We start from the raw sequence: 56,737 nt of genomic DNA on the forward strand, positions 1-56,737 counted from the left end.
GGAACTTCGTAAACACGGTTGTTGCGGACTGCCTTGAGATAAGGCCAGATCGGATTCATCGTGAATGCGCGCTGCCGACTGGTGGGCAACAGGAGGATGGTCTCCGGATTAAGCTCCAGCAGGGCCTCAAGACTGATCCGGTAACCCAGAGGAATGCCGCTGGCGGGATTCGGTGAGTGGCCACCCACATTGTCGAAGCCCAGGTGCTCCAGCAGCGCCGTGGGCAGAAAATGGTCGTAATAGACGAAAGGGGTTTCACTGCCGCTGGTCAGGAGGGCCACTGTTTCGGTCGCCCTTCCCTTGTTGCCCGTGGCAAGGGCCCGGAGGCGTTCCATAAAACGCGTGTTGAGGGCCGTGGCTTTTGCCGGTGCTCCCAGGGCCTGTCCTGCCAGTTCCACGGCACGCAGGCTGTCCTCGGCGGTGATCAGGTCCAGCGCCAGCAGCGGGGCGATGGATTCGATCTGGTCACTGTCTTTCTCGGTATAACGGCGAACGGCAATGACCAGATCCGGCCGCACCGAGGACAGCACTTCCAGGTTTGGCTGATGTCGCGGGCCGAGGCCCGGAACACCGGCTAACCGCGACGCCAGGTAATCGGGCACCCCCTGGATACCGTAGTCGGTGACGGCCACCGGCGGAGTACCCAGTGCCAGAGCGACGTCCGCCCCAAAGGTCGAAATCGCAGCAGGGCGGGTTGCCGGCTTGGACAACCGCAGGGTTTCCCCGCGGTCATCCGTCAGTCCGAGATCATGTTCCCCTGCCCATCCTGACGCCGGCAATAGCAGTACAACCAGCAGGATTTTTGCTATCCGGTTCCGTAAGCACGCCATCAGAAGTCGAGCTGCGCCTCCAGGATAAAGCTCCGGCCAGGCTGGGGCACACGACCAATCGGGCTGACATCCACGCCGCGGAAGTAATAATCCTCATCCAGCAGGTTATTGACCGCCAGCCCCAGATTCAGCATGCGACTACCGCCTACTGAAAAATCGCGACCGACTCTGGCCGTAACCAGATGGTAGTCCGGCAATTCGCCGGCGCTGCCGTTGCTGGTTTCTTCTTCGGTGTTGTCCGCATCACTGTAGCTGGAGCTGATGTACACCCAGTTCAGGCTGGCATCCCAGGTCTGGTAGCGGTATATCGCATCGGCGCTGACTTTATGGGTCGGCGCGTTGGGCAGCTCGTTGCCTTCGTTAGCCCCGGTCAGTTGCTCGGTATCCAGGAAGGTATAGCCCAGGCCCAGTTCCCACTGGGGGCCGGGGTTCCAGCGGTTCGACAGCTCGATACCCTGGTGGCGGGTTTCCCCCAGGTTTTCGAAACGGCTCGTTGACTGGTTGAACTGAATCTGGTCCTCGTAGTCAATCCGGAACAGAGTGGCCGATGACAGCAGGGTTGGGGTTACCTGAAGGCGGGTGCCCAGTTCGTAGTTCCAGGCGGTTTCATTGGCAACGTCGCCTTCACGTGTTGCCTGGGCAATTTGTACGGGAACGAGTGAGCGCTGGCTGTTCGCGAAGACAAAAAGATCATCGGACGCCTGATAGCCGACTGTCAGACCGGGTAACAATTCGTCAGCGTTGTTTTCCTCATTGGTGCCATTGAGGTTGTCACGGAAATCCATCGTCACGTCTTCGTAGCGTATCCCGGGGGTAACCTTCAGACGGTCATCGAGGAAGGCGATGGTGTCGCTGGCATAGAACGCCATGGCCCGGGTGTCGAGGTGCCAGTCACGGGCCACGGAGCGGGCATCGGTGGCCAGCTCGAGGCGGTTGACGTCAAACTCCACATCCTCACTTACGAACCTGGCGCCCAGGGTTATGTTGTGACGGCCATGGCTGATGGCGAGTCGCGGCTCGGTGCCGTAGACCGTGAACAGCCGTGGTGAATCCGCCACATGAGTCGAGTCCAGTCCTGGGTCCGCCCAGTGACCGTTGCCGCTCAGGTTCTGGCCAAAGAAGAAGGTGCGGTCGGCATCGTGTACGAAATTACGCCACTGGAATTCCACGTTATCAGACGGCGTGTAGGTCCAGCTAAAGGCAGCGCGGGCCATGTCCGCTTCGTAACTGTCGTGAGGCCTCTGGCTTTGGGTGCGGTCCTGCTCATAGGCTTCGGGAGTCAGGGCACCGGGAAGTTCGGCATCCACACGGTAGTATTGCAGCTGCGAGGCCAGTTCGTGGCGTTCACTCAGGTAGTAGCGGGCGTCCAGGATCAGGTTATCCACTTCGGTGTCCGAGTGGTCGCGGAAACCGTCTCCACGCTGGAGATTGGCCTGGAATTGCAGGTCCAGTCGATCGGTAGCCTGCCCGCCTGCCCGGTAATAGGTGTCGGTAAAGACGTTGCCGGTGTCTTCCGCAACGGTAATTCGCTCACGAAGGGTCTGGGAGAGTTCCGTCGGAATAGGCCGGGTTACGAAGTTAACCACACCTCCCACATTGTTTGGGCCGTAGTGAACAGAGGCGCCGCCGCGGACGATGTCTACGGCTTCCAGGCTTGGCAGTGTGACGGGGAAGAGCGAGACACCAACGTTACTGTATGGACCAATGGCAATCGGATAGCCATCCACCAGCATTTGCAGTCGCTCACTACGGAGTGGATTCAAACCACGCACGCCAATATTGGGGAGCACCCCGGTGCCGGTTTCATCAAGTACCTGCAAACCGGGAACCGGCCGCAAAGCGTCCTCCAGATTCAATGCGCCGCGACTCTGGAGGTCTTCCTCCTCGATCACCGATCGGGATCCGGTGTAGGTTTTCTCGGAATCTTCCGTGGGTGGCCCGAGCCAGTCAGCGGTGACGTGCAGGCCGGGCAACAGGGTCGACGCGTCGGTCTGTTCCTGTGCAGCGGCAGAGGTCGCGTGAATAGCCATCAGCGACAAGGGGAACAGGGCAACGGACAACGGATGTCGATTAAACACCCCGGAGTATTTTGACTTTGACATTGGATTCTCCAGCGCACAGGTTATTTTAGTTATGCGCATTATACTGAGAATTATTCGCATTACCATTAGTAAAAGGTCAAAGCCCTAGTTCGATGCCGGCTCCGCCAGGTTACCGGTCTTCCCAGGCGATGGCCCGGTATTCGAAATCGCTTTCCAGGGTGGGTCTGATGCCTCTGACGCAGGGTGAGGCGTCAAAAGCGCGAGCCGTTTGTGTCGGCAGCGGCGGCCAGAGAGTTACGTGCTGAGCGTGATAAAAGCCATAGATCCGTGTAATGGTTCCGGATCTCATGTGTCTTTCTCCTGACTGCCCCTTCGGGCGGTAACGGGCCGCCAAGGGTCCGGCTGACAACTCCATGATCAGGGAGAGAGACCATGTCCACGATACATCCACTGAGCAATGCGATTCACCTTACATCGGATCACCGGCGCAGTGCCTGGTGGCCGGCCGTGCTGGTCACGGCCATGCTGGGTAGTGGCGGGCTGGCGATGGCCGCCTGCAACCCCTGTTCGCCGTGCAAGACCAGGTGCAAGGCGGGGCAACACTGCAAGGCCGGCGGAAAAGCCGGAGGTAATCCCTGCGCGGCCAGCAATCCCTGCGCTACCAAGAATCCCTGCGCCGCGAAAAAACCCTGTGCGGCCAACCCCTGTGCGGCGAAGAACCCGTGCGCCACCAAAAGCTGTAATCCCTGCGCGGTCAAGGGTTGTAACCCCGGGGCAGCTAACGGCAAGTGTGGCGCCAAACCCAATCCCGATGCCGCCCGGAAGGTCACCCGGCCGGCCAATTACCAGCCCTACGAGGGCAATCCCGGCAAGCTGATGGCGCTGGGCGAGCAGCTGTTCAGCGATAGTTCCCTTAGTGGCAATGGCCTGTCTTGCGCGAGCTGCCACAACGATGGCGCCGGTTACAACGCTACTTTCGCCACCGCCTATCCGCACGCCGTCGCCATGGCCCGGGACATGTTCGGCATGGCGTCGGTGCATCTGGATGAGATGGTCCAGATCTGCATGGTTCAGCCGATGGCCGCCGAGCCGCTGGACTGGAGTGGCGAATCGCTGGCGGCGCTCACCGCCTATATGGGTAAGGTGCAGGCGCAGTTTGCGGGTCACTAGGGGGCACAGGCAGCTGATGGGCGTGGCTTCCGGAGATTCCCGGAAGCCACGCCGGCAGGAGGTAAAAAGATTATGGCAGAACTTCATATTCCCCGGCTGGCGAACCTGACGGACGCGCAGCTGGAGACCAGTCTGGCAGCCATTGACGATATCCGGGAGTGTTACCGGGTACTGGAAAAAGGCGGGTTGAACGTGGTGGGCGAGGTGCTCAAAGGCCAGGGCGCATTTTACGAGATGGATCATTATCCGCAAGATGACGTCTACGACCGGGACACGGCCTCCCAGTATTACTACCACGCTCACCGGGACGATCATGCCGAGCACGGCCATTTCCACCTGTTTCTCCGCAATGCCGCGCTACCCGGAGCGGCTGCGCCGGCCTTGGGGCCCGCGGGTGAAGATCGGGTGGCGCACCTGGTTGCCATCTCCATGGACGCCTGGGGCTATCCCACTGACCTGTTCACGGTAAACCGCTGGGTGACTGACGAGAGCTGGCTTCCGGCGCAGGCGATCGTGACGGCACTGGATCTGTTCGCCATTGACCACGCCTATCCCAGCTGGCCGGTGAATCGCTGGCTTACGGCCATGGTGCGTTGTTTCCGGCCCCAGATTGAAGCGTTGCTGTATCACCGGGACCAGGTCATTGAGCAGCGGGGCGCGCAGAACCTGCAGCAGGTGCTGGAAGATCGTTCCCTGGAGATTACCGGGACGGTTCCGATCGATGTGGCGAGCTGGGCGGACAAGCTGGCTGCGGAGCGAAGAAGGCGCGACCGGGTTGGCCAGCTGCGAGTACCACAATTTGAAGGAGCGGCGAGGGGCCGGTGATCGGGCCCCCCTGGCGACCGGGGCTTACTCCACCACCTCGCTGATCTGAACGGTGGGCTGCACATTGGTGAAGTTCGGGATATCTTTCAGGATCTCCCTGGCATGGGGCCCGAACGCGGTTTCAAAATCACTGAGTGAATCGAAATACATGTGGCCCATAGCGATGAAGGTCGGGGCCGAGCCCGGCGTACCCCCGGCAAGACCTTGTTCGATCGCCGTCCGTTGGCAGGCCTTGCCCAGTCTTTCACGGACCAGCGCCATGTGGCTGTCGCGGTAATACGCCATGTCGAACTGGCTGTCGTCGGTTTTCGGGTAAAGCACGCTGACTTTAATCACGGTTGGGTACCTCGGTGAACATCAATGGTGAGTCTCGGCGCCATCTAAGCGCTTTCCCGGGTGATGGGCAATGGGACTTTGGCACAGGCTCCGGCCGATCACTTGTCTTTGTTAGGGCTGGTTTTTGTCCTGAGGGCTTCCGCTACCCGTTCATCAACGCGTTGCAAGAATGCCTCATTCAGCTTGCCTGACGAGTGCCCTTTCATAAGGTCGGTCGTCGCGCGCAGGTTGCCGATAAAGGTTCGACAGTCCCTGCACATCATCAGGTGCATTTTCACGGACAGGCTCTGCCGGCCGCTCAGTTCGCCGTCGATGTAGTCACTGGCGATTACCGCCAGGTCCCTGCACATTAACATTCGCCCGTCTCCTGGAAGGCTTCCACCATGAGAAAGATCTTCTGCCTCCCACGGTGTAACAGTACACGCAGGTTTGAGGCGCTGACATCCAGAATGTTACAGACCTCTTCGGATTTGTGCTGGTGGGCTTCGTAGAGCATCAGGGCGGAGCGTTGGGTTTCCGGCAGCGCCGACAGGTGTTTGTCCAGGCAATCGCTGAGCGCGCCGTTTTCCAGCAGGGTGTCGGCGGAGTCATGGAACTGCAGCTTTGGCGGCAGGTCCCATCGGCCAGTAGCGTTGAAGCGTTCGGCCAGATCCGGCTCAAGGCCCTCGGAAAAATCGGTCGCCACTTCCCGTTTGCTGGCGCGAAGTTTGTTCTTGCAGCGGTTGGCGACGATCCGGTGCAGCCAGGTTTTCAGGCCGGAACGGCCTTCAAATTTGTGGATGGCATCAATCACGGTCACCCAGCAGTCCTGGACAACTTCTTCCGCACTGGAGTGGTCGAGGTAGAAGCGGGCCACCGCGAGCATGCCCGGGGAGTACTCGCGCACGGCTTTCTGGTATGCCATCGCATCACCTCGTCGGAGTGCCTCGATCAGCGAAAGTTCGGTTTGCGTATGCACGGCTGAGTCCATGGCTTGGCGTTCCCTGTCAGTCTGCGTTGGCTTGTTGTCTCTGTATAGTGCTTCGGATTCCGGAAAAGTTCCGGTATTCTGTAGCGATTGCTCAAAAATCATAATTCAGCGACGATGTAACATCCAGCCGGTGATCGTGTCTCAGCTATAACAGCGTACTGGTTTATAAATTTTCCGCAGGAATGGACATGAATCGAAGCAAGCTTTTACTTGTGCTGGCAATCGCCGTGGTGGTGACTGTTTTTATCGGCCTGGACGGGCACCGGGTGCTTACCCTGGAGAACCTGCAGGCCAATCAGGCGGCATTGGCGCAATGGATTGACCAGCACCTGCTGGTGGCCGTTACCGGCTTTGCGGCGATCTATGTCCTTGTGACTGCCTTGTCGCTGCCGGGCGCAACCATCATGACCCTGGCCGGTGGTGCTTTCTTCGGTAACCTTTATGGCCTGGCTGCGGTATCCATTGCCTCAACCGTGGGCGCATCGCTGGCCTTTCTGGTGGCGCGCTTCCTGTTGAGGAATACCTTGAGGGAGCGCTACAAGGACACCATTGCCAAGATCGACCGGGGCATTGAAAAAGATGGTGCCTTCTACCTGGCGACCCTGCGCCTGGTGCCGGTGTTCCCCTTCTTCCTGATCAACCTGGCCATGGGCCTGACCGGCATGAAGCTGCGTACCTATGCCCTGGTGAGCTGGATTGCCATGTTGCCGGGTACCTTTGTGTTTGTGAATGCCGGCACCCAGCTGGGGCAGATCCAGTCCACCGGTGATATCGTCTCTGCCGATCTGCTGCTGTCGTTTGCCCTGCTGGGGCTGTTTCCGCTGATCGCCAAGTTTGTGGTGGGCTTCATCCGCCGCCGCAAGGTGTATGCCGGCTGGCAGAAGCCTGATCATTTCGATTACAACCTGCTGGTGATCGGTGCGGGCTCCGCCGGCCTGGTCTCGGCCTACATCGCCGCAGCCGTCAAGGCCAGGGTCGCCCTGATCGAGAAGCACAAGATGGGCGGTGACTGCCTCAATACCGGCTGCGTGCCTTCCAAGGCGCTGATTCGCAGCGCCAAGGCGGCGGATACACTGCGCCACGCCAACCGTTACGGCCTGGAGTCGGTGCCGGTGAAGGGCTCGTTCAAGACCATCATGAACCGGGTCAAGGAGGTGATTGCCAAGGTGGAGCCCCACGACTCACCTGAGCGTTACCGGAAACTCGGTGTGGACTGCATCTCTGGCGAGGCGAGCTTCGTATCTCCCTGGGAGCTGGAAGTAAAACACAACGACGGCCGCACGGAACGGCTGACCACACGGAGTATCATCGTGGCGACCGGGGGCAAGCCGGCAATGCCGCAGATCCCCGGCCTGGCAGACATGCAGCCGTTGACCTCCGACAACCTGTGGGAGTTGCAGGAACAGCCGGAGCGCTTGCTGGTGCTGGGTGGTGGCCCGATCGGTTGCGAACTGGCCCACGCTTTTGCCCGCCTGGGCAGCCGGGTGACCCAGCTGGTACGGGGCGGCCGTTTGCTTGCGAAGGAAGATGCGGATGTTGCCTCCGTGGTTTTGAAACAGTTCGAGGTCGATGGCATTGATGTCCGCCTCAACCACTCCACAGTCGAGTTTTGCGTGGAAAATGGCGAGAAGGTGGCCTGGTGTGAGCATAACGGTGAACGGGTGCGCATTCCCTTCGATCAGGTGCTGGTGGCCGTTGGCCGCGAAGCCAACACGGCTGGCCTGAATCTGCAGGGGATTGGTGTGGATACCTTGCCCAATGGCACGGTGCCGGTGGAAGAGGACATGAGTCTGCGTTACCCGAACGTGTTTGCCTGTGGCGATGTCGCGGGGCCCTACCAATTCACCCATGCCGCGGCCCATCAGGCATGGTATGCCGCGGTGAACGGGCTGTTTGGTCAGTTCAGGCGCTTCCGGGTGGATTACCGGGTGATGCCCTGGGTTACCTTCACCTCGCCGGAAGTTGCCCGGGTCGGGTTGAGCGAGGCGGAAGCCAGGGAGCGGGGCATCGACTATGAAATCACCCGCTACGGCCTGGATGACCTGGACCGGGCAATTGCCGAGAGTGAGGACTATGGCTTCATCAAGGTGCTGACACCCCCGGGCAAGGACAAGATTCTCGGTGCCGTGGTGGTGGGCGCCCATGCCGGTGAGATCCTGGCGGAATTCACCCTGGCAATGAAGCATGGGCTGGGCCTGAACAAGATTCTGGGCACCATCCATCCCTACCCGACCTGGAACGAGTCCGCCAAGTACGCGGCGGGTGAGTGGAAACGCGCTCACGCGCCGGAAGGCGTCCTGAAACTGCTGGAAAAATTGCATGGTTGGCGCCGGGGCAAAGACCCGGGCCGGCGCCAAAAACGTAAAGAAATAACAGCTGGCTGAAAAAACCGGACGCTGGCTGTAACAGACCGGTATCGCCCGTGTCCGTGCTAAACACTACTGATTCACCGAGGAGCATCTATGCCCCTGACCGAAACCCGACCGGGCCGCAGTAAGCGCATTCCGGCCGTGGAAGTCCTCGAACCCAGGGCGTTCGATAGCTGGACCCATACGCGCAATGGAGACCCCCGCGGTTATATCGATGCGGACCAGTTGAAGGAACTGTGGATACACACCGGCACCGCCTGCAATCTGGCCTGCCCGTTCTGCCTGGAGGGCTCCCACCCTGGCGACGGCCGCATTCCCGGCATGAAGCTCAGTGATGTGAAGCCATTTATCCATGAAGCCATCGACATGGGTGTCGAGCAGTTCTCCTTCACCGGCGGCGAACCTTTTGTCATCCGGGACTTCGTCAACATCCTCGATTACGCCAGCCAGCATCGACCCTGCTTCGTGCTCACCAATGCCACCGAGCCCTTGCTGAAACGCCGGCACCAGGTGCTGCCGCTGCTGGACAATCCCTACCCGATCCATTTCCGGGTCAGCCTCGATTTCCCGGACCGCGCCCGCCACGACAAGGATCGGGGCGAAGGCAGTTTCGAGCAGGCTTTGGAGGGCATCCGCTGGCTTATCGGGCAGGGCTTCAAGGTGTCCATTGCCCGTCAGACCGACCCCCACGAAATTCCCGCGGATGTGGAAGCGGCGTTCCGGGCGATATTCCGTGAATGGCATATCCCGGAAAACCTGGCCTTTACCGCGTTCCCCGACCTGGGCACACCCGGTTCCGAGGATGGAAGTCCGGAAATTACCGAGACCTGCATGGAGAAGTACCCGACCCGGGAGGCGCGGGCGCACTTCATGTGTACCTATACCCGGATGCTGGTAAAGAAGGCCGACCGGGTGCGGGTCTATGCCTGCACGCTGGTGGATGACGATCCGCAGTATGACCTTGGTGGTTCGCTGGCGGAGAGCATGGATGAGCGGATCATGTTGCGGCATCACCGGTGCTTTTCCTGTTATCGCTTTGGAGCCAGTTGTTCGGCGCCTGGCTGATTGAGCTGGGAGTTTGCGAATGGTGGGGTGGCGGTCGCTGGAGGTGATGGCCTCCGGGGTTGGTGAAGCCTTCCAGAACGAGAAACGTTGTTTCTCTGACTGTTCTGGAAGGCTTCACCAACCCCGAAGGCCTTGTCTGACTTAGGTGGTGTGCATCATGGCATTTGCCAACGTTGGTGGTCGGTGAGGGGCGGGGGCATTTCCAAAACAGTCAGAGAAACAAAATTTCTCGTTTTGGAAATGCCCCCGCCCCTCACTGACCTGCCCCGAATACGAACAATCAACAATCCGGAATGAACAATGAACATTACTGAAGCCGCCCTGTTCTGGGGATTCCTGCTGGTCTACGGCGTGGTCATGTACGTCCTTTCGCCCAAGAGCAAAAACCCGAACTCGTTCTACAAGGGCGCGGATGATCATGGCAACCCGGTGGGTCAGTGGTCACTCACTGCCAGCATCTTCATCAGCTGGATTTTCGCCAAATCGGTAACCAACGCCGCCAACCTGGGGGCCGCCTATGGCGTGGTGGGTGGTCTGGCCTATGCCAGCTACTGGCTGTCGATTCCCGTGGCCGGCTACGTGATCTACCTGATTCGCACCCAGACCGGTGCCCGCAGCCTGCAGGACTTTCTCACCTCGCGCTTTGGCCGGCTGGCAGCGCTGGCCTTTGCCGCGGCGATTCTGATCCGGCTGTATAACGAAGTCTGGAGCAACACCGCGGTAGTGGGTGGTTACTTCGGGCTGCCCGGAGAGTGGGAGTATTACGCCGCGGCGATGCTGTTCACCATGTTTACCCTGGCCTACAGCCTGAAGGGCGGGCTGCGCTCGTCGATCTTTACCGATGTGATCCAGGCCTTTGTGTTTGTGTTCTTTGTTGGTGCAGTGTTGTTCCTGATCATCCCGGCCAACGACACCGGCACCCTGCTGAGCAATGGCGACTTCCGGCTCAACGCCGGCGTTGATTTGCTACTGGTGGCTTTGCTGCAGATGTTCAGCTATCCGTTCCACGATCCGGTGCTGACAGACCGGGGGTTTGTGAACAAGGAAAAGACCATGCTGAAAAGCTTTGTGGTGGCGGGGCTGCTGGGCTTTGTGGCGGTGTTTATCTTCAGCCTGGTGGGTGTCCATGCCCGCCTCAATGGCATTGAGGCCATGGGTAACGCACCTGCTGCGGTGGGCCAGTCCCTGGGGCTGGCGGCGTTGTTCTTTATGAGTGTGATCATGATGACCTCGGCCGGCTCGACGCTGGATTCCACCTTCACCTCACTGGCGAAATCTCTTGCAGTGGATCTCCCCCGGCTGGCGCAACGTGCCAGGGACAAGCTGCCAAGTATTCGTGTGGGTGCGGTGGTTATGGTCATTTTCGCATTTGCGGGTAACCTGCCGATGTTTGCCGGCACCGACATCCTCAAGGCCACCACCATATCGGGCACCATGGTCATGGGCCTGGCGCCGGTGTTTCTGTTCTACGGCGTCACCCGCTGGTCACCCTGGAGTTTCCACCTGAGTTTCTGGACCGGACTGGGGCTGGGTGTCTTGCTGGCCATGGGGCTGATTCCGGCAAGCTGGGCAATCGGAGACGGTAAATATGCCATGTTACTTGGAGTGAACGCCTACGGCTTCCTGATCTGCTCCGCCGGATTTTTCCTGCCGCTGGTGCTCCGCAGGCTGGCGGGGCGGTCGCCGGCCACCAGCGGCGCTTGAGGTTATGATGGCTGCCGATGAAGGGCGTGCCTGTCCGGTTCATTACCGTTACCGTCCAGAGCGCTTGTGTGAGCGGACCGAAACGGTTACTGACGATGTCCTCTATGTCATTGGCGGGCTCTATGGTAACCCGTTTGCGCTGGACGAGATCGAAAGCATGGCCAGGCGGGAGCGCGCTTCGGGGCGCTCGGTCCGGTTGGTGTTCAATGGCGACTTCAACTGGTTCAATGCCAGCGATAGCCTGTTCCGGGAAATCAACCAGCGGGTACTTCGGCACACCGCGAGCCTGGGCAATGTGGAGTACGAGCTGGCCCATCCCAGCGCGGGGGCTGGCTGTGGCTGTGCCTACCCGGACTTTGTCGACCAGGGGGTGGTCGAGCGTTCCAACGCCATCATGCTGCAATTGCAGGCCGTGGCCGCAAATCATCCGGATATTCAACAATCCCTTGCGGAGTTGCCGCGCTGGCGCTGTCTGATGTTTGGTGGCCTAAAGGTTTTGGTGCTTCATGGCGATCCGGAATCCCTTGCGGGCTGGGGGCTGGCCCATGAATCCTTCCAGGCCGGCAATCATGAAGCGGTGGCGCGCTGGTTCCGCCAGACCGGTGCGGACATCCTGGTGTGCAGCCATACCTGTCTGCCACTGATCTGGCAGGGCGAGGTGGATGGCCGCTCGCGGCTGGTCATTAACAATGGCTCCGCAGGGATGGGTAACCTGCAGGGCGACCCCCGCGGGCTGCTTGCCCGTATCGCCCGGACGCCCGCCGGTGGCGCAGTCGCGCAGCAGGCATTGCTGCCGCTGCACTGCGCGTTGCAGCCGGTAGCCTTTGATTTGCAAGCCTGGCTGGCAGACTTCGACCGGTTATGGCCGACCGGCTCCGATGCCGCCGTCTCCTATCGTGAACGTCTCCTCGGCGGGACTACCCTGATACGCTCCGCACTCATTTTCTGACCAGAACTTCATCCGCTTTTAACTGGCCTTTGGTCCCCGGCAGGCTATCCTTAATCAGGAAGCGCTGCCGGTTACGATGTCCTGCCAGAATCCTTCGACTTGAAATATATTTTGTGGTCTATATAATTTAACCCTAAATTTTGAGGCGAATTGATTACGTTATGACATCTGAAGGTTCGAATACCACCGCCATCACCCTCCGCAAACCGACGAAGGATGATGGCTTCAGGCTCCACCAGCTGGTGGCTGAGTGCCCGCCGCTGGACCCCAATTCGATTTACTGCAACCTGTTGCAGTGCAGTCACTTTGCCGAGACCGGCGTGGCTGCGGAGAAGGACGGCGATCTGGTCGGCTTTATCTCCGGGTACATCCCTCCCCAACAGCCCGAGACGGTGTTTGTCTGGCAGGTGGCAGTTCACGAGAAAGGTCGTGGACAGGGCCTGGCCAAGCGGATGCTCAAGGAAATCGTGGCCCGCGATGCCTGCCGCAAGGTAACGCATCTGGAAACCACGATTACCGAGGACAACGAAGCGTCCTGGGCACTGTTCCGCTCCTTTGCCCGTGATCTGGGGGCTGAGCTCACCTATCACGAGCACTTTGAGAAAGGCACCCACTTTGGTGGCCAGCACGATTCGGAATTTCTGCTGCGCATCGGGCCTTTCACAAAGCCGGTCTGAGAACCTGACGACTGACAGGCTGAATCGACCGCTCTGCGGACAAGCCGGCGGACCACTGAGGTAGGTCTGTCATCAAGGCTTAAACCAGCGTGCGGCAAGCCGATCGCGACCGAAACCGATGGGCTACCGCACTTCCACCTCGAACCTGACATGCTAAGAGGCAAGACAATGGAAATTTTCAAGTCAACCGAATCCGAAGTACGTGTTTATTCCCGTGCCTTTCCGGTCATCTTCAACCGTGCCAAGAACGCCCACCTTTACACCGAGGACGGCAAGCAGTACCTGGATTTCCTGGCCGGTGCCGGTTCACTGAACTACGGCCACAACAATGATGTCCTGAAGAAGGCGCTGCTCGAGTACATCGAGGCTGACGGCGTGAGCCAGGGCCTGGACCTGTTCACCACCGCCAAGCACGACTTCATCGAGGCTTACAAGAAGTACATCCTGGATCCCCGTGGTCTGGACTACAAGATGCAGTTCACCGGCCCCACCGGCACCAACAGTGTCGAAGCGGCCATGAAGCTGGCCCGCAAGGTGAAAGGCCGTACCGGGATCATCTCCTTCACCAACGGCTTCCACGGTGTGACCATGGGTGCGGTTGCCGCCACCGGTAACGTGCACCACCGCGGTGGTGTCGGAACCCCGCTGGGTAACGTCGACTTCATGTTCTATGACGGTTACCTGGGTGAGGATATCGACACCCTGGAAATCATGGACAAGGTACTCTCTGACAGTTCCTCCGGTGTCGAGCTGCCGGCGGCAGTGATTGTCGAGGCGGTTCAGGGCGAAGGTGGCCTGAACGCGGCCAGTGCCGAGTGGCTGCAGGGTCTGGAAAAGCTGTGCAAGAAGCATGACATCCTGCTGATCCTGGACGACATCCAGGCGGGTAACGGCCGGACCGGTGAGTTCTTCAGTTTCGAGTTTGCCGGTATCAAGCCGGACATCGTGACTGTGTCCAAGTCCCTCAGTGGCTACGGCCTGCCGATGGCGCTGGTACTGTTCAAGCCGGAACTGGACGTCTGGGATCCGGGCGAGCACAACGGTACCTTCCGTGGTAACAACATGGCGTTCATCACTGCCCGCACTGCCGTCGAGACCTACTGGAAAGACGACGCCTTCGCGAAGGAAGTGAAAGCCAAGACCAAGGTGCTGGGTGATGCCCTGCAGGCGATCTGTGACAAGTACCCCAACGAGTTCCGGATGAAGGGACGCGGCCTGATGCGCGGTATCGAGGCGACCCACCCGGACCTGACCGGCCCGATCACCAAGCGCGCCTTTGCAAAAGGCCTGATCATCGAGACCAGTGGTCCCAACGATGAGGTGATCAAGTGCCTGATGCCGCTGACCACCAGTGAAGACGACTTGCGCCTGGGTGCCCGGCTGCTGGCAGAGAGTGTGGATGAAATCATGCAGGAGGGTATCAGCGAGGCGTCCTGAGACGCCCGCTGAACCCGGACATTCATTCTGCAGGATAGCGAAGAAACCACTATGACTAGCCAATTACATACCGTGGAGAAGATCGGCGGCACCTCGATGAGCAATTACGAGGCCGTCCGTGACAACATCATTCTCGGTGGTCGCAGCAAGGAAGAGCTCTATCAGCGCATCTTCGTGGTCTCCGCCTACGGCGGTGTCACCAACGAACTGCTGGAGCACAAGAAAACCGGCGAGCCGGGTGTCTATGCCCTGTTTGCCGACGCCGAGTCAGACTGGGCCTGGGGCGACGACCTCACCAAGCTGATCAAGCTGCTCACCGATATCAACGGGGAGCTTTTTGCAGACCCGATGCTCAAGCAGCAGGCGGACCAGTTCATCACCGACCGCATCGAGGGGGTGCGCGGCTGCCTGATTGACCTCCAGCGCCTGTGCTCCTATGGCCAGTTCCAGCTTGAGGAGCATCTGCTGACGGTACGGGAAATGCTGGCGGGTATCGGCGAGGCCCACAGTGCCTTCAATACCGCGCTGAAGCTGCAGCAGGAAGGCATCAATGCCCGTTTTGTTGATCTGACCGGCTGGCGCGACAGCGAACTGCTGCCGCTGGACGAGAAACTGAAGCAGGCGTTCGATGCCGTGGACCTCACCCGCGAGCTGCCCATCGTGACCGGTTATGCCCAGTGCAAGGAAGGCCTGATGCGGACCTTCGACCGGGGCTATAGCGAGATGACCTTCAGCCGGGTTGCCGTGATTACCCGGGCCCGTGAGGCTGTGATCCACAAGGAATACCACCTGAGTTCCGCCGACCCCAACATTGTCGGCGCCGACAAGGTGGTGCCCCTTGGGCGTACCAACTACGACGTGGCCGACCAGCTGGCCAACCTGGGAATGGAAGCCATTCACCCCCGCGCGGGCAAGGGCTTGCGCCAGAACGAGATTCCGTTGCGGGTGAAGAACACCTTCGAGCCGGAGCATACCGGTACCCTGATCACCGGAGACTATGTCAGTGAGAAGGCCCAGGTGGAAATCATCGCCGGCGCCAAGGGTGTATTTGCCATCGAGGTGTTTGACCAGGATATGCAGGGCGAGCCGGGTTCGGATCGCAGGATCCTGGATGTACTGAGCCGCTTCAAGGTGCGCTTCATGTCCAAGGACACCAACGCCAATACCATCACCCACTACGTGGACACCACGCTGAAGCACGTCAAGCGCGTGGTCAAGGCGCTGGAAGAGGCGTTCCCCAATGCCGAGATCAATACCCGCAAGGTGGCGCTGGTCTCGGCCATCGGCAGCGACATGAAAGTGCCCGGTATCCTCGCCGGCTCTGTGAAGTCGCTGGCGGAGGCGGAAATCAGCGTACTGGCGATCCATCAGTGCATGCGCCAGGTGGATATCCAGTTCGTCATCGATGAGGACTGCTACGAGAAGGCGATTACTGCCCTTCACGGTGCGCTCATCGAGCCTCACAACCACGAGTACGCCATCGTTGCGGCGTGATCGTGGGGCAAAATTGCCGGCGGCGGGAACCGGTCGCTTCCGCCGCCGGTAATGGAGGGTGTCTTGCCTCCTGACCGGGGCGCCTGGCAGTCAGTGATGGCCAGGCGTCTTCCCGGTCACCTTCTCCGGTGAGCCGGATCCGCTTGCGACCTGCCCATCGTGTGCCACACCGCGCCCGGCTGCGTCATTTCCTAGGGCGCCAGCAGCAGCCAGCCTCCCATCAGCAGCTGGCAACTCACCACCACCACGGTCAGCTGCAGCCGCAGGCGACGGTACCAGGCCGGCCAGTAACTCTTCATCCAGCGCAGATCCACCACACACAGCGCCGTATAGGCGGTGGTATATACCACCACCTGGTACAGGGCGGGCAACAGCAGGCCAATCCCTGCGGCGACAAAGAACGCCTGGCTGACCAGAACGGTGCTCAGTGGTGACAGCGGGTAGCAGCGCTGTTCGATCTGCATCGACAGCGGCCAGTAGATCCCTGCCATGAACGCCAGAATCCCCGCGCTGTAAAGGTAAAAATAACCGGTCAGCAGGGCACGGTACTCCGGCAGCGCGATGACCCCGATGACGCCCAGCACGAAGGGCGCCAGGCCGGCCAGGCCGATGGCGATGGCGATACGGGCAACAGCAAACACCGTTATTGCCCCTGAACCTTGATACGCAGCGGTTCGAACTCCGCGGTATCCATGCCAATCATCTGGGTGTAGGCGGACGAATGCACCACTTCGGTCCGGGCAATGGTTACGCTGCCAAGGCAGTCCTGAATCTCCCAGCTGCTGCGGAACAGCCGGGTCTGCCCTCCGGCATCCGACAACAGTTTGATGTCACCGCCAAGGTGCAGTCGTGCCATATAGCGCTGTCCTTCCAGGGACAGGATCTCGAGCAGGTCGATGACCTGGCCGGGACTGGATTTGAGCTCTTCCAGGGTAATTCTCACGGGTCGACTCCGGTCGTTGTGTTACCGGGAAACTTACGAGCCGACCGCCATTCGGGATCAGCGGACCAACGCCAGGCTGGCTGCCAGCTGTCGGCATTCGTCGTGGGCCGGGCATCCGACGAGGTGGTCGTTGACCATTCCGGTAGCCTGCATGAAGGCATAGACGATGGTCGGCCCCACAAAGGTGAAGCCCGCCCGCTTGAGCGCCCGCGACATGGCCTCCGATTCGGTGGTGGCGGCCGGCACCTCGGCGATGCTCTGCCAGCGATTCTGGCGCGGCTGATGGTCGACAAAAGACCAGAGAAAATCGGCGAAACTCTGATCTTTTTCCTTGAAATCCAGAAAACTTCGCGAATTTTTGATGATGGATTGCACTTTCAGGCGATTGCGGATAATGCCGGGATCCTGCAGCAAATCCGCCACTTTCCGGTCGTCGTAGCGGGCAATCCGGACCGGATCGAAATCATCATACGCTGCCCGGTAGCTGTGCTGCTTGCGCAGGATGGTGATCCAGCTGAGCCCGGCCTGCTGGCCGTCGAGGCAGAGTTTCTCGAACAGTGCCAGGTCATCGGTTTCCGGCCGGCCCCAGACCGTGTCGTGGTAGTGCACGTACAGCGGGTCGCTGCCGCACCAGGGACAGCGTTGCCCGGTCTGGCTCATGGTGGTTCTCCTTTACGATTGTTTGCTGCCTCGCGGAGGGTGGCCGCGGTCGGCGGGCCGGATCCGGCGTTGCAACAGCCAGTGCACCGCGATGCCGGGCGCCGGTCGGGCATCCGCCAGGTCCAGCGTGGCCACAGGCGTCATCAGTGCCCGCGCCCGGGGGCTGTCCCCGGCGGCAGAGTGATAGACCAGGGTTACCAGGAAGTCGCCGCCATGGCCGACGGCGGCACACCAGTCGGTGGCCGGATCGTCGCCCTGCAGGTTGAAGTCCTCGTCAACCTCCAGGGTCTGCAGGTGATTGGCAATGCCGCGGCGGGTGGCTTTCAGCCAGGCCTCTTTCAGGGTCCAGACCCGGAGGAAGGCTTCCGGGTCATTGCGTGCCAGCAGCCAGGCCTGTTCCCGGGGGGTGAACCAGCGGCGAACGACACGTTGCCAGTCCGGACGCCGGGCCAGCGGTTCGAGATCCAGCCCCAGACCGGGTTGCCGGGTGGTGGCAACGGCCGACAGGCCATGACTGTGGCTGAGTGACAGCTGCCAGCCCGGTGGTCTGGCCGACGCCACCGGCCGGCCGGCAACCGGGTAGCAGTCGTCTGTCGGACAGCCGGCGCTGGCGGCCAGGGCCTGCCGGATCAGCCAGCGGCTATGGAGGTATTCGCGCCGCCGGCGGCCACCAAAGCGGGCCACGATCTCCCGCTCGGAGTCTGTCAGCCACTCCGGCAAGCTGTCGCTGACCGATTCCGGCTGGAACGCCAGCCAGATCTGCGGTGCCACCTCAGGGCTGCAGTCGCTGGATAAGCCAGCCATCATCCTGCCTCACATATTCAAAACGGTCGTGTAGCCGGCTGGGCCGGCCCTGCCAGAATTCGATACGTTCCGGTACCACCCGGTAACCACCCCAGAACGAGGGCAGAGGTACCTCGCCATCGCTGAACTTGCGTCGGATCTCCGCCACTTTCTGTTCCAGCAGGCCACGGGAGGTGATCGCCTTGCTCTGTTCCGACACCCAGGCGCCGATCTGGCTGCCACGCGGCCGGGACGCGAAGTAACGCAGTGACTCGGTCTTGCTGACTTTTTCCACCCGGCCCTGGATGCGGACCTGGCGGTTCAGTCCGATCCACGGAAACAGCAGGGCGGCGCGGGGGTTCTCGTCCAGCTCGCGGGCCTTGCGGCTACCGTAATTGGTATAGAACACAAAGCCGGTCTGGTCGAAGTACTTCAGCAGTACGGTACGGATATCCGGCATACCATCAGTGCCGGTGGTCGCCAGGGACATGGCATTGGGTTCCAGGATGCCGGCCTGGCGGGCATCCTCGAACCAGTGGTGGAACTGGGCCACCGGATCGTCGTTCAGCGCGTCCCGGTCCAGGCCTTCGCTTTCAAAATCACGACGCATATCGCCGATATCCATAACACCTTCCTCTCTGCCTCAATAACGTCACTGGCGCATCAGCCAACCCCGACAGCCCGCCGGATCACCTGGCCTTGGTCATCGTGCGTGGCTGCCGGGTGGTTATACGACTGCTGAGCATATCGGGTTCGCGGGTTGCTGTCAGCGCAGGATGTCGGGACGCGGGTTGCCGGGAGTCGGCCGGGGAAGCTGACAAACCGGCCTCCGGACGACTATCCTTGTGAGCAGGCAGTGGGCCGAGAGGGCCCTGGTTTTCAGTCGCTCACGAGGAGAAGTCCGTGGCCCAGAGCCGTCAGCGCAGTCGTCTTCCGAGGAATCTGTTGATCGGATTCCTCGTGCTTGTTGTCCTCTACACCCTGGCCGGTTTCCTGTTGTTGCCCTGGTGGCTGGAGCGGACGCTGCCCGATCAGCTTCAGCAGCGTATGGGGTGGCAGACCACCGTGACCGGTATCCGGACCAATCCGTTCGCCCTGAGTGTCGAGGCGGTCGACCTGTCAGCCCTCGACAGTGGCGGAGAAAAGGTGATCGGCTTTGACCGGTTCTACCTTGACCTCGGGTTTTTCCAGTTGTTCCGGGGTATCGTCGGCTTCCAGAATATCCAGCTGGATGAGCCGTTCATTCGCGTCGACCTGCTGGAAGACTCCACGGTCAATTTCGCCCGCGACTGGCAGGCCCACAATGCTGTGACGGATGCCGCCGAAACCCCGGCGCCGGCGGCCGATGGGGCGCCGCCCAAGCTCTACTTTGGCCGGGTCGCCCTCAGTGGCGGTGAACTGCTGTTTCGCGATTTTACCGGTGCGGAGCCTGCCGACTTCCGGGTGACCCCGCTGGATCTGACGCTGACCGATCTGGCCACCTTTTCCCGTGATGGCCAGAACAGCGACTACGTGGTGAATGCGGCCCTTGGCGCCCAGACCATCCAGTGGCAGGGTAACCTCAGTGTCACGCCGCTGGAGTCCAGTGGCTTCCTCAGCATCGCCAACGTTGACTACCTCACCCTCGGCCATTTCCTCCAGCCCTACCTGCCCTATGAGCTGGCAGGCGGAACCGTGAGCCTGGCCACTGACTATGACTTTGCCATGGCCGACGGTGTCCAGCTGGAGACTTCCGCCGGTGTGATCAACGTCCGCGACCTGGCACTGGCGGTTGCCGGTGACAGCGACGGGCAGCCACCGGAGTTACGCGCTGCTGCCATTGACCTGGAACAGCTGGGCTTCAGCCTGGCCGGTCGCGAGGCGCGGGTTGGCCGGGTGGGGGCCAGCGGGCTTGCCGTTGACCTGCTGCGTGACAAGAACGGGCAGATCAACCTGGTGACACCGTTGCAGGCGGCGGATGCCGGGAGTGATGCCGGCGATGACGATACTGGCGCTGCGGCCACTACCCCCTTCCGCTGGACGGTGGCAGCGGTTGAACTCACCGACAGCAACGTGGGCTGGCGCGACGAGGCCTTGCCGGAACCGGCAGATCTGCGCCTGGAGGCGCTGCAGCTGACCCTGGGTACCCTCAGCGACCGGCTGGAAGAACCCGTGCCGTACAGCCTGCAGGCCGGCCTTGCCAGTGGCGGCCGGCTGCAGGCCGACGGCCGGGTCACCCTGGCCCCGTTCACCCTGGAGTCCGGGCTGGCCGTATCCGCGGTGACCCTGGCGGCGTTTGAACCCTACCTCAAAACCGCCACCAACCTCGAAGTGCGTAAGGGCCAGCTGACCCTGGACGGTAACCTGGACCTGGATGGCCAGAAGGATCCGCTCACCGGGACCTTCAGTGGCACCGGTGAAATTGCCGGGCTGGATCTGGGCCTGGCCGGCAGCGACGAGCCGTTGCTGGCCTGGCAGGCGCTGCGGTTGGCGCCGATCGAATACAACGTGGCGCCCGCGCGGCTGGAAATCGGTACGGTTACCCTTGCCGGTGCTGCGGCGAACGTGGTGCGTTCGGTGGAGGGGGTTCACAATGTCGAACGCATCGTGCGGGAATCGGCAGCTGGCGAGAACGCGCAAGGGGCGCCGAGTGAGACCGGAAAAGCGGGCCTGATCTTCCGTATCGGAGAGGTCATCCTGGAAAACAGCGGGGTCAATTACACCGATCGCAGTCTTTCTCCGGTTTTTGCGACCCGTTTCGGCGAGCTCAATGGCTCGGTCACTGGCCTCAGCAACATTTCCCCGCAACAGGGGCGGGTTGCCATTCAGGGGCGGGTAGGCGACCTGTCCCGGCTCAGTTTTGACGGTTCCATCGGGACCCTGGGTACGGAAGATTCCAGCGAGCTGGTAATCCGGCTGCAGGACCTGTCGCTGCCTACCCTGTCGCCCTATTTCGGTCGTTACCTGGGGTACGGGGTGGACGGCGGCAAGCTGGCGCTGAACCTGGACTACAAGATTGCCGGTAGCCGCATCGATGCTACCAACCTGGTGGTCATGGACCGCCTCGAACTGGGCCAGACAGTGCCCAGCGACGAGGCGGTCAACGCTCCGGTCAAACTGGGGCTGGCGCTGTTGCGGGACAGCGACGGCATAATCGAGATTGACCTGCCGGTCAGTGGTGACCTTAACGATCCCGAGTTCAGTGTCGGCCGGGTGGTGATGCGGGCCTTCGTCAACCTGCTGGCCAAGGCGGCGATGTCGCCGTTCAGCATGCTGGGCTCGATTGCCGATATGGCCGGGCTGTCCGGCGAAGAACTGGGGCAGGTCAGCTTTGCCCCCGGCGCGGAAGCGTTGTCCGGGGAGCAGGCCGGCAAGCTGGATGTGCTGGCCAAGGCCCTCAGCGAGCGCCCCGAGTTATTGCTTAATGTCCGCGGCGCGGTGGTACCGGAGCTCGACGGGGCGGCGCTGCGCCAGCAGCAACTGAATCGGCGCCTGGGTCTGGATGGCAGCGAGACTCAGGCCGCGCGGATCCGCCGCCTGGAGCAGGCGGTGGCCGACAGCGGTGTGGCGGTGGCACCGCTGCGTGAGCAGGCCGTGGCCCGCCAGGGTGGTGAGCTCAGCGACAGCCAATGGCAGGCGACGCTGTACCGGCAGCTGACCGCTGAGCTGCCGTTACCCCCGGAGGCGCTCGGAAACCTGGCGGTGGCCCGAGGCCTCTGGCTGCAACGTTCGCTGCTGGACGACCATGATATTCCGGCCAGCCAGCTGTTCCTGCTTGACCCCCAGCTCAATGGCGCGCCGTCGGGCGATGGCCAGGTGGTGGTGCAGTTCACCCTGGACGCCCGCTGATGAAGAACCTTCCCGTTGATGAGGACACCCCTGCTGTTAAGGAAACCAACGTGACCAGACGCCCCCTCAGCCATTTTTTTGCCTACGTAGCCCGGTTACGCTGGATTCGCCGTTGGGGGCTGATGCGTAACGCCATTGAGGAAAACGTCGCGACCCATTCCTGGGAGGTGGCCACCCTGGCTCACGCCCTGGCACTGATCCGTAACCGGCACTTTGGCGGTACCGTCAATGCAGACCGCATTGCCGCGGCGGCGCTGTATCACGATGCTACCGAGGTGATTACCGGTGATATGCCCACCCCGGTCAAGTATCACTCGAAAGTGATGCGGGAGGTGTTCGGGGATATCGAGCACAAGGCCCAGGAAGAACTGCTGGCGCTGTTACCGGAGGAACTGCGGGAATCGTTCGCGCCCTATCTGCGGGAGTCCGGGCTGGCGTACGGTGAGCGGGAACTGATCAAGGCCGCAGACCGGCTGTCCGCGCTGTTGAAATGCCGGGCCGAGATCCAGGCCGGCAACAAGGAATTCGAGCCGGCGGCGGAGCAGATTCTCCACCGCCTGCAGCAGCAGGCCCTGCCGGAAGTGCTGTACTTCCTGGAGGTGTTTGCACCCGGTTACGAGCAACCGCTGGATCACCTGCTGGGGTAGCGGCCACCTGGCCGGAAAGTCCCGTGGGGGGGCTCATCCGGCCGCCTGGTCCCGTTGCAGGCCTCAGCTGTTGCCGGCCGACGCCACCATGCCTCCGCGCAGGCCATCCCGGCGCAGGGAGTCCCGCACCACGTCTTCCGGGCTGCCGGCCAGCTCGCGGAACATGCCCATGGAGCCCAGCAGGGCGGACGACTCGTAGGGGATGAAGACCCGCTCGCCGTCCTTCGCCATGGTTGGCAGCGCCTTGATGTAGCTCTGGCCCAGCAGGTAGCCCACCACCGTGCGCTTGTTCTCTTCGGTTTCGCCAATGGCATTGAGTACCAGGCGGATGGATTCCTGTTCGCCCTGGGCGCGCAGGATGGCGGATTCCTTGTCGCCCTGGGCATTCAGGATGGCCGATTCGCGCTGGCCCTGGGCCATGGCAATGGCCGCCGCCTTCTCACCTTCGGCCTCGGTCACCGTGGCCCGGCGCTTGCGTTCGGCGGCCATCTGCAGGCGCATGGCCTCTTCCACTTCTTCCGGCATGCTGATGTCCTGCACCTCCACCCGGGTCAGCTTGACCCCCCACTTGGAAGCAGGCTCTTCCATCTCGGCCTGGATGGCGCTGTTGACCTCGCTGCGGGATTCAAACAGCTTGTCCAGTTCCATCTTGCCCACCACCGAGCGCAGTGTGGTCTTGGCCAGTACCTCGACCGCCTGGCTCATGTTGGCGACTTCGTACACCGCGCGACGCGGGTCAATGATCTGGTAGTACAGCGCGCCGTTGATTTTCACGGTCACGTTGTCGGTGGTGACCACCGGCTGGCCGGGAAAGTCCATCACGGTTTCGCGGCGGTCGATGCGGACCTCGTCGCTGGTCACCGGGTGGTAGTCATCGCCCATCCGCATGTAGCGGATCATGGTGATGGGGCGTGGCTTCTCGATGAACGGAATGATGATGTTGATGCCGCTTTCGAGGACGCGGTTGAACGAGCCCAGACGCTCGATGACCATCACCTCGGACTGGCGGACGATCACCAGGCCCTTGGCAATGATGAAAATACCGACCGCGACAACGATCAGGCTGATAACCAGCCCGGGGGTAACTAGTGACTCCATGTTTACTGCTCCTTGTGGTGGTTTGCGAGATGCACGATGGCGGTGGTGCCATCAAACTGTTCGAAAATGACCGGAGTGCCCTCCGGCAGTTCGGGGCTGGAACCGTCTTCCAGTTTCAGCCGGTAAAAATCGCCGTTGACCTTGATACCGGTGGCGCCGTCAAAATCCCGCTGCAGGGTGTGATAGCGCCGGCCGTGCTCCACCCCGGTGCCGGTGGTGCCGTAGGCCACCCCCTTGGGTGAGAACCGGGGCCGGATCCAGCGGATGGCGACCGGCACCAGGATGCCGGACAGTACCCCCATGGCGACCAGTTGCCACTCGAACGGCGCGCCAAGGAAGGCCACCAGTGCCGTCAGCGCGGCCGCAACGCCGAGGGCCAGCAACAACAGAACCCCCGAGGTCAGTTCGGCAAGGCTGAGTACCAGGGCCAGGATCAGCCAGAAGTGGGTAAGGCTCCATTCCATCGTCAATTCCGTCAGTTGGGCGTGGTGATGATTGGCGATTGTAACCAATGCACCTGCCGGCGTCCCCTGTCACCGGCTGGAAGTTGCGGGCGGGTACCGCCCAACTGGCCGGAGCGCCCGCAGCCGGCGGCATCTGGTGCCATTTTGCATGGCTGGCCAACTGTTACAGTACAAGGGTCGTAACGTACCTGCTTTCATGTTCAAAACAAAACAGAGGGTCAGCAATCATGAAGGATCTCAAGAACAAAGTGGCCGTGGTAACCGGTGCCGGCTCCGGTATTGGCCGCGCCCTCGCCAGCGCGCTGGCAGCCAAGGGATGCCGCCTGGCGCTGTCCGACGTCAACGAGGCCGGGCTGGCGGAAACTGCGGCGGCCTGCGGTGGCGCCGAAGTGCGCACCTACCGTCTTGATGTATCCGATCGTGATGCCATCTACGCCCACGCGGACCAGGTGGCTGCCGACTTCGGTAAGGTCAACCTGGTCATCAACAATGCCGGTGTGGCACTGTCGGCGACGGTGCGGGAAATGACCGACGAAGACTTCAAATGGGTCATGGACATCGACTTCTGGGGTGTGGCCCATGGATCCCGCGCCTTCCTGCCGCACCTGATCGCCTCCGGTGATGGCCATGTGGTGAACATTTCCAGTGTCTTTGGCCTGATCGGCGTGCCCAAGCAGAGCGCCTACAACGCCGCCAAGTTTGCTGTTCGCGGGTTCACCGAGTCCCTGCGCCAGGAAATGAAACTGGAGAACCAGCCGGTGTCGGTGAGTTGTGTGCATCCCGGTGGTATCCGCACCAACATCGCCAACTCCGCGCGCATGGGCAAATCCGAAAATGGCGATGCCCAGCGCAAGGGCTTTGACAAGCTGGCCATGACCACCCCGGACAAGGCTGCGGAAATCATCGTCAAGGGCATCCAGAAAGATGAGTCACGGATTCTGGTGGGGCCGGATGCCTGGGGCATCGATGCCATCAACCGCTTGCTGGGTTCGGCTTACCAGCCGCTGGTTGAGCGGTTTTCCCGCAAGAACCTGTATGTCTGAGCCGTGTGACGGCTGACTGATCCGCCCCCCGGTGCGGGCATCCGGGCCGGGGGTGCGAACGATGGTGCCGCGGGTGACCGCAGCGGCAGGGACGCCGGCTGCTTACCCGTAGGTTTATTTTACATACCGCAGTTACCTTCTATACTCTCTGTGTATCAGGGAAAGAAGCAGCCATGAAAACACCCCATCATCCTGACCTCGGCGCGTCATTAAGGGACAGTCGCTCCGGGCTCCGTGACAGTCACCGTCGCTCGTTAATGCGGCTGTTATTTATTGCCACCGGTTCCGCACTGTTGGTTTTCGCCTGCCTGCAACTGATCAGCGGGGTCTACTGGCTCGCTGGCCTGGAGTTGCTGGCCAGTGGCGTGCTGCTTGCAGGTACCCGGCGTATCGACCGGACCCCCCACCTGCAGTGGTGGATCTACAGCTATCTGGTCGCCCTGTTTTCGTTCTTCCTGATGATCATGCTGGTGCCCGATGCGTCGGTCGCGGCGTTTGTCTGGGTGCTGATGATGCCGGTGCTGGCCTACCTGCTGCTGGGCAAACGGGAGGGGTTGTGGCTGTCGCTGCCGTTCATGACGGCAGGCGGTATCAGCTACTACCTCTACCTCGGCACGGTGGGCGATGCCCGGATCATGATTGACCTGCTCAACATGGTGCTGTGCGGGGTGCTGATGCTGGTGTTCATTCACCTTTACGAGAACCGGCGGGAAGAAGCGGAAGAGAAACTGGTGACCATCGCCCAGACCGACGCGCTTACCGGGCTGGGCAATCGTGGCAGTTTCCAGGCGATCCTCAACCGTACCCTGGCGGAATGCCGGCGCAGCCGCACCGGCTTTGCCCTGGTGCTGATGGACATTGACTACTTCAAGCAGGTTAACGATACCCTCGGCCATGAGGCCGGCGACCAGGTGTTGCGCCACATCGGCGATTGTCTGACCGAGCGCCTGCGGGCCACCGACTCGGTCGGCCGCCTGGGTGGTGAGGAATTCGGGCTGATCCTGCGGGATGTTCACGGTGACGATGCCTTCGAACTGATTGACGAGCTTCGTGAATGCATTGCCGGCAGCGAACTGAGTTACGGAGCCTCTACCGTGCGCATCACCGCCTCGTTTGGCATTGCCTGCTGGCCCGCCGATGGCGCTACGGTGGATGACCTGTTCCGGGCGGCCGATCACTGTCTGTACCGCGGCAAGCACTCCGGGCGCAATACCGTGGCACGTCCCGGTTCACCGGTAGTGCACAACAGCGCCCTGGCTGGTTAACCGGCGCCAACGGGGTTACTCTTGCCGAAGAATCCCCCGCTGATGGTGACGCTGTTCAATTATGTGCGAATTACTGGCGATGAGTGCCAACACCCCGACTGACCTGTGCTTCAGTTTCACCGGCCTGACCCGCCGTGGCGGTGAAACCGGCCCCCACAAGGACGGCTGGGGTGTCGCATTCTATGAAGGCAAGGGGGTGCGGGCGTTCCATGAACCCGAGGCCAGTGCCAATTCCCGGATTGCGGAAGTGGTCCAGACCCACCCCATCAAGAGCGAAGTGGCCATCTGCCATATCCGGCAAGCCAATGTCGGTGCCGTCTGCCTTGCCAATACCCACCCCTTCATGCGCGAACTCTGGGGCCGCTACTGGGTGTTTGCCCACAATGGCCAGCTCCAGGGCTTCCGCGCCGCGCCCGGCTTCTACGAAGCGGTCGGCGACACCGACAGCGAGGCCCTGTTCTGTGACCTGCTCAATCACCTGCGTCGTGACGGTAACCGCGATGCCCCGGTGGCCGAGGTGGTGGACCTGCTGGTGCGGCTGTCGGCGGGCTATGCCAGTCAGGGGGTGTTCAACCTGCTGCTGAGCAATGGCGACTGGCTGTTTACCTACTGCACCACCAAGATGGCCAGCATTACCCGCCGCGCCCCGTTCGGTCCGGCCCGCCTCAAGGACGCCGACGTCACGGTGGATTTCGAAGCGGAAACCACCCCCAACGACATTGTCAGCGTGATTGTCACCGAGCCGCTGACGGCCGACGAGCGCTGGGATATCTACCAGCCGGGCGAGTGGCGGTTGTGGCGTAAAGGGGAGGTGGTCATGCAAGGGCTGGCTCCCCCCGCAGCCGGGGAGAGCCTCTGACCGGTGAGCCGTCCGGAGCGGGCCCGTGGCGGACTCGCTGCCCGGGGCTTACCGCTCGTCACTGCAGGGTACGACGGTTGCCGTTCTTGTATTGCGGTGCAATGTGCTGTTCGATCTCGCTCTTGAAGCGGGCAATCACTTCACTGTTGTCGTGATCCCAGGGATGGAAGTCCGGCTTGAAGTACTCCAGCCAGCTGGGAATCAGGCTTGAGAAGGTGCCGTTCTTGCCCCACATCCGCCACAGCCCTTTGCCGGCGTCCTTCAGGGAGAAGTGTTTCGGGTCGTTCAGCATCATGCGGGTGGTGAAGTAGGTTGCCATCACACCCAGGGCGGCGGTACTGAAAGCAAGGTAGAAACTGCGCTCGGCATAGGTGCCTCCGACCTGCTTGAAGACGTCGTAGGTAACGGCCTTGTGTTCGGTTTCCTCGATGGCGTGCCACATCCACAGTGGCCGCATGGATTCGTGCATGTCTTCGCGCACGTCGTCCCGTTCCAGCAGCATGTCCGCCATCATCGCGGTCATGTGCTCAAGGGCGCAGGTGATGGCCAGCTGGTGGCGCCTGGGAAGCTTACTGGCAATGCCGAGCACCACCGCAAGGTGTTTTTCCATGTCGTCCACCGGCATGCCCTGATCGCGGACGTGCTGGTTCATTGCGACATGCTCGAGGGAGTGCATGGCCTCCTGGCCGATGAATCCGCGCACCTCCTCCTTCAGCTTCGGATCGGTTATCTGGTCACGGTACTGACGCACCGAGTCCACGAAGAACTGCTCGCCCTGGGGAAACAGCACCGAAAGCGCATTCATCATGTGGCTCAGCAGGTAGTTGTTGTCGAGCCAGTAGCGGGGTACCTGCTCGCCGAACTCGAAGCCCATGCGTTGCGGCTTGATGGATACATTGTCCGGGGTGTGCGATACCGGCGTGTCGGTGGTGGCCGTTTTTGTTCTCAGCATGGTTACACTCCTCTGCGTCACGACGCTTTGGCTGAAGTCATGGCTCCAGTGTGTGCAAGTCAAGGCCGGCTTTGAAGGCGAAAAAGGGACGGCCATCGTTCAGGATGGGCCAGCGTGGCGGTTTTATTGGCTATGCTGACAGTGTCATACCGGCCTCGTATCCCACTGTGGTGGACGTTGGCATCTGTTAGCATCGGTTTTCTGCTTTTCCAATCATCAGAAGGAACCGCTATGGCCACCACCAGCCCGGATAAAGAACGGCAAATGCTGGGGTTTTTCCTCGTGCCCGGGGTGTATCTGCGGGTACTGGCCGAAACGGTGCGGCAGCTGGACCACAATGACCGGGTCCTCTACGAGGGGCTGAGTTTCACCCCCGCTGATCTCAAGGAAAACGACAGCCGGGTGTTTGTCACCGATGCCATCGTCATGGCCGAGCGGGCGCTGGCGCTGGCCGGCAAAGATGGCCTCAGTTTTGCCCTGGCGCGGGAGTTGCGGTTGACCATTCACGGCACCCTTGGTTTTGCCGCCCTGACCAGCCCCACCTTTGCCGGGGCGCTGGAGTCGGTGCAGCGTTACCTGCAGCTACGGGCGCCTTTCCTCAGTATGGTGCAGTCCGACGCCGGCGATAAGGTGCTGGTGCAGCTGTGTACCGAGTTTGATGTGCCCGGGTTGTATCCGTTCCTGGCCGAGACGGTGAGCGCCACCCTGATCATGCTGGCCGAGCAGTTGCTGGATCGGGAGGATGCTGCCGGCAAGGGGTTTGCCCTGGTGGATGGCAAGCTGCCGGGGGTTGTGGTGCACCTGAGCCGTGCCGAGCCGGACTATTACCGGCGTTTTGCCGATCAGTTGCCGGTGCGGTTCGAGTACGGCCGCCCGGAGGAAATGATGGTGTTTCCCCGGGGCCTGCTGGATGTGCGGATGCGGCTGGCGGATGCGGATGCCTCGCGCATGGCGCGGGAGCAGTGTGAGTTCGAGTTGCAGAAGGCCATCCGCGAACAGGGTGACATTACCCTGGCGATCCGTAATATGCTGCGGCTGATGCCGGGGCCGCTGCCGTCGCTGGAAGCCATGGCGGAGCGCTTCTGTGTGTCGTCGCGTACGCTGAAGCGGCGGCTGGCAGAGAAGGAGACCACCTACCGGGAGATCGTCGAGGCGGTGCTGAAGGACCGGGCGATCCAGTTGTTGCGCTACACCAACCAGTCGATCGGCGAGATTGCCTATGAACTGGGTTATGCCGACCTGTCGAATTTCAGCCGGGCATTCCGCAAGTGGACCGGCAAGTCGGCCAGCGAGTTCCGCGAAGGCGGGCCGGATCCGGCGCCGGAAGTGGGGCCGTGAGTGCCTGTCCACCTGTTCACCCCATACCCTTGCCGCACCGCGTAGTTGTGGTCTGCTTGGCGTGCGGTGATTTTTGATTACTGAAGACCAAGGAGTTTGTTATGGAACAGCGGCCAGATACGCACAGTAAACTGTTCGGGTATTTGCTCTGGATTTTCGGGTTTCTGGGGGCTCACCGTTTTTACTACGGCAAGCCGATCACCGGAACCATCTGGTTTTTCACCCTCGGCCTGCTGTTCATCGGCTGGATCATCGACCTGTTCCTGATTCCGGGGATGGATCGGGAAGCGGACCTGCGGTTCCGCGAGGGGGAGGTCAGCTACAACATCGGTTGGCTGCTGCTGACCTTTACCGGGATTTTCGGCCTGCACCGCATGTACATGGGCAAGTGGATCACCGGGATCCTTTACCTGCTCACCGGCGGCCTGTTCATGGTTGGCGTGTTGTATGACTTCTGGACGCTGAACAGCCAGATTTCCGAGCGCAACCAGGAAACCCGGTTCGGCTGATCAGCACCCGGCCGCGGCCTCCAGTTCCGCCAGACCCTCGTCCAGGTAGTCCAGCATACGCTGCAGGCTGGGGAGGGTGCGGCGGCAGCCAATGAGGCCGAACTCCACCTGGTCGCGGTAGCTGGTCAGGGTCATGTTGAGGGCCAGCCGGTCCATGGCGATGGAGACCGGGTACATGCCTTCCAGTTTTGCCCCATTCCAGTAGCCGTCTTCAGTTGGCCCCGGTACGTTGGAGATCACCACGTTGAAGGTCTGCCACTTCGGCGCCATGCCGGTCAGCAGGTGGAAGGCCGCCGGCGCCAGGGTCAGCGCGGTGTAGTTGATGATTTCCCCGGACGACATGTTGGCATAGCGATCCTTGGCTTCGCGGATGCCCTGGTGGATTTTCCGTAACCGTTCGCCGGGGTCGGCGATGTCGGTGTGCAGGTTGGCGAGGATGACGCCGACCTGGTTGCCCTCGGAGCTGTCGTCCTTGCGCAGCGATACCGGCACCATGGCAATCAGCGGTTGTTGCGGCAGGGCGTCCTGGTTCATCAGGTAGGTGCGCAACGCACTGGCGCACATGGCCATCACCACGTCGTTGACGGTGGTGCCCGAGGCCTGGCAAACCGCCCGGATCCGCTGCAAACCATAGGACTGCGCGGCGAACCGGCGGGAGCCGGTGACTTTCTGGTTCAGGATGCTGCGGGGAGCATGGAAGATGGACCGGTAGGCCGGGTCCTTGCGGGCGTCGTTAATGGTTTTCAGCAGTTCGCGGGCCACTGTAGGGACGGTGCCCAGCTGTTTGCCCGATTCGCCCAGCAGCTGACCGACGCTGCGCCACAACGACGGTCCCCCTTCACCTCCGGCCCTCGGGGCCCGGGTGGGCAGCGCCCAGATCGGCGGCATGCCGCGTTGTGCCGGATCGGCGGATAACATGCGCTGGGCCATCCGCATGGCAGAGACGCCATCGACCAGCGAGTGGTGCACCTTGGTGTAGACCGCAAACTGGCGGTTCTTCAGTCCTTCAATCAGATGGAATTCCCACAATGGCCGTTCCCGGTCCATCAGGTGGGAGTGCTCCGCGGAAACAAAGGACAGCAGTTCGCGGATCCGCCCCGGCGTCGGCAAGGCCTCGAAGCGAAAGTGGTGCTCCAGATCCAGGTGCTCATCCTCGACCCACACCGGCTGCCCCAGCCGGTAGCTGAGGCGCTGGTTGAACGGCGGCGTCACCACCGTCTGCGTCCGCAGCTGCGCAGCCAGCCGGGCCACATAGTCATCCGGTGCGTCCTCGGGAAACGAGAACAGTTGCAGGCCGCCCACGTGCATGGGTTGCTGGCGCTTTTCGAGCCAGAGGAACAGCTGGTCGGTGGGACTCAGGGGCTTCACACAGGCGTCCTTGTTGTCAGGTTTCCGGTCATCTTACCCGAGCAAGGCTGATGTGAAATTGACCCCCGGTCAATGATCGTTCGGAAATCTGGCAACAAAGGCGCCAGCGCCGGCAAACCCTGGATCAGGCCGCCACCGCAGCAGGCTGGCGCACCGGCACCGCAAGGCGGATCCGGTCACCGTCCAGCAGCACCGGGTAGCTGCGCACCCGCACCGAGGCGTCCTCCAGGCAAACCCCACTGCGCAGGCTGAAGTGCTGCTTGTACAGCGGTGACGCCACCACCGGCTCACCGTCCAGATCCCCGGTAATGCCCCGCGCCAGCACATTCGACCCGGTGAACGGATCGGTGTGGCTGACCGCAAACAGTGCCGGCAACCGGTGCGGCAGGTAAAACACCGCCACCGGCCCGTCCTCGGTCCAGACTGCAATGCCACAGTCCGCCACCAGGTCGTCCACTGTACAAACCGCTTCCCAACAAGTCTTCGTTGTCATAAAAAATCCTCTGAGTCCCAATGTTTTTGAGTTGGCTATCTCTTCAATGTCTGTGAGCGTGGGGGCCATATTCATTTTCTGGCAGGAAAAAAGATGTCTGAGCGCAGCGAGTTGTTTTTTCCAGAAGAAAATGAATATGGCCCCCGCGCTCCGCCCCCAAAACCGGAAGGCTACAATGAAGCCACCTCCAGCTCAGGCCGCCGCTGCCCCCGCTCCGAGGTCCACTGCTGCACCGGATCCTTCAAAGACGGCGCATTCACAAACTCCCGGAACCGCTTGCGCTTCTCCGGATCCTCGACCGCGGTCTTCCACTCGCACTGGTAGCTGCCCACCAGATCCGCCATGTGCTGCTCCAGTTCCTCGCCGATGCCCAGGCTGTCCTCCAGCACCACCTGCTTCAGGTAGTCCAGGCCACCCTCCAGGTTCTCCATCCACACACTGGTGCGCTGCAGCCGGTCTGCGGTGCGCACGTAGAGCATCAGCACCCGGTCGATAGCCCGGATCAGCTGGTCGTCGGTCAGGTCGGTGGCAAACAGGTCGGCATGGCGGGGGCGCATGCCGCCATTGCCGCACACGTAAAGGTTCCAGCCCTTGTCCGTTGCAATCACCCCGATATCCTTGCTCTGGGCCTCGGCACACTCGCGGGTGCAGCCGGATACCGCCATCTTGATCTTGTGGGGCGCCCGCAGGCCCTTGTAGCGGTTCTCCAGATAGATGGCCATGGCCACGCTGTCCTGCACCCCGTAACGGCACCAGGTGCTGCCGACACAGGACTTCACTGTGCGCAGGGATTTGCCATAGGCGTGCCCGGTCTCGAAGCCGGCGGCGATCAGTTGCTCCCAGATCTCCGGCAGCTCGCTCAGGGTGGCGCCGAACAGGTCAACCCGCTGGCCGCCGGTGATCTTGGTGTACAGGTTGTACTGTTTCGCCACCTCGCCCAGCACAATCAGCTTGTCCGGCGTAATCTCGCCACCGGGGATGCGCGGCACGATGGAATAGGTGCCGTTCTTCTGCATGTTGGCCATGAAGGTGTCGTTGGTGTCCTGCAGCGGCACGTGCTCGGTGGCCAGGATGTGTTCGTTCCAGCAGCTGGCCAGTATCGAGCCCACCGTGGGCTTGCAGATGTCGCAGCCCTGGCCCTTGCCATACTGTCTCAGCAGGCCGCGGAAGGTCCGGATGCCGTTCACCCTGACCAGGTGGAACAGCTCCTGGCGGGTGTAGGGGAAGTGCTCGCAGAGGTCAGTGGACACGGCCACCCCGCGTTTTTCCAGCTCGCTGTCCACCACCTTCTTGAGCAGCGCGGCACAGCCGCCGCAGCCGGTACTGGCTTTGGTTTCGGCTTTCACCCCACCCAGATCGGTGCAGCCGGCGTCGATAGCACCGCAGATATCGCCCTTGGTGACGTTGTGGCAGGAGCAGATGGAGGCGGTTTCCGGCAGGGCATCGGCACCCAGTCCCGGGGCACCGCCCTGGTGTTCCGGCAGAATCAGGATTTCCGGATTCGGCGGCAGGGTGATGCCGTTCAGGGCGTACTGCAGCAGGGTGTCGTAATGGCTGTTATCGCCCACCAGAATGGCCCCGAGCAGGGTCTTGCCATCCTGGCTCACCACCATGCGCCGGTAGTGGCCGGCCTGCTCGTCGTGAAAACGGATATTGCGGGCGCCGGGGGTCTGGCCGTGGGCGTCGCCAATCGAGCCCACGTCCACCCCCAGCAGCTTGAGTTTGGTACTCATGTCGGCGCCGCTGAATGCGCCCTGCGGATCGCTGTTCAGCGCCGCCGCCAGGGTGCGGGCCATGGTATAGCCGGGAGCCACCAGCCCGAAGATCCGCTGGTTCCATAACGCGCATTCACCAATGGCATGGATGTGAGGGTCCGAGGTGGTACACCGGTTGTCGATTACGATACCGCCGCGCTCGCCCACCTCCAGGCCGCAGGCCCGGGCCAGGGTGTCCTGGGGGCGGATGCCGGCGGAGAAGACAATCAGGTCCGTGTCCAGGTGGCTGTCGTCTGCGAACTTCATCCGCAGGCGGGCAGCGTCGCCTGGCACGATGGCGGTGGTGGCCTTTTCGGTATGGACCTGAACGCCCAGCGCCTCGATTTTCTGGCGTAGCAGGTCACCACCGTCGCCGTCGAGCTGCACCGGCATCAGGCGCGGCGCGAATTCCACCACGTGGGCCTGCAGGCCCAGGCTCCGCAGGGCGTTGGCGGCTTCCAGGCCGAGCAGCCCGCCACCGACCACGACACCGGTGCGGGCTTCCGCGGCACTGGCGCGAATGGCATCGAGGTCGGCCAGGGTCCGGTAGACAAAGCAGTTGGCGTCATCCTTGCCGTCGATGGGGGGCACGAACGGATAGGAGCCGGTGGCGAGCACCAGCTCATCATATTGATAAGCGCCTTTCGGCGTGGTGACGATATGGTTGTCCCGGTCGACGGCGGTCACCGGCTCATTCAGCCGCAGCTCGATGTGGTTGTCGGCGTACCAGTCTGCGGTGGCCATGGCCAGCTCGGCATGGCTGGAACCGGCGAAGTATTCCGACAGGTGTACCCGGTCGTAGGCCAACTGCTTTTCTTCCCCGAACACCAGAATCTCGAACCGCTCGGCAGCCGGGGTCCGGGTGAACTGTTCCAGGAAGTGATGGCCGACCATGCCGTTGCCGATCACGATCAGGGTTTGCTTGCTCATCTTGTGGTCCTCAGGTTGGGTCGGCGGCTCAGGCCGCGGCCAGACAATAGTGTTCGCCGAACGGCAGTTGGGCCCGGTAGCGGGAAATGTCATCGCCCTGGGCTATGCGTTGCTGGTACCAGGGGCCGTCCCGGGTGTTGCCGATCAGCACCGCGCCCCTCAGGCGGTGATCGCGCACCAGCAGGTGGCAGTAACCGCCGGTTTCGCGGTCCTGCCAGAGCAGTGATTCCGTGGTGTCATCCGGCGTGGGCTGACCGCAGGAAAAAATGGCAATGCCGCTGATTTTCAGGCGCGTGGCCACGGGCGACGGCTGGTAGCGGTCCCTGGGCGCGCTGGCACTCAGCAGCCGGGCCAGTACCCGGGCCTGCTGGTAACCGGGCTCCACCAGGCCAAAGGTGGCGCCGCCGAGCTGGCAGCATTCACCCAGTGCATGGATATCCGGGTCACTGGTCCGTAACTGCGGGTCAACGCAGATCGCCCGGTCGCAGCGCAGCCCGGCTGCCGCGGCAAGTTCGAGATTGGCGGTGATGCCGGTCGCCAATACCACCAGGTCGGTGCTGATCAGGGTGTCATCGGCGAGCTGAACCGCCCTTACCTGCTGCTTGCCGAGAATCCTCACCGGGCGGGCCCCGGTCATGATGTGCAGCCCGCGCCGGGCCAGCGCAGCGGCCAGCAGCTGGCCGCCGGCGGGGTCAAGCTGCTGGTTCAACAGGTGACTGCTGCGTTGCAGGACGGTGACGTCCATGCCGCGGCAGCGCAGGCCCTCGGCGGCTTCCAGGCCGAGAAAGCCACCGCCGATCACCACTGCCCGGCGCCGGGTTGCGCTGGCCGCGATCAGGTTGCGGGTATCCTGCAGGTGGCGGAAACTCATCACGCCGTCGAGGTCTTCCCCGGGCAGGCCCGGTGAGGCGGCCCGGGAACCGGTTGCCAGCACCAGGGTGTCGTAACACTGCACCCGGCCGGTTGCGGTGATGACGCTCCGCTGCTGCCGGTCGATGGCTACCACCGGCTCACTCTGGTGTACCTCTATGTGATGGCGGCGGAACCAGTCCGGGGTTTTCAGTGACAGGGTGTCCTCTGCGGTTTCACCGGCCAGCAGGGCGGACAGCTGGATGCGGTTGTAAGCGGCCGCGGCTTCACCGTTAAACACCACGATGCGCTGGTAGGGCTGTGCCGGCTGGGCCACCAGTTCCTCCAGCAGCCGTTGTGCCACCATGCCATGACCGCAGATGACCAGGGTGCGTCGCCGGTTCGGGGTCATCGTTTTCTCCTGCCTTGACCGAGTCCAACAAAAAAGCCGGAGCATCTCCTCCCCGTGGGAAGTCGATGGTCCGGCGCCAATGCCAACAACAATGATCTGATGGTCCGGCCCAATCCTTGGCCGGGACAGTCGTCCTTGTCAGGGCTTAAGCGATCTTCGTGCCAGTTTTTTTATCTTATGAAAATCAATCAGGTACAGCTGCTGTGGTGGCGCTGGGCAAGCCGGAGGCCGCAAAGCCTGCCCCGCGCCGGGGCAGCTTGCACGGCTTTGGGGCCGCGGGACTGGCGTGGTAATTGCTGACCCTTCCCTGACCATCCCGGATTCCGGAACGGAAGCGCAGTGCGGCCGGGACCGCAAAGCGCACACGGCAAAGCACGAAAGCAAGAGAGCAAAGCGATGAATACCAGGCAGCGACAACCGCAAGCTGCAGTTCCCGGCGCCGGGGACTACCTGATTGCGTCAAAAAAATGCGAGCTGATGAACCTTCAGTACTTCCTGCAGATGGGCCAGCTGGTGCAGTGCATCAGCAATCTGGTACACAGCCTGCAGCGGGAGCGGGGCGCCTCCAATGTGCTGCTCGGTTCCGGTGGCTGCAAGTTCCACCACCAGCGCCAGCAGATTGTCGCCGAATCCGACCGTTTGCGGCGTGAGTTCGAGCAGGCGCTGACAGCCATCCATCAGCAGATGACCGTGCATCCGGTCAGCAGCCGCTTGCTCAACCAGATTGCCAGCGCCCTCCACGGCCTCGCGGACCTGGCGGAGTTGCGCGGTGCCGTGGATCGCCAGACCATTTCTGCCCATGACGCCACCGAGAGTTACAGCAGCCGCATCCATCGCCTGATTGCGGTGGTGTTCGAGGCGGCGGATACCGCGGTGGATCCGGGCATTGCCGGCCTGCTGGTGGCGCTGGTGCACCTGATGAACGGCAAGGAACTCTGTGGCCAGGAACGGGCGGTGGGATCTGCGGGGTTCTCCAGTGGTCGGGTCGATTCCGCACTTTCCCGGCGCATGGTGCACCTTGTTGAGGCACAGGAGCGCTGTTTCGAGGTGTTTGCCAGCTTTGCCGACGAGGATTCCAGGGCTCTCTGGCAGCAGGTGCGCAGCCATAGCCGGGAAGCCGAAATCGGCCGGTTACGGGGGCTGGGTTGTTCGTCAGGCCGGGTTCGGCAACTGGACCCGCAGCTGGCGGATCGCTGGTTTGCGGTAATGACCGAGCGGATGGACGAGCTCAAGCGGGTGGAAGACGCCCTGGAGGGGTGCTTTCACGCCCGCTGTATTGAACGTTACACCGAGGCCCGGCACTCCCTCAGCCACCAGGAAACCCTGGTGGCGTCGCTGGATCAGCAGGGCGGCGCGCGGCAACCGGTTCTGATTCTGTGCGAGTCGGGCGACGAGGCTACCGGCCAGCCTGGCGACGCCTGGGCCAGCGACGGGGTCGGACAACGCTTCGGCCGCTCGATTTTTGATCTGGTCCAGCAGCAAAGCCGGCGCCTGCAGGCCATGAGCGATGAACTGCAGGCGGCGAAGGAGGCGCTGGAAGACCGTAAAATCCAGGAGAAGGCGGTTCTCCTGCTGATGGAGCACCGCCGGATCGATAACGATGAGGCCCATCGTCTGCTGCGCAAGCTGGCCATGAACCAGGGCAAGAAATTGCCGGAGGTTGCCCGTGCCCTGCTCGCGATGGCGGATGTGTTGGGCTGAGGCTGCCGCCGCGCCGGTCAGGCGCGGGCAGCTCCGGGTTCGTCGCTGGCTCGGGCCTGCTGGTTAGTGGTGGCGGACGCGGTACGGCGCTGGCTCAGGTTTTCCAGCTTGCGTTGTTTTTCGTAGAGGAACTTCAGCACTTCCTGGCGGTAGTGCACGTAGCCGGGGTGATCGGCCAGGGTGACCCGGTTGCGTGGCCGCGGCAGGTCAATGTGCAGGTCCTCTCCCACCGTCGCCGCGGGGCCATTGGTCATCATGATAATACGGTCCGACAACAGCACTGCTTCATCCACGTCGTGGGTAATCATGATGACGGTGTTGTTCAGTTCCTGCTGGATGTCCATCAGCGAATCCTGCAAATGGGCCCGGGTCAGCGCATCCAGCGCGCCGAACGGCTCATCCATCAGCAGGACACTGGGCTTCATGGCCAGCGCCCGGGCGATGCCGACCCGCTGGGCCATGCCGCCGGAAATCTCTCCGGGCCGTTTGTTTGCAGCGTGGGCCATGTTGACCAGTTCCAGGTTATGGTGGATCCAGTCCTTGCGCCGCTGCCGGCTCATGGTCTTGCGGAACACCTGCTGCACCGCCAGTTCCACGTTCTCGTAGACCGTCAGCCAGGGCATCAGGGCATGGTTCTGGAACACCACGGCCCGTTCCGGCCCCGGCGAATTCACTTCACGGCCGTCAAGCACACAGCCGCCTTTGTTGGCCTGTAACAGGCCGGCCACAATATTCAGCACCGTCGATTTACCACAGCCGGAGTGGCCGATCAGCGAGACAAATTCGCCTTTGCGGATTTTCAGGTTGACGTTGTCGAGTGCAACAAAGGGGCCCTTCGGCGTGTCGAAAGCCATTTCGATGCCGGTCAGTTCCAGGTGTGACTTAGTCATGGGGATAACCTCGGTATGGGCGGTGGTGCGGGCGGGTGTCATGCCACGGATCCTTTCACTATTCATTCCATGCCACCTGCTTCTGGATCAGCAGCATGAGACGGTCGAGCAAAAAGCCGATCAAACCGATGGTGAGCACCGCCACCATGATCCGGCTCAGGGACTGGCTGCTGCCGTTCTGGAATTCGTCCCAGACGAACTTGCCGAGCCCGGGACTCTGGGCCAGCATCTCGGCGGCAATCAGCACCATCCAGGCAATACCGAGCGAGACTCGCAGTCCGGTGAAAATCATGGGCACCGATGATGGCAGCACCACCTTGCGTACATGGCTGGCGAACGACAGCCGCAGCACCCGCGACACGTTGAGCAGATCGGGGTTCACCGCGGCCACCCCGACGCTGGTATTGATCAGCGTCGGCCACAGGCTGCACAGGGTGACGGTAATCATCGAGGTCAGAAAGGCCTTCTCGAACAGCGGGTCGTCACTGACATAGGTGGCCGAAACCACCATGGTGACCAGCGGCAGCCAGGCAAGGGGAGACACCGGTTTGAACACCTGGATCAGCGGATTGACCGCCGCCTGGAAGTGGCGGTTGAGGCCGAATACGATGCCCATCGGTACCGCAATCACGGTGGCGAGCACAAAGCCGGCGAGGACGGTGCCCAGGCTGGTGGCAACCTGGTCCGGAAAGGTCGGTGCGCCCGGATACGACCGGAGCTTTACCTCGGCATCCGGATTGGCGTCCAGCAGCCGGGCATTCCGCGCCTCCTGCATGGCCAGGAACTGGTCAGCCCGCGCCCGCTGGTTGACGTGCTCCTGCCAGAGCTGGCCCGCCTGGTCGAAGACCTGGGCCGGGCCGGGAAAGCTTCCCAGCGAGGTGTTTACCTGGGGGGCGGCGAGCTGCCAGAACCCCACGAACAGCAGGATGCCGGTCAGCGGTAGCAGCAGCTGCCTGCCGGCGCGGGCCAGGGCGGCACTGCCGCGGCCGCTCAGCGTACGGAGCCAGCCGGCGGGCAGGGCCACGTTGGTCGTGTCGAGTATGGTCATGAGAATCCTCCCTGGCAGGCCCCGTTACGGAGTCGCACTGCCTTTCAGTCCGATGGCAAAGCTGTCGATGTAGGCGTTCGGGGTGCGGGGGGTAAAGGGCACCCCGTCGATGAGTCCGCCCTGGTGGGGGCGCTCAAAATTCTCCGCGGTGAAGTCCGGAAAGTCGCTGGCCGCCAGAATGCCGTCCCGGATCAGGGATTGCGCGGCCTGCTGGTAGATATCGCCACGGTAGACCCGGGCCGCGGTGGCCAGGTACCAGCTGTCCGGTCTGGCTTCCGGAATTTGGCCCCAGCGGCGCATCTGGCTGAGGTACCAGATCGCATCGGACGGGTACGGATAGGTGGCGTGGTAGCGGAAGAAGACGTTGAAGTCCGGCACCTCGCGGACGTCCCCCTTCTGGTATTCGAAGGTGCCGGTCATGGAATTGGCGATCACTTCGGCATCGGCCCCCACGTAGCTGGGTCGTGCCAGGATGGCGACCGCCTGCTCGCGGTTGGCATTGTTGTTCTGGTCCAGCCAGTGGGCGGCACGGATCAGCGCCCGCAACAGCCGCAGGTGGGTGTTGGGGTTGGCTTCGGCCCACTGCCGGGTGACCCCGAAGACTTTCTCCGGGTTGTTGGGCCAGATCTCGTAATCGGTGATCACCGGTACGCCGATGCCCTTGAAGACCGCTTGCTGGTTCCAGGGCTCGCCGACGCAATAGCCCTGGATGGTGCCAGCCTCCATGGTCGCCGGCATCTGGGGTGGCGGGGTTACCGACAGGTGCACGTCAGCCTGCAGGGTGCCGCTGGTGTCGCCCCGCTGGGGCGCATAGAAGCCCGGGTTCAGGCCACCGGCGGCCAGCCAGTAGCGCAGTTCGTAGTTGTGGGTGGACACCGGGAACACCATGCCCATGCGGAAAGGTTCACCGCGCTCGCGATAGTGCTCCACCACCGGCACCAGGGCGCTGGCACTGATGGGGTGCGCCGGCTTGCCGTCCGCTTGGCCGAGGTGCGGGCGCATGATGTCCCACACGTCGTTAGCGACGGTTATGCCGTTGCCGTTCAGGTCCATACTGAACGCGGTGATGATGTCTGCCTGGGTGCCGTAGCCGATGCTGGCGCCGAGGGGCTGGCCGGCCAGCATGTGGGCACCGTCCAGTTCGCCGGTGATCACCCGGTCCAGCAGGACTTTCCAGTTGGCCTGGGCCTCCAGTTCCACGAACAGGCCCTCATCCATGAAGAATCCCTGCTCCCAGGCCACCGCCAGGGGAGCCATGTCGGTCAGTTTAATAAAACCGAGCCGCAGATCCGGTTTTTCCGCCGGGCTCAGGTCCGCCCGGGCCGTCAGCGTTGTCGTCCACAGGGAAACCATCAGGGCCAGCCCGAGCAGCTGTCGGAGCCGGCTGCCGAGGAGATTCAGAGGTGTCTTCATCATGGGTTGCCTCGCCATGTTGTACTCAGAAGGAAACGGTTATCCGGCGCAAGCGGTATCCGGATAACCCTGGTAAACCCAAGCAAAAACGCCCGCCCTCCGTTGCCGGAAGGCAGGCGCCGATGCCTGAAAAGCTGTTGTGGTCGCGAAGCCGGGAGCAGGCCGGTTTGCGAACCAGGCGGCTGGTGAAGGGTCACCGCCATGCCCGGGATTCAGTGTTGTCTCTGCACAGTGCGTGCCATTTTTAAAACGCTATTGAAAACAGGGGGTAAGAAGACGGCTGCCGAACAGCGAGCCCGGGCGGTGACCGGTAACGGAGCGTTTTAGTGCAATCGGCGCGGGTTGTGCACCACCCTGAAACCAGCTGCGGCCGGTGCTGCCGGGTGACGCTTGCGCCAAGATGCCGTGCCAGCGCCGAGCACCCCGGAGTGGCCCTGTTATTGCTTTGATTTCGCCAGCGACTGTCTATGGGCAGTCAGAAAACAGCCACTGCAGGCAACGAAGCCCGTATTCGCCCTTCACCGGTTACTGACGGAAGGTGACGAATACGGGCTTTTGTGTCTGTTGCCGGAGGAGAAAGGTGAAGTCATTCAGCCAGGATTCCGTTATAGCGGGCGCTCCGTCGCCCATTGCGACCACGTGCCCGTACTGCGGGGTTGGCTGCGGGGTACGGGCCCGGCCCGACCAGGTAGCCGGGGACCGCAGTCACCCCGCCAACGCCGGCCGCTTGTGTGTCAAGGGCTCGGCCCTGCATGAAACCCTGGTGCCGGCGGGGCGACTGCTCCGGCCCAGGGTTGCGGGCCGGGAGCAGACCTGGTCGCAGGCGTTAGCGGCCGCTGCCGGGGCAATCCGGCAGGCGGTGGCAGAGCATGGCCCGGGCTCGGTAGCCTTTTACCTCTCCGGCCAGTTGCTGACCGAGGATTACTATGTTGCCAACAAGCTCGCCAAGGGCTTTATCGGTACCCCTCACGTTGATACCAATTCCCGCCTGTGCATGTCGTCTGCGGTGGCCGCCCACAAGCGGGCTTTCGGGGAGGACTGTGTGCCGGGCTGCTATGAAGACCTGGAGCTGGCGGATCTGCTGGTGCTGGCGGGCAGCAATGCAGCCTGGGCCCACCCGGTGTTGTACCAGCGCATGAAGGCGGCGGCTCGTGCCGGTCGCAAAGTGGTGGTTATCGATCCCCGTCGTACCGCAACCGCAGAGCTGGCGGATCTCCACCTGATGCTGAAACCGGGCACCGACACTGTGCTGTTCAACGGCCTGCTGGTCTGGCTGGCGGATCAGCAGGCGGTGGATCGGGTTTACCTCGCCCGCCACTGCAACGGCTACGACGAGGCGCTGGCCAGTGCCCGGGCCGCTGCGCCGTCGGTGCAGGCGGTTGCGGCCAGTTGCGGGTTGGAAGCGGACGACGTGGCGACCTTCTATCACTGGTTTGCGGTCACCGACCGCACCGTCACGGCGTTCTCCCAGGGCATCAACCAGTCGGTTGCCGGTACCGACAAGGGCAATGCCATCATCAACTGTCACCTGGCGTGCGGCCGGATCGGCAGGCCCGGCACCGGGCCGTTTTCCCTCACCGGTCAGCCCAACGCCATGGGCGGCCGCGAGGTGGGCGGCCTGGCCAATACCCTGGCCGCTCACATGGACTATGACAGCCCCGGCGCCCGGGAGCTGGTAGCCGGATTCTGGGGCGCGGCCGGTATTGCCGAAGGGCCGGGTCTGAAAGCGGTGGAGCTGTTTGAAGCGGTTCACCGGGGGGAGATCCGGGTGCTTTGGGTGATGGGCACCAACCCGGCCGTCAGCCTGCCGGATTCATCGCGGGTCCGTGCCGCGCTCGCCCGGTGCCCTACGGTGATTGTCTCCGATTGCATGGCCGATACCGACACCACGGCGCTGGCGGATATCCTGTTACCGGCCGCCGGCTGGGGCGAAAAAGACGGCACCGTCACCAACTCCGAACGCTGCATCTCACGGCAACGGCAATTCCTGCCCCTGGCCGGTGACGCTCGCCCGGACTGGTGGATTATCACGGCGCTCGCCCGGCAACTGGGCCATGGTGAAGCGTTCGGCTACCGCGCTCCGGTCGAGATTTTTCGCGAGCATGCCGCACTGTCGGCACTGGGCAATCACGGCCGGCGCAAATTCGACATCGCCGCCCTCGCCGGCCTGGCCCCGCAGCAATACGATGACCTGGCACCGCTGCAGTGGCCGGTTGGCGTCGATGGTCACGGCAGGCTGACGGGCACGCCACGACTGTTCAGTAACGGTAATTTCGCCACCCCGGATGGCCGGGCCCGCCTGGTGCCGGTAACAACGGTCGCACCCCGCCAGCAAACCACGGTGGCCGCCCCGCTGGTGGTCAACAGTGGCCGGATTCGTGACCAGTGGCACACCATGACCCGTACTGCCCTGGCCCCGCGCCTGCTGGCACACCGCCCGGAACCGTTCATCGAGGTTCACCCGGCGGATGCCCGGCGCCTTGGCTTGCAGGACGGTGACCTGGGCCAGCTCACCGGCAGTGGCAACGGCCGGTTTACCGGACGGGTCCGCCTTACCGAGGGCCAGCGACCGGGGGAGGTGTTTGTGCCCATTCACTGGAACCAGCGCTTCACCGGCCAGGGTCTGGCGAGTGCCCTGGTGGCGCCGGTAACCGACCCGCTTTCCGGTCAGCCGGAAGCCAAGCACGGTGTGGCCAGCCTGCGTCCGTTGCGGGCGCGCTGGCATGCCTGCGTGCTCCAGCGCCGTGGTCGTGGCTGGCAGCCGCGCCAGGTGGGGCACGTCGGCTACTGGTGCCGGCAGCCACGGCTCCAGTGTGACAGCTGGTGGCTGGCCGGTGACGGTGTGGTTGACTGGCAACAGCAGGCGGCCCACTGGCTGGGCGGCGAGCCGCAACTGGTGATGGCCGACCCGGCGCAGGGCCGGTTCCGCGCTGCCCACCTGGTCGCTGGCCAGCTGCAGGCGGTGCTGCTGGTGGATGCCCGGGCGGACCAGTTGCCGGACCTCGGTTGGCTGTCCGGCTGTTTTGCCGAGGATGTCCTGGCTGCGCCGGTGCGGCGTGCCTTGCTGGCAGCAAAGGCGATCGGTAGCGAGGACGCCGGTGCGCTGGTGTGCAGCTGTTTCCAGGTTGGCGAACGGCAGATTGCCGCGGCGATCGAGAACGGCAGCCGGAGTGTGGAAGCGCTGGGCCAGCGTCTGCAATGCGGTACCAACTGCGGCTCCTGCATTCCCGAACTGCGGGGGTTGCTGGCCCGTTTCGGAGAAGCGGTGCTGCCCGCTCCGGGGATTGGCTGAGGCGGATCGGTTGTCAGGGAGTCGGCGGTTCCGGGCGGCGCAACAGGGACCAGGGAACCCGGTAGCGCAGGCCGCGGGACAAGCCACTGCACTGTACGGTACAGGTTTTGCGATTGACCCGGATGATTTCGCCGTCATGGCGCCGGGTGCCGTGGCGGAAGTACACCGCTTCCCCTACTTGCCAGTCATGGGCCTGCAGATGGCCGTCGGCTGTTGCAAACGGCGTGGCTGGCAGCGGAATGGCCAGCGCCTGTGATTGTTCGGCAAGGAACCGGCGGGTGGCGTCGGCGCCGCCGCTGGCGTGCAGCTGATCCAGGATCCGGTAAAAGTGCCGGTTGTGTACCGAGCCATAGCTGCGCTGCCCGGCGTTGTACTGCAGCAGGTGGGCAAACTCATGGCAACAGGTGTGGGCCAGCAGGTTGAGGGTGCTCAGCTCACCACCAAAGTAGCCCCGTTTGAGGATCTCCCGGGCGGATAACCAGCCGTGGGCGGAATCCGGCTGGTGTTTCGCCGCGATCATGCGGACACCGTAGGTAATCAGGTGCTGGCGGCGAGCCGGATCAAAGCGGTGGTAGGTTGCCTGCCCGGAGCCTACCCGGCAAACCAGTTCACTGCCTGGCGCCCGCTCCTGCAGCCAGTCCCTGGCCGGTCGCCACAGCCGGTGACGGGTGGCGTCGCACATGAGTTGGCCGAGCTGGCGGGCGCCGGGGAGACTTGGGGCGTGAAAGGCAGTCATCAGGTTCAGCAAACATCCGGTTTTGGTGTTGCCCAGGATGATACCTGCAGTTCCGGGCGGGATACAAAGCCGGGTGGCTGATGCGCCACAACCACAAACGGCAGACCTTGAGCCTGCCGTTTGCGGTGACCGGTCCCGAAGAATCAGGCCTCGAACGGCGAGCGCCAGTCGTCGGCACCGGAAGTACCGGCTACGGCGTGCTCCCAGGTAACCTTGCGGTAGGCCAGGGACACTTCCACCAGTTGGGTGAACTCGGCCTTGGCCGGGTCCTGGCAGTGGGGCATCTTGCAGTCGATGTTGATGATGGTGGCATCTTCGAGGATGGTGGAGAAGAAGTGCTCCTGCTTGCCCTCGACGGAGGTGCGGTACCACTTCATTTCAACCTTCGGCAGCATCTCGCCCGACGCCAGGGCGTTGTACATCAGCGGGGTGGCCTTGTTCAGTGCTGCGGTGAACCTGAACGGCTTGTGGACACGCTGGCCGGAGGGCTGGCCGGACTGGGGATCCGTCGGCACGGTAACCACATGGTTGAATTCCTGCACCAGCACTTCGTCTTCGTGGCCTTCCACATAGATGTTACCCACCGAGTCGGACGTGAACGCGCCGGCGGTGATGTTGCCCTGGGTCTGGCCTTCGATGCTGATATAACAAGGAGTTGGCATTAGTCTGCTCCATGACTGTAAGTTGAATGGTTGTCCCCGGGTGATTCCCTGGACGCCGAGGTTGTAAACAAATCCTGTGCCACCTCAGAAATAGCTATTTAAAACAATAAGTAATTGGTTATTGCGGGTTGCGAATCCCGGGTCGCAGGCAAGTGCTTGCCCGGCAACGGGCGATGACTTGCCGGCCGGGCCAGTTCTTGCCTGCACGGACGGCCAGACCCCTGCGGGTCAGTCCGCCGCCAGCACGGCCAGCAGCGCCACCAGCAACCCCAGCGACACGGTCTGCCAGAAGGCCACGGGATGGCGCTCCATCAGGGGCTGCCGCGGGCGGCTGTGCCAGTCGGTCGGTGGCTGCCTGAGGTCGAACAGCCATTCGGACAATGCGGGGTAGCGCCGGTGGGGCTCGATGGCAACGGCCCGGGCAATGGCCGGGTCCACCCAGGCCGGAAGGTCCGGGCGGAGCCGGCCGAGCGGTCGATACCGTAACCTCCGTTGCTGGCCGAGGGTGTGGGCCTTGGGCAGGTCCGCGCCATAGGGCAGCTGGCCGCTCAGCAGCTGATAGGTAAGGACGCCGAGGCCAAACTGGTCGCTCAGCCAGCCGCCGGGGTCGCCGAGCAGGCATTCCGGAGCGCTGTACAGCGCCGCGCCCTGGGGCCAGTGGGCCTGCTGATCCGGTGCCAGTTCCCGGAGCCCGGCCACCCGGGTCGCGCCGAAGTCGATCAGGGTAACCGTGCCGTGACCATCCACCAGGATGTTGTCCGGCTTGAGATCACCGTGCACCATCTCCAGCCGGTGGAAGGCCCGCAGGCCGCGGGCGATCTGGGTGACCAGGTTGCGCACCGATTCCAGGTCGGGGCCCGGGTTGTCCAGCATCCACTGTTTCAGGGTCTTGCCGGCAACGAATTCGGTGGCGAGGTAACGGTAACTGCGCTGCCGGTCTACCGCATGGGGTCTGACCACATGATCGCTGTTGATCCGACGGGCTACCCATTCCTCGGCCTGGAACTGCTCCAGGTACTGGCTGTTATCGCGCTGTTCGGTCGACGGGCACTTGATCACCACCTCCCCGCCGGAGGCCTCGTCCACCGCGAGGTAGACGTGGCTGCGACTGCTGGCGTGAAGCAGGCGCAGGATGCGGTAACCGTCAAAGCGCTGGCCGGGTCGCAATTCCGCTGCGAAGGGCAGCTCCAGCCAGTGCCGCTGCAGGTCGGCCGGCAGGCGGTGGCGGGGCAGCGCCTCGACGCGGATGAGCTGCAGGGTGAGGTTGTCCGGACTACCTCCGGCGAGGGCAGCCTCCACCATGGCCCGGGCGGCGGTATCCAGGTCGTCGTGGTGAGCCTGCAGGAGGTTGGCGAAGTCGCTTTCCCGGAGGTAGTCATAGAGGCCGTCGGTGGCCAGCACGAACAGATCGCCCGGCCGGACCGCGACCTGCTGATACTCCACATCGAGGCCCGGCTCCATGCCCAGGGCCCGAGTCAGGCAGGACTGCTCTGCCGACAGCGACAACCGGTGATCGGTGGTGAGTTGCTCCAGCCGCTGACCGGCGACGCGGTAGATCCGGGTGTCGCCGACATGGAAGACGTGGGCGGTGGCAGATTTCAGGATCAGCGCACTGAACGTGCAGACGTAACCACGGTCAAGGTCGTAACGATAGCGACTCTGCCGGGTCTGCGCGTGCAGCCAGGCATTGGTGGCCCGCAGCACCCGTCCCGCCGACTGCTGCACAGTCCAGCTGTCCGGCGTGGAATAGTAATCGCTGAGGAAGCCGGCGACCGCGGCCTCGCTGGCGATCTGGCTGACATTACTGCTGCTGATGCCATCGGCAATCGCAATGGCAATGCCCTTGGTGGTCAACGGGTGGCCGCGGGGGATGCACAGGCCGTGGAAGTCCTGGTTAAGTGGTTTGCGGCCGGCACTGGAGTACTGGCCGCTGGTAATCCGCAACTCGGCGCGGCGGTCCGGACCGGGCTCACACCCAGGCGCGGGCTTGCCAGTGGGCGTGGGAGTGGGCATGGGAGTGGGCATGAGAGTGATCCGGTCTGTCATGGCAATGCCCCGGCCGCAGGCTGGCCGGGGCGCCGGTGTCAGCTGCGGCTGGCCGACAGCGTGGCGCTGCCCATCGCCGGCTGTGCCATATCGCGCCGGGGTGCGGTGCGCACGTGGGTGACGTAAAGGGTGAGACCGGTGAATGCGAGACCGCCGACCAGATTGCCCAGGGCCGTGGGAATCTCGTTCCAGATGAAGTAGTCGGCAATGGAGAAGCCGCCGCCCATCAGCATGGCAGACGGAAACAGGAACATGTTGACCACGGAATGCTCGAAGCCCATGAAAAAGAACAGCATGATCGGCATCCACATGGCGAGGAACTTGCCGCTGACACTGGTGGAGATCATGGCGCCGACCACGCCCATGGAGACCATCCAGTTGCACAGCATGCCGCGGATAAAGATGGTGAGCCAGCCGGCAAGGCCGTACTCGGCGTAGCCCAGGGTACGGGCTTCACCGACACTGGCCAGTTTTTCGCCGATGGGACCCGGCTCGGTGTTGAAGCCGTAGGTGAAGATGAACGCCATCAGGAAGGCGACGGTGAGCGCGCCGGCAAAGTTGCCGAGGAACACCCAGCCCCAGTTGCGGAGGATGGCGCTGACGGTGACGCCCGGGCGTTTGTCGAGCAGGGCCAGCGGGGTCAGCATGAACACCCCGGTGAGCAGGTCAAAGCCCATCAGGTAAAGCATGATGAAACCGACCGGGAACAGCAGGGCCCCGATCAGGAACACGCCGGTCTGCACCGCGACCGTAATGGCAAATGCCGCCGCCAGTGCCAGGATAGCGCCGGCCATAAACGCCCGTATCAGGGTATCCCGCGTTGACATGTAGATTTTGGATTCGCCGGCATCGACCATTTTGGTCGCAAACTCGGATGGCACGATATAAGACATAGTATTCCCCTCTGATCCGCTTGATCGTCCGCGGCCCGTCGGAGGGCGCAGCGATCCGGATTCGCCACAAAAAAACGGCGCTGCCCGTTGCCGTTTACATCGGAAACAGGAAGACGCCGTCGTCTGAATCAGGTTGTCACTGGAACTTGCAGGGGTCGCTGTTGACCCTGTTCTGAATCAAGCAGACTCTGTGCCAGCGTTGGTTTTTGTTTAAATTAATTCTAATAATCAGGTGGTTACAGAGAATATGCTGCCGCCAGTCGGGGTTTGGCCTCCCTGCCCCGGGCTGGCGGTGCCCCGGATCTGTGCGTCGCTTGCACGGTCCTGGTCCGGGCCGGTGTGGGGCTTCAGCGCAGGCTGAAGCGCACCGGAAGGGCAAAGCTGAAGCTTGCGCCGGGCATCTGCTCGGGTACCGGCGGCAGCGGGTTGGCCTGTGCCAGCATGTCCAGGGCGGCCTGGTCGAGCAGGTCGTGACCGGAGGTTTCCCGCAGCCGGGTGCCGGTCAGGGTGCCGTCGCGACCAAAGCTGAACTCCAGTACCGGTACACCCTGCTGGCCGAGGCGGCGGGCGCGGCGGGGGTACTGGTAGAACCGGCTGATATGACGGATCAGCCGGCTCAGGTAGTTGTCCGTGTCCGCCGAGGCGCCGGCCGTCAGCGCTACTTCCTGTTGTGACACCGCCTGTTGTGACACTTCCTGGTTCTGCTCGGTGCGGTCGCCCTTGGCGTCGGCGGTGGCTGGTGTCGGGGCAGCGGCGCGGTCCGGCGGAGCTGCCGTCCTGGTTTGCGGTTGCGGTTGCCGCTCCGGCTCGGCGACCATTTCTGGCTCTGGCTCTGGCTCTGGCTCTGGCTCTGGCTCTGGCTCTGGCTCTGGGACCGGAGGGATTGGGGCTTCCGCTTCGGCGACCGGCTCTGCGGCGGTGTCTGCTCCGGCAAGGCTGATCCGGAGGGCCGGTGCGCGGTTGATGGCGGCATCGCCAACGGGCTGCAAGCGGATCGGCTGGTCAGGGAAGACAGCGGCGATGACCAGCCCGGCCAGCAGGCTGGCGACCACCAGCAGCAGGATCCGCATCCCCGGGCCCGGGCCGGTCATGGCTGGGGCTCCGTCAGCAGGATAACGTCGCGGAAGCCGCCCTGCTCCAGGGTGCGCAGCAGCTCCTCAAGGTCCGCCATGGTGACACTTCCGGCAGCGGCAATCCGCAAAGTCGGGCTGGCGTCCGGTGATGGCAGTTGCTGCAGCAGCCGGTCCCGGGCCACGGTTAACCCGGCCACCTTCAGTTCACCACTGGCCAGCAGGACGAGGTCCGCGTCGGGCGGTGCCGGGTCAGAGGCATTCGCGGCAGCGGGCAGTTCCGGCAGCGGAGTGTCGGCCAGCTGACCGGCAACGATGAAGAACATCAGCAGCAGGAAGACCAGGTTGATCAATGGCAGCAGGGCGTCTTCCACCCGGTCCAGGAGGGATTTGCCGGAGCTCTGCGGCGGCGGTACCAGCTCAGTCATGCTGCCGGCTCCCGGGATTCTGGCGCTGCCAGTGGGCTGCAATATCCACCTGGTCCAGTGTGCTCAGGGTGCGGGTGAATACACCGAGGCCGGTGGTGGCGGTGGTGGCCAGGTTGACTTCGGTAACCTGCTTTGCCTGCAGGGCCGCTACCAGCTCAGCCAGCGGCAGCGTCCGGCCGTCCCAGCTCACCTGCCCATCGGGGCCGACCAGCAGTTGCGGCAGCGGTGTACCGCCGGTCACCGGTGTGCCTGAGGTTCTGTTGTCCAGTTCAAGCAGGCCGACGGGCAACAGCCGGGAGGTCAGCATAAAGAACACCAGCAGGATAAACACCACGTCGATCAGCGGCGTGATACGGATCGGTAACGGCCGCGCAGGCCGGGGCTCAACCAGCTGCATTGGCAAGGCGGCGGTGGTGTTCGCTGATGACCGTGTGCTGGTCGCGACGGCGGGCTGCCGGCACTACCCGCGCGTCTTGCTGACGGGCCGGCTCCGGAATGGCTGGTGCGGTGGTGAGCAGGGTGACGAGGGTGCTGTTGATGGTTTTGCTGATCCGCCGCAGGCGGAACTCGGTCCAGGCGGCAAGGGCCGCGAAGGGAATGGCCACCACCAGGCCGGCGGCGGTGGTGGTCAGTGCTTCGTGGATACCGCCACTGAGCTGGCTGGCATTGGCGCGGCCCTCACTGGCGGCCATGGCACTGAAGGCATCCATCATGCCCAGCACAGTACCCAGCAGGCCCAGCAACGGCGCCAGGGCGGCAATCACCTCCAGAATTTTCAGCGGGGCCTCGAAGGGCTCGAGGGCGTGCTGGGCATCGCGGGCCAGCCGCTGCTGGAGTTTTTCGGGATCCTCGCGGCGGGTTTGAGCGTCAGTGGCAGTAAGGGCCAGTTGTACCATCGGGTTCAGTCGCGCCAGTCGCCCGGTGGAGGTAGCCAGGGCGGCGACATGCGCATCATTGGGTTCGGCTTGCCAGGTTGCGATGGCGCGACGCAGGCGGCGGGTCATCCGCGGTGCGAAGAGTGCGCCGAACAGCAACAGGTAAAAAAAGGTGGCCAGGCCGGTGATCGCCAGGGCGAGCAGAACCCACATTACCGGGCCGCCCATGTCGGTCAGTTGCAGGATCAGGCCTTCAAGGCCGGGAGCCGGAGCAGGCGGCAGAGCGGAAGACATGGCAATACCTCATAAAAATCTGGATCTAAATGATAACGATTAATATTAAAGTTGGGAAGTGGCATCAGTGATTGCGCTCAGGTCTGTTAAAATACCGGTTGATTCGGGGCGTTTCTGTCGTACCCTCGGAGTGATGAGCCCCCTTCACACAGTGCAGGAGTTGTTCTGACACCCATGTTGCGTCAGTGGTTTTCCAGCCTGGTCAATCGCGCCGTTGTTTTCGTGCTGACGGTGGTTGTGCTTGTTGCAGTGATCGTGGGTGTGGTGATTCACCTGGCGGACCAGAACCGTCTGGTTCCGGGTGGCACCTCCACCGCGGAAGTGATGTTCTGGGTGGTGCTTGCGGTCATCCTGTTGCTCGGGCCGCTGGTCTTCCTGGTGTTCCGCCGCCTGATGGCGCCCATGCGGGATCTGGCCGAGCAGATTGCCGACCGCCATCTCGGGCTTCGCCTGGCGCCGGTCAGGGTCGGTGGCGGACGGGAAATCCGGCGGGTCGCCGACACCTTCAACCAGATACTGGACGAACGCAATGAGGTGCTGGATTCCCTGGCCGAGCGGGAGGCCTTTTTCCGCTCGTTGTCGCGCAGTGCGCCGATCGGCATTATCCAGACCGATGTCCTCGGTCGCATCGAGTTCGTCAATCCCGCGTTCGAGCAGATCATGGGGAGTGACCCCCGCAGCCTGATCAACAGCTACCTGATCCAGGGTGTCTATGAGGAGGACCGGCCTGGCGCCATCCGTGAATGGCGGGCCGCACTGGCCAGCGGGAAGGTTTTCCGGGGCCAGTTCCGGGTTCGTCACCGGCCGGACAACGAGCTGCGCTGGGTGGACGTGATGACCGCGCCCATCGAAACCGACGACAAGTCCATCGGTACCATCACCGTAGTGCGGGACATCACCCACGAACTGGAGGTGGAAAGCCAGCTGCGTGATGAGCAGCAGCGCGCCGATGTGATCCTCGGTGTGCTGCAGGAGGGCGTTCTGATGGTGGATAACCGGGGCATTATCCGCTACGCCAACCGCGCCGCCTGTACCTTCCTCGGCGCCGGGGTTCGCTGGCAGCAAGGCAACTTCTTCGCGTTGGTTGAACTGGCCGCCGAGGGCGAGCCGCTGGCGCGGGAGGAACTGCTGGGTCGAGGTGATATCGACAGTCTCTATGCCGAGCTGCGTAATGGCCGGGGTCAGCAGTTTGCCGTGGAACTCACGCTGGTGCGGTTGCACCGGGGCGAGGCCAACGAGCGGCTGGTGGTGGTACTGCGGGATGACAGCGAGCGGCGGCGACAGGAACAGCGTCTGTCCTGGGAAGCCACCCATGACAGCCTGACCGGCCTGCTGAATCGCCGGGCTTTCAGTGCAGCGCTGGTGAAATGGCTGGGCGAAGCGCCAAACCTGGTTACTGCGAGCGTGCTGATGCTGATTGACCTGGACCATTTCAAGCCGGTCAACGATGAGGGTGGTCACCTGTTGGGTGATGACCTGTTACGGCGGCTTGGCCACTTGTTCAGCGCCGCAGTGCGCCAGTCTGACACGGTGGCGCGGATTGGCGGTGACGAATTCGGCATCATCCTGCCGGCCTGCGGCCTGGAGCGGGCCGCCGCGCTGGCAGAGAAGCTGCGGGCAGAGGTCGAGGCGCTGACCATCGAAAGCGGCGGCCGGGTGTTCGGTGTGACCACCAGCATCGGGCTGACCGAGTTGTCGGCCGCCGATGCCAGCCCCCGGGAGGCGATGGCCCGTGCCGATGAAGGCTGTTATGCGGCCAAGGCCCGGGGCCGCAACACCGTGGTCACGGTGCCCGTGCCGCCGGAGCAGTAACCGGCCCCCAGCCCCGGTCCTCACCCTGGCCCCTGGCCCTAGCCCCACCAGCCGGCGGCCACGCTGGCCTGCCAGAGCAGCCGCAGCGCGAGTACCGTCAATAACACGTTGAATATCCCGCTGAACTGGCGATTGCTGATCCGGCGGAGGGCATGCAAGCCCAGCCAGGTGCCGGCAAAGCCACAGCCGATCATCGCCAGAATAAACGGCAGCCAATCCCGGAACACGAAACCCGCGGCCCCGAACACCAGGGCTTTCGGTGCATGTTGCAAGGTCATGGCCGTGGCAAAGGTGGCAACGGTGACGAACCGGTCGGTATGCAACTGTTTGATGAATGCCGCCACCAGCGGACCGGTTGCCCCCACGAACAGGCTGATGAAGCTGGTCAGGGCCGAAGCCAGGAAAATGCCCGGCGTCCCAAAGGCTGCGGCCGGCAGGGCCGGACCCCAGCACAGCCAGAGCACGAACAGGCCGATGGTGAGTTGCCAGACGTGGGGTGGCAGGTCGACCAGCAGCCAGGCGCCGAGGGCCGCCCCGGCGATGACTCCGGGCAGGAAGGCGAGAATGACCCGCCAGTCGGTGTGACGCCAGGTCAGTACTGCCCGCCCGGTATTGGAACCGAGCTGGACCATGCCGTGGACCGGAATGATCGCCGCCGGAGGCATCCACATGGCCATCAGCACCAGCAACAGCACGCCGCCGCCGGCACCGAGGCTGGCGGTTATCATCGAGGTCACGACCGAACTCAGTAGCAGGGTGATGGCGGTGACGGTGGTCAGGCCATCGGGAATGAGGGTGAGGTCCAAGGTTACTCCGGGTCTGTTGGCAAACCGTGGTCACTCCGGCGTGCTGCAGAACCCGGTGTCTTTCAGGCGCGGCGAATGGCACAGCGCCTCGGTTGCCAGTTGTACATCGGCAACATAATACAGGGATGCCAGTCCCAGTCTATTGCGTCCCAGGTTGTGGAACACCATGCCAAAGGCAATGTCGCCGGCGGTATAGCTGTCGTGGTGCTCGGCAAAGTAGGCCGCCGGCCGGGCCAGTTCGCCTTCAGCCAGCAGTTCCCCCACCCGGCTGGCGCCACCGTGGAACGCCTGCACCAGCAGCAGGGTGAACAGTTCCTCGCGCTTGCCGGCCGGCAGGTGGCCAAAGCGGGCGTCGAAGTCGGCACGCAGGTTACGGGCATTCTGGCTGGTCAGCCTGAGGGCACAGTCGAGCTGGGCCAGCCGGTGCCAGTAGTTGGCCGGTTCGATCCCGCAATCCGCCAGCGCAGTGGTCGACAGCTGCATGATGCCGCGGGCATTGGCCGCGGAGTGCGCCCGCTGCCGGCCCCCGCTTTCGATCATCAGCTGGCCGGCGATCAGCCGCTGCATGCCCGCCGGCAGGTCGATGCGTTGCTGGCTGCTGCGGGTGCTGTAGACGTAGTCGAGGGCCTCGTGCAGCGGCCGGGGTTTGTCCTGGCTGGCAAAGGTGATGTCATCCCACGCCCCCCAGATCCGGTCGCCCGGCAGGGTGCCCAGATAGCGCGCCATGGCTTCCGGCAGGTCGACATGGGGCTGGTCGCAGGCCAGGGCAAAGGGGTAGCCGGTGGTGTCGGGGGCACCCGGGACCTGTTGTTCCACCTCGCCGCGGGTGACCAGGGTGGTTCGCAGGTTGTTGATCCGCTGCTGGGTCTCCGCCCGGGTGTCGCCGTTGTCCATATAACCTAGGAAGCGGCCGCGCATGTCGAACAGGATGTGACGATCAGTGTTGCTGCAATAGCCGGACTCCCCGAGCACCCAGCGCCGGATGGTCAGGATGTTCTGGTGAACGCCCTGGCTGACCCAGTAGGGCGAATTTCGAACCACCTGCACCCAGCCGGCGGGTTCTGTTGTGACGGTGTCCGGTACGGGGTCCTGTGGTTCGGCCCGTGCGGCCAGCGACAGGCTGGCCAGGGTAGTCATAACCAGGCAGCATTTGATCAGGTAGTTCATAGGCCTATTTGTTCTGTGCAGGAAAACCACTTGCCTGCCAGAATCGTAGCTATTGGCAGGAGGGACGTCCATGCTCGTTCAACGGCTTATCGTGATTGTAATGCTGGCTCTGTCGGCCCCGCTGGTTTTGGCGGAATGCCCCGACTGGCTGGTCGAAGAATTCAACCGCCTGCGCTCCACGGAAACGGTCAATCTGTGTGAGGCTTTTGCCGGCAAACCGTTACTGATCGTCAATACCGCCAGTTTTTGCGGCTATACCGGCCAGTTTACCGGCCTGGAAGCACTGCACCGATCCTACGGCCCCCGTGGCCTGGTTGTCATCGGAGTACCCTCCAACGACTTTCGCCAGGAAGCCGCATCCCAGGACAAAACTGCGGAAGTGTGTTTCGTGGACTATGAGGTGACCTTCACCATGACCGCGCCGCAGCGGGTGCGTGGCACCGACGCCCACCCGCTGTTCCGCGAGCTGGCCCGGCGCTCGGGCAGCGAGCCGCAGTGGAATTTCAACAAATACCTGGTCGACCAGGGCACCGGGGAGGTGCGTCATTTCAGCAGCCAGGTACGTCCCGGAGATGACAGCCTGAAAGGGGCAATTGAGTCACTTTTATAGCGTTACGGTTACGGTATGCTGGGGCATCCGCGCAGGGCCGGTTGCTGGCCCTGTCGGTTCACCGACACCCCGATAACAACAACCGGAAGTGACCATGAAGGAATCCGAATACCTGCGCCATGATGCCGTGGCCCTCGCTGAGCTGATCCGGCGTGGTGATGTGACAGCCCGTGAGGTGTGTGACGCCGCCATTGATCGTGCCGGCAAGGTCAACGGCCGGATCAACGCGATCTGCCACCCCCAGTTTTCCGCCGCGCTCCAGCAACCGGTACCCCCCGGTGCCGCCTTCGCCGGGGTGCCCTTCCTGCTCAAGGATCTGGCCCAGGAACAGGCGGGTGAACCCTGTACCTATGGCAGTCGCGGCCTGCTCCAGAACCTTGCGCTGCAGGATTCCGAGTTCGTCCGCCGCAGTCGTGGCGCGGGCCTGGTGTTTATCGGTCGTACCGCGACACCGGAGTTCGGGCTGAAGGCCGTCACCGAATCCCGCCTGTGGGGGCCGTCCCGCAATCCCTGGGATACCCGACTGACGCCGGGCGGTTCCAGTGGCGGCTCGGGTGCCGCGGTAGCAGCGGGTATCGTGCCCATGGCTGGTGCCAATGACGGCGGCGGCTCCATCCGCATTCCGGCCGCGTACAACGGCCTGTTCGGGCTCAAGCCGTCGCGGGGGCGGATCTCCTCCGGCCCGTACATGGGCGAGGCCTGGACCGGTGCGTCCACCGACCATGTGGTCACTCGCACGGTGCGTGACAGCGCAGCCATGCTTGATGTCCTTGCCGGCTCTGCCAGTGGCGACCCGTTCACCATTGCACCGCCGCCGGGTCGATACGCGGAGCTGATGAAACAGCCGCCCCGCAAGTTGCGGATTGGCATGTTTACCGCCTCGCCCTATGGCACCGAGGTGGCACCGGAGTGCGTGGCCGCGGTTGAGGAA

The 56,737-nt window shown here is 62.9% G+C and carries 51 protein-coding genes (2 of these 51 cut by a window edge); 21 read left to right on the top strand and 30 right to left on the bottom strand.

Annotated elements, in window-relative coordinates; all coding sequences use genetic code 11:
• Together CLH61_RS09070 and CLH61_RS09075 are read right to left on the bottom strand one after the other, a co-directional pair.
• Window positions 1-830: the 5' portion of an ABC transporter substrate-binding protein gene (locus CLH61_RS09070; protein WP_228152582.1), read on the bottom strand. It extends 103 nt beyond the left edge of the window; only the first 830 of its 933 coding nucleotides appear in the window; its start codon is at window positions 828-830; its stop codon lies beyond the left edge, outside the window.
• Complete coding sequence (locus tag CLH61_RS09075; RefSeq protein ID WP_099614398.1) at window positions 830-2,932, bottom strand: TonB-dependent receptor family protein; 2,103 nt, start codon at window positions 2,930-2,932, stop codon at window positions 830-832. The genes CLH61_RS09070 and CLH61_RS09075 overlap by 1 nt, the downstream gene beginning before the upstream one ends.
• Window positions 2,933-3,304: 372 nt before the next feature.
• Here CLH61_RS09075 and CLH61_RS09080 point away from each other — a divergent pair, with 372 nt between their 5' ends.
• Both CLH61_RS09080 and CLH61_RS09085 read left to right on the top strand, forming a co-directional pair.
• Entirely contained in the window at window positions 3,305-4,042 is a 738-nt protein-coding gene (locus CLH61_RS09080) for a cytochrome-c peroxidase (RefSeq protein ID WP_228152583.1), read from the top strand.
• A gap of 72 nt (window positions 4,043-4,114) precedes the next feature.
• The gene (locus CLH61_RS09085) at window positions 4,115-4,867 is read left to right on the top strand and encodes a DUF6969 family protein (protein WP_099614399.1); all 753 of its coding nucleotides are present in this window, start codon (window positions 4,115-4,117) and stop codon (window positions 4,865-4,867) included.
• A gap of 24 nt (window positions 4,868-4,891) precedes the next feature.
• Here CLH61_RS09085 and CLH61_RS09090 read toward each other — a convergent pair whose 3' ends face one another.
• The 3 genes from CLH61_RS09090 to CLH61_RS09100 form a co-directional block, all read right to left on the bottom strand.
• Window positions 4,892-5,203, bottom strand: a complete 312-nt coding sequence (locus tag CLH61_RS09090; protein WP_099614400.1) for an EthD family reductase — start codon at window positions 5,201-5,203, stop codon at window positions 4,892-4,894.
• Window positions 5,204-5,301: 98 nt separating this feature from the next.
• Window positions 5,302-5,559, bottom strand: coding sequence for a zf-HC2 domain-containing protein (locus CLH61_RS09095; protein WP_099614401.1), 258 nt, complete (start codon window positions 5,557-5,559; stop codon window positions 5,302-5,304).
• Window positions 5,553-6,173 (bottom strand): RNA polymerase sigma factor, encoded by a 621-nt coding sequence (locus CLH61_RS09100; protein ID WP_099614402.1) that lies wholly within the window; start codon window positions 6,171-6,173, stop codon window positions 5,553-5,555. Before CLH61_RS09100 ends, CLH61_RS09095 begins: the two co-directional genes overlap by 7 nt.
• Before the next feature lie 188 nt (window positions 6,174-6,361).
• Between CLH61_RS09100 and CLH61_RS09105 the strand changes: the two genes are divergently transcribed.
• From CLH61_RS09105 to CLH61_RS09135, 7 genes are all read left to right on the top strand, one after another.
• Window positions 6,362-8,557: an FAD-dependent oxidoreductase gene (locus CLH61_RS09105; RefSeq protein ID WP_099614403.1), complete on the top strand. Its 2,196-nt coding sequence runs from the start codon at window positions 6,362-6,364 to the stop codon at window positions 8,555-8,557.
• Window positions 8,558-8,635: 78 nt separating this feature from the next.
• Window positions 8,636-9,607: a radical SAM protein gene (locus CLH61_RS09110; RefSeq protein ID WP_099614404.1), complete on the top strand. Its 972-nt coding sequence runs from the start codon at window positions 8,636-8,638 to the stop codon at window positions 9,605-9,607.
• A 300-nt stretch (window positions 9,608-9,907) separates the two neighbouring features.
• Window positions 9,908-11,311, top strand: coding sequence for a sodium:solute symporter family transporter (locus CLH61_RS09115; protein ID WP_099614405.1), 1,404 nt, complete (start codon window positions 9,908-9,910; stop codon window positions 11,309-11,311).
• 4 nt (window positions 11,312-11,315) lie between these two features.
• Window positions 11,316-12,260, top strand: a complete 945-nt coding sequence (locus CLH61_RS09120) for a metallophosphoesterase family protein (RefSeq protein ID WP_228152585.1) — start codon at window positions 11,316-11,318, stop codon at window positions 12,258-12,260.
• Between the two features lie 161 nt (window positions 12,261-12,421).
• Window positions 12,422-12,937, top strand: coding sequence for a diaminobutyrate acetyltransferase (gene ectA, locus CLH61_RS09125; protein WP_099614407.1), 516 nt, complete (start codon window positions 12,422-12,424; stop codon window positions 12,935-12,937).
• 168 nt (window positions 12,938-13,105) lie between these two features.
• Window positions 13,106-14,374: a diaminobutyrate--2-oxoglutarate transaminase gene (gene ectB, locus CLH61_RS09130; protein WP_099614408.1), complete on the top strand. Its 1,269-nt coding sequence runs from the start codon at window positions 13,106-13,108 to the stop codon at window positions 14,372-14,374.
• Between the two features lie 51 nt (window positions 14,375-14,425).
• On the top strand, window positions 14,426-15,868 hold the full coding sequence (locus CLH61_RS09135; RefSeq protein WP_099614409.1) for an aspartate kinase: 1,443 nt from the start codon (window positions 14,426-14,428) through the stop codon (window positions 15,866-15,868).
• Window positions 15,869-16,059: 191 nt separating this feature from the next.
• Here the strand turns inward: CLH61_RS09135 and CLH61_RS09140 are convergent, their stop codons facing one another.
• The 5 genes from CLH61_RS09140 to pdxH are packed head-to-tail and all read right to left on the bottom strand — an operon-like array spanning window position 16,060 to window position 18,879.
• Window positions 16,060-16,509 carry a DUF3429 domain-containing protein gene (locus CLH61_RS09140; RefSeq protein ID WP_099614410.1) on the bottom strand — a complete coding sequence of 150 codons (450 nt, stop codon included), beginning with the start codon at window positions 16,507-16,509 and terminating at the stop codon, window positions 16,060-16,062.
• A gap of 2 nt (window positions 16,510-16,511) precedes the next feature.
• On the bottom strand, window positions 16,512-16,811 hold the full coding sequence (locus CLH61_RS09145) for a DUF6482 family protein (RefSeq protein ID WP_099614411.1): 300 nt from the start codon (window positions 16,809-16,811) through the stop codon (window positions 16,512-16,514).
• 57 nt (window positions 16,812-16,868) lie between these two features.
• On the bottom strand, window positions 16,869-17,471 hold the full coding sequence (locus CLH61_RS09150) for a DNA-3-methyladenine glycosylase I (RefSeq protein WP_099614412.1): 603 nt from the start codon (window positions 17,469-17,471) through the stop codon (window positions 16,869-16,871).
• Window positions 17,472-17,483: 12 nt separating this feature from the next.
• The gene (locus CLH61_RS09155) at window positions 17,484-18,278 is read right to left on the bottom strand and encodes a 4'-phosphopantetheinyl transferase family protein (protein WP_228152586.1); all 795 of its coding nucleotides are present in this window, start codon (window positions 18,276-18,278) and stop codon (window positions 17,484-17,486) included.
• Window positions 18,244-18,879 (bottom strand): pyridoxamine 5'-phosphate oxidase, encoded by a 636-nt coding sequence (gene pdxH, locus CLH61_RS09160; RefSeq protein ID WP_099614413.1) that lies wholly within the window; start codon window positions 18,877-18,879, stop codon window positions 18,244-18,246. Before pdxH ends, CLH61_RS09155 begins: the two co-directional genes overlap by 35 nt.
• 278 nt (window positions 18,880-19,157) lie before the next feature.
• Between pdxH and CLH61_RS09165 the strand changes: the two genes are divergently transcribed.
• Complete coding sequence (locus CLH61_RS09165) at window positions 19,158-22,082, top strand: DUF748 domain-containing protein (protein ID WP_099614414.1); 2,925 nt, start codon at window positions 19,158-19,160, stop codon at window positions 22,080-22,082.
• A gap of 50 nt (window positions 22,083-22,132) precedes the next feature.
• Window positions 22,133-22,729, top strand: coding sequence for a 5'-deoxynucleotidase (gene yfbR / locus CLH61_RS09170; protein WP_228152587.1), 597 nt, complete (start codon window positions 22,133-22,135; stop codon window positions 22,727-22,729).
• Window positions 22,730-22,792: 63 nt separating this feature from the next.
• Here the strand turns inward: yfbR and CLH61_RS09175 are convergent, their stop codons facing one another.
• Together CLH61_RS09175 and CLH61_RS09180 are read right to left on the bottom strand one after the other, a co-directional pair.
• The gene (locus CLH61_RS09175) at window positions 22,793-23,827 is read right to left on the bottom strand and encodes an SPFH domain-containing protein (protein ID WP_099614416.1); all 1,035 of its coding nucleotides are present in this window, start codon (window positions 23,825-23,827) and stop codon (window positions 22,793-22,795) included.
• A gap of 2 nt (window positions 23,828-23,829) precedes the next feature.
• The gene (locus tag CLH61_RS09180) at window positions 23,830-24,291 is read right to left on the bottom strand and encodes an NfeD family protein (protein ID WP_099614417.1); all 462 of its coding nucleotides are present in this window, start codon (window positions 24,289-24,291) and stop codon (window positions 23,830-23,832) included.
• 227 nt (window positions 24,292-24,518) lie between these two features.
• On the opposite strand from CLH61_RS09180, the gene CLH61_RS09185 reads away from it, so the two are divergent.
• The 3 genes from CLH61_RS09185 to CLH61_RS09195 all read left to right on the top strand — a co-directional run bounded on the left by CLH61_RS09185 (window position 24,519) and on the right by CLH61_RS09195 (window position 27,458).
• Complete coding sequence (locus CLH61_RS09185; protein ID WP_099614418.1) at window positions 24,519-25,334, top strand: SDR family NAD(P)-dependent oxidoreductase; 816 nt, start codon at window positions 24,519-24,521, stop codon at window positions 25,332-25,334.
• 173 nt (window positions 25,335-25,507) lie between these two features.
• Window positions 25,508-26,599, top strand: coding sequence for a GGDEF domain-containing protein (locus tag CLH61_RS09190; RefSeq protein WP_099614419.1), 1,092 nt, complete (start codon window positions 25,508-25,510; stop codon window positions 26,597-26,599).
• A gap of 61 nt (window positions 26,600-26,660) precedes the next feature.
• Window positions 26,661-27,458: a class II glutamine amidotransferase gene (locus tag CLH61_RS09195; protein WP_099614420.1), complete on the top strand. Its 798-nt coding sequence runs from the start codon at window positions 26,661-26,663 to the stop codon at window positions 27,456-27,458.
• A 58-nt stretch (window positions 27,459-27,516) separates the two neighbouring features.
• Here the strand turns inward: CLH61_RS09195 and CLH61_RS09200 are convergent, their stop codons facing one another.
• Window positions 27,517-28,410: a metal-dependent hydrolase gene (locus tag CLH61_RS09200; protein WP_099614421.1), complete on the bottom strand. Its 894-nt coding sequence runs from the start codon at window positions 28,408-28,410 to the stop codon at window positions 27,517-27,519.
• A gap of 231 nt (window positions 28,411-28,641) precedes the next feature.
• On the opposite strand from CLH61_RS09200, the gene CLH61_RS09205 reads away from it, so the two are divergent.
• Complete coding sequence (locus tag CLH61_RS09205; RefSeq protein ID WP_099614422.1) at window positions 28,642-29,748, top strand: helix-turn-helix transcriptional regulator; 1,107 nt, start codon at window positions 28,642-28,644, stop codon at window positions 29,746-29,748.
• A gap of 101 nt (window positions 29,749-29,849) precedes the next feature.
• The gene (locus tag CLH61_RS09210) at window positions 29,850-30,257 is read left to right on the top strand and encodes an NINE protein (RefSeq protein WP_099614423.1); all 408 of its coding nucleotides are present in this window, start codon (window positions 29,850-29,852) and stop codon (window positions 30,255-30,257) included.
• Here CLH61_RS09210 and CLH61_RS09215 read toward each other — a convergent pair whose 3' ends face one another.
• From CLH61_RS09215 to CLH61_RS09230, 4 genes are all read right to left on the bottom strand, one after another.
• On the bottom strand, window positions 30,258-31,625 hold the full coding sequence (locus CLH61_RS09215) for a WS/DGAT/MGAT family O-acyltransferase (protein ID WP_099614424.1): 1,368 nt from the start codon (window positions 31,623-31,625) through the stop codon (window positions 30,258-30,260). It abuts the gene before it with no gap.
• 124 nt (window positions 31,626-31,749) lie between these two features.
• Entirely contained in the window at window positions 31,750-32,118 is a 369-nt protein-coding gene (nirD, locus tag CLH61_RS09220) for a nitrite reductase small subunit NirD (RefSeq protein WP_099614425.1), read from the bottom strand.
• Between the two features lie 170 nt (window positions 32,119-32,288).
• Entirely contained in the window at window positions 32,289-34,802 is a 2,514-nt protein-coding gene (gene nirB, locus CLH61_RS09225) for a nitrite reductase large subunit NirB (protein WP_099614426.1), read from the bottom strand.
• Between the two features lie 28 nt (window positions 34,803-34,830).
• Complete coding sequence (locus CLH61_RS09230) at window positions 34,831-36,063, bottom strand: NAD(P)/FAD-dependent oxidoreductase (RefSeq protein WP_228152588.1); 1,233 nt, start codon at window positions 36,061-36,063, stop codon at window positions 34,831-34,833.
• Window positions 36,064-36,459: 396 nt separating this feature from the next.
• Here CLH61_RS09230 and CLH61_RS09235 point away from each other — a divergent pair, with 396 nt between their 5' ends.
• Window positions 36,460-37,764: a nitrate regulatory protein gene (locus CLH61_RS09235; RefSeq protein WP_099614428.1), complete on the top strand. Its 1,305-nt coding sequence runs from the start codon at window positions 36,460-36,462 to the stop codon at window positions 37,762-37,764.
• A gap of 17 nt (window positions 37,765-37,781) precedes the next feature.
• Here CLH61_RS09235 and CLH61_RS09240 read toward each other — a convergent pair whose 3' ends face one another.
• The 3 genes from CLH61_RS09240 to CLH61_RS09250 all read right to left on the bottom strand — a co-directional run bounded on the left by CLH61_RS09240 (window position 37,782) and on the right by CLH61_RS09250 (window position 41,055).
• Window positions 37,782-38,618 carry an ABC transporter ATP-binding protein gene (locus CLH61_RS09240; RefSeq protein WP_407657569.1) on the bottom strand — a complete coding sequence of 279 codons (837 nt, stop codon included), beginning with the start codon at window positions 38,616-38,618 and terminating at the stop codon, window positions 37,782-37,784.
• Window positions 38,619-38,712: 94 nt separating this feature from the next.
• Window positions 38,713-39,702, bottom strand: coding sequence for an ABC transporter permease (locus CLH61_RS09245; RefSeq protein WP_099614429.1), 990 nt, complete (start codon window positions 39,700-39,702; stop codon window positions 38,713-38,715).
• Between the two features lie 24 nt (window positions 39,703-39,726).
• The gene (locus CLH61_RS09250) at window positions 39,727-41,055 is read right to left on the bottom strand and encodes a CmpA/NrtA family ABC transporter substrate-binding protein (protein WP_228152604.1); all 1,329 of its coding nucleotides are present in this window, start codon (window positions 41,053-41,055) and stop codon (window positions 39,727-39,729) included.
• Window positions 41,056-41,695: 640 nt separating this feature from the next.
• Between CLH61_RS09250 and CLH61_RS09255 the strand changes: the two genes are divergently transcribed.
• Window positions 41,696-44,407, top strand: coding sequence for a nitrate reductase (locus tag CLH61_RS09255; protein ID WP_228152589.1), 2,712 nt, complete (start codon window positions 41,696-41,698; stop codon window positions 44,405-44,407).
• Window positions 44,408-44,420: 13 nt separating this feature from the next.
• On the opposite strand, the gene CLH61_RS09260 is transcribed toward CLH61_RS09255, so the two are convergent.
• The 8 genes from CLH61_RS09260 to CLH61_RS09295 form a co-directional block, all read right to left on the bottom strand.
• Window positions 44,421-45,143 carry a hypothetical protein gene (locus CLH61_RS09260; RefSeq protein ID WP_228152590.1) on the bottom strand — a complete coding sequence of 241 codons (723 nt, stop codon included), beginning with the start codon at window positions 45,141-45,143 and terminating at the stop codon, window positions 44,421-44,423.
• Window positions 45,144-45,286: 143 nt separating this feature from the next.
• Window positions 45,287-45,805: an Hcp family type VI secretion system effector gene (locus CLH61_RS09265; protein WP_099614431.1), complete on the bottom strand. Its 519-nt coding sequence runs from the start codon at window positions 45,803-45,805 to the stop codon at window positions 45,287-45,289.
• 228 nt (window positions 45,806-46,033) lie between these two features.
• Window positions 46,034-47,830, bottom strand: coding sequence for a bifunctional protein-serine/threonine kinase/phosphatase (locus CLH61_RS09270; RefSeq protein WP_228152591.1), 1,797 nt, complete (start codon window positions 47,828-47,830; stop codon window positions 46,034-46,036).
• 59 nt (window positions 47,831-47,889) lie between these two features.
• Complete coding sequence (locus CLH61_RS09275) at window positions 47,890-48,744, bottom strand: formate/nitrite transporter family protein (RefSeq protein ID WP_099614432.1); 855 nt, start codon at window positions 48,742-48,744, stop codon at window positions 47,890-47,892.
• Between the two features lie 347 nt (window positions 48,745-49,091).
• Window positions 49,092-49,835: an energy transducer TonB gene (locus tag CLH61_RS09280; protein ID WP_228152592.1), complete on the bottom strand. Its 744-nt coding sequence runs from the start codon at window positions 49,833-49,835 to the stop codon at window positions 49,092-49,094.
• Window positions 49,832-50,242 carry an ExbD/TolR family protein gene (locus tag CLH61_RS09285; protein WP_099614433.1) on the bottom strand — a complete coding sequence of 137 codons (411 nt, stop codon included), beginning with the start codon at window positions 50,240-50,242 and terminating at the stop codon, window positions 49,832-49,834. Before CLH61_RS09285 ends, CLH61_RS09280 begins: the two co-directional genes overlap by 4 nt.
• The gene (locus CLH61_RS09290; RefSeq protein ID WP_099614434.1) at window positions 50,235-50,639 is read right to left on the bottom strand and encodes an ExbD/TolR family protein; all 405 of its coding nucleotides are present in this window, start codon (window positions 50,637-50,639) and stop codon (window positions 50,235-50,237) included. Before CLH61_RS09290 ends, CLH61_RS09285 begins: the two co-directional genes overlap by 8 nt.
• Window positions 50,626-51,411, bottom strand: a complete 786-nt coding sequence (locus tag CLH61_RS09295) for a MotA/TolQ/ExbB proton channel family protein (protein WP_099614435.1) — start codon at window positions 51,409-51,411, stop codon at window positions 50,626-50,628. The genes CLH61_RS09290 and CLH61_RS09295 overlap by 14 nt, the downstream gene beginning before the upstream one ends.
• Before the next feature lie 174 nt (window positions 51,412-51,585).
• Between CLH61_RS09295 and CLH61_RS09300 the strand changes: the two genes are divergently transcribed.
• The gene (locus CLH61_RS09300; RefSeq protein WP_099614436.1) at window positions 51,586-53,223 is read left to right on the top strand and encodes a sensor domain-containing diguanylate cyclase; all 1,638 of its coding nucleotides are present in this window, start codon (window positions 51,586-51,588) and stop codon (window positions 53,221-53,223) included.
• A 38-nt stretch (window positions 53,224-53,261) separates the two neighbouring features.
• Here CLH61_RS09300 and CLH61_RS09305 read toward each other — a convergent pair whose 3' ends face one another.
• Together CLH61_RS09305 and CLH61_RS09310 are read right to left on the bottom strand one after the other, a co-directional pair.
• Window positions 53,262-54,029, bottom strand: a complete 768-nt coding sequence (locus CLH61_RS09305) for a sulfite exporter TauE/SafE family protein (RefSeq protein ID WP_099614437.1) — start codon at window positions 54,027-54,029, stop codon at window positions 53,262-53,264.
• Window positions 54,030-54,059: 30 nt separating this feature from the next.
• Window positions 54,060-55,196: a lysozyme family protein gene (locus CLH61_RS09310; protein WP_099614438.1), complete on the bottom strand. Its 1,137-nt coding sequence runs from the start codon at window positions 55,194-55,196 to the stop codon at window positions 54,060-54,062.
• Window positions 55,197-55,266: 70 nt separating this feature from the next.
• Here CLH61_RS09310 and CLH61_RS09315 point away from each other — a divergent pair, with 70 nt between their 5' ends.
• Entirely contained in the window at window positions 55,267-55,806 is a 540-nt protein-coding gene (locus tag CLH61_RS09315) for a glutathione peroxidase (protein WP_099614439.1), read from the top strand.
• 94 nt (window positions 55,807-55,900) lie between these two features.
• Window positions 55,901-56,737, top strand: the 5' portion of a protein-coding gene (locus tag CLH61_RS09320) for an amidase (RefSeq protein WP_099614440.1). Its footprint extends 669 nt past the window's final position; 837 of the gene's 1,506 nt are visible here — the first part of the coding sequence; the start codon lies at window positions 55,901-55,903; the stop codon falls past the right edge of the window.

This window comes from Marinobacter profundi, assembly GCF_002744715.1.
GTDB classification, from domain to species: Bacteria; Pseudomonadota; Gammaproteobacteria; order Pseudomonadales; family Oleiphilaceae; genus Marinobacter; species Marinobacter profundi.

Coding starts and splice junctions, on each gene's coding strand:
- CLH61_RS09115 (WP_099614405.1), top strand. CDS start 9,908: ATGAACATTACTGAAGCCGCCCTGTTCTGGGGATTCCTGCTGGTCTAC.
- CLH61_RS09265 (WP_099614431.1), bottom strand. CDS start 45,805: ATGCCAACTCCTTGTTATATCAGCATCGAAGGCCAGACCCAGGGCAAC.
- ectA (WP_099614407.1), top strand. CDS start 12,422: ATGACATCTGAAGGTTCGAATACCACCGCCATCACCCTCCGCAAACCG.
- CLH61_RS09120 (WP_228152585.1), top strand. CDS start 11,316: ATGATGGCTGCCGATGAAGGGCGTGCCTGTCCGGTTCATTACCGTTAC.
- CLH61_RS09190 (WP_099614419.1), top strand. CDS start 25,508: ATGAAAACACCCCATCATCCTGACCTCGGCGCGTCATTAAGGGACAGT.
- CLH61_RS09280 (WP_228152592.1), bottom strand. CDS start 49,835: ATGACCGGCCCGGGCCCGGGGATGCGGATCCTGCTGCTGGTGGTCGCC.
- CLH61_RS09155 (WP_228152586.1), bottom strand. CDS start 18,278: ATGATGGCTGGCTTATCCAGCGACTGCAGCCCTGAGGTGGCACCGCAG.
- CLH61_RS09085 (WP_099614399.1), top strand. CDS start 4,115: ATGGCAGAACTTCATATTCCCCGGCTGGCGAACCTGACGGACGCGCAG.
- CLH61_RS09295 (WP_099614435.1), bottom strand. CDS start 51,411: ATGTCTTCCGCTCTGCCGCCTGCTCCGGCTCCCGGCCTTGAAGGCCTG.
- CLH61_RS09240 (WP_407657569.1), bottom strand. CDS start 38,618: ATGGCTTTCGACACGCCGAAGGGCCCCTTTGTTGCACTCGACAACGTC.
- CLH61_RS09270 (WP_228152591.1), bottom strand. CDS start 47,830: ATGCCCACTCCCATGCCCACTCCCACGCCCACTGGCAAGCCCGCGCCT.
- CLH61_RS09285 (WP_099614433.1), bottom strand. CDS start 50,242: ATGACTGAGCTGGTACCGCCGCCGCAGAGCTCCGGCAAATCCCTCCTG.
- CLH61_RS09175 (WP_099614416.1), bottom strand. CDS start 23,827: ATGGAGTCACTAGTTACCCCCGGGCTGGTTATCAGCCTGATCGTTGTC.
- CLH61_RS09185 (WP_099614418.1), top strand. CDS start 24,519: ATGAAGGATCTCAAGAACAAAGTGGCCGTGGTAACCGGTGCCGGCTCC.
- ectB (WP_099614408.1), top strand. CDS start 13,106: ATGGAAATTTTCAAGTCAACCGAATCCGAAGTACGTGTTTATTCCCGT.
- CLH61_RS09290 (WP_099614434.1), bottom strand. CDS start 50,639: ATGCAGCTGGTTGAGCCCCGGCCTGCGCGGCCGTTACCGATCCGTATC.
- CLH61_RS09260 (WP_228152590.1), bottom strand. CDS start 45,143: ATGACTGCCTTTCACGCCCCAAGTCTCCCCGGCGCCCGCCAGCTCGGC.
- CLH61_RS09110 (WP_099614404.1), top strand. CDS start 8,636: ATGCCCCTGACCGAAACCCGACCGGGCCGCAGTAAGCGCATTCCGGCC.
- CLH61_RS09275 (WP_099614432.1), bottom strand. CDS start 48,744: ATGTCTTATATCGTGCCATCCGAGTTTGCGACCAAAATGGTCGATGCC.
- nirB (WP_099614426.1), bottom strand. CDS start 34,802: ATGAGCAAGCAAACCCTGATCGTGATCGGCAACGGCATGGTCGGCCAT.
- CLH61_RS09310 (WP_099614438.1), bottom strand. CDS start 55,196: ATGAACTACCTGATCAAATGCTGCCTGGTTATGACTACCCTGGCCAGC.
- CLH61_RS09180 (WP_099614417.1), bottom strand. CDS start 24,291: ATGGAATGGAGCCTTACCCACTTCTGGCTGATCCTGGCCCTGGTACTC.
- CLH61_RS09200 (WP_099614421.1), bottom strand. CDS start 28,410: ATGCTGAGAACAAAAACGGCCACCACCGACACGCCGGTATCGCACACC.
- CLH61_RS09135 (WP_099614409.1), top strand. CDS start 14,426: ATGACTAGCCAATTACATACCGTGGAGAAGATCGGCGGCACCTCGATG.
- pdxH (WP_099614413.1), bottom strand. CDS start 18,879: ATGGATATCGGCGATATGCGTCGTGATTTTGAAAGCGAAGGCCTGGAC.
- CLH61_RS09080 (WP_228152583.1), top strand. CDS start 3,305: ATGTCCACGATACATCCACTGAGCAATGCGATTCACCTTACATCGGAT.
- CLH61_RS09205 (WP_099614422.1), top strand. CDS start 28,642: ATGGCCACCACCAGCCCGGATAAAGAACGGCAAATGCTGGGGTTTTTC.
- CLH61_RS09195 (WP_099614420.1), top strand. CDS start 26,661: ATGTGCGAATTACTGGCGATGAGTGCCAACACCCCGACTGACCTGTGC.
- nirD (WP_099614425.1), bottom strand. CDS start 32,118: ATGACAACGAAGACTTGTTGGGAAGCGGTTTGTACAGTGGACGACCTG.
- CLH61_RS09105 (WP_099614403.1), top strand. CDS start 6,362: ATGAATCGAAGCAAGCTTTTACTTGTGCTGGCAATCGCCGTGGTGGTG.
- CLH61_RS09210 (WP_099614423.1), top strand. CDS start 29,850: ATGGAACAGCGGCCAGATACGCACAGTAAACTGTTCGGGTATTTGCTC.
- CLH61_RS09315 (WP_099614439.1), top strand. CDS start 55,267: ATGCTCGTTCAACGGCTTATCGTGATTGTAATGCTGGCTCTGTCGGCC.
- CLH61_RS09100 (WP_099614402.1), bottom strand. CDS start 6,173: ATGGACTCAGCCGTGCATACGCAAACCGAACTTTCGCTGATCGAGGCA.
- CLH61_RS09245 (WP_099614429.1), bottom strand. CDS start 39,702: ATGACCATACTCGACACGACCAACGTGGCCCTGCCCGCCGGCTGGCTC.
- CLH61_RS09075 (WP_099614398.1), bottom strand. CDS start 2,932: ATGTCAAAGTCAAAATACTCCGGGGTGTTTAATCGACATCCGTTGTCC.
- CLH61_RS09235 (WP_099614428.1), top strand. CDS start 36,460: ATGAATACCAGGCAGCGACAACCGCAAGCTGCAGTTCCCGGCGCCGGG.
- CLH61_RS09300 (WP_099614436.1), top strand. CDS start 51,586: ATGTTGCGTCAGTGGTTTTCCAGCCTGGTCAATCGCGCCGTTGTTTTC.
- CLH61_RS09250 (WP_228152604.1), bottom strand. CDS start 41,055: ATGGTTTCCCTGTGGACGACAACGCTGACGGCCCGGGCGGACCTGAGC.
- CLH61_RS09150 (WP_099614412.1), bottom strand. CDS start 17,471: ATGAGCCAGACCGGGCAACGCTGTCCCTGGTGCGGCAGCGACCCGCTG.
- CLH61_RS09095 (WP_099614401.1), bottom strand. CDS start 5,559: ATGTTAATGTGCAGGGACCTGGCGGTAATCGCCAGTGACTACATCGAC.
- CLH61_RS09230 (WP_228152588.1), bottom strand. CDS start 36,063: ATGACCCCGAACCGGCGACGCACCCTGGTCATCTGCGGTCATGGCATG.